This window comes from Pseudomonas oryzihabitans (assembly GCF_024652905.1).
In the GTDB taxonomy this organism is placed as follows: domain Bacteria; phylum Pseudomonadota; class Gammaproteobacteria; order Pseudomonadales; family Pseudomonadaceae; genus Chryseomonas; species Chryseomonas benzopyrenica.
Map to the genome: position 1 here is coordinate 4,394,371 of NZ_CP102428.1, position 53,721 is coordinate 4,448,091.

Annotated in this window: 58 protein-coding genes (2 of these 58 cut by a window edge); 18 read left to right on the forward strand and 40 right to left on the reverse strand. The window is 65.8% G+C overall.

Going from position 1 to position 53,721, the window contains the following annotated elements; all coding sequences use genetic code 11:
• A protein-coding gene (locus NRG74_RS20350) for a fumarylacetoacetate hydrolase family protein (RefSeq protein WP_257705163.1) crosses the window boundary here: on the reverse strand, positions 1 to 6 show its 5' end (the start). It extends 660 nt beyond the left edge of the window; the window shows 6 of its 666 coding nt (coding positions 1–6); it begins with the start codon at positions 4 to 6; its stop codon lies off the left edge, out of view.
• Between the two features lie 224 nt (positions 7 to 230).
• On the opposite strand from NRG74_RS20350, the gene serA reads away from it, so the two are divergent.
• Positions 231 to 1,460, forward strand: a complete 1,230-nt coding sequence (gene serA / locus NRG74_RS20355) for a phosphoglycerate dehydrogenase (protein ID WP_017639986.1) — start codon at positions 231 to 233, stop codon at positions 1,458 to 1,460.
• A gap of 196 nt (positions 1,461 to 1,656) precedes the next feature.
• Here the strand turns inward: serA and rpiA are convergent, their stop codons facing one another.
• A complete protein-coding gene (rpiA, locus tag NRG74_RS20360) occupies positions 1,657 to 2,331 on the reverse strand; it encodes a ribose-5-phosphate isomerase RpiA (protein ID WP_064307602.1) in 675 nt (224 codons plus the stop codon).
• Positions 2,332 to 2,458: 127 nt separating this feature from the next.
• On the opposite strand from rpiA, the gene ilvA reads away from it, so the two are divergent.
• On the forward strand, positions 2,459 to 3,973 hold the full coding sequence (gene ilvA / locus NRG74_RS20365) for a threonine ammonia-lyase, biosynthetic (RefSeq protein ID WP_257705164.1): 1,515 nt from the start codon (positions 2,459 to 2,461) through the stop codon (positions 3,971 to 3,973).
• Between the two features lie 381 nt (positions 3,974 to 4,354).
• On the opposite strand, the gene NRG74_RS20370 is transcribed toward ilvA, so the two are convergent.
• The 22 genes from NRG74_RS20370 to NRG74_RS20475 all read right to left on the reverse strand — a co-directional run bounded on the left by NRG74_RS20370 (position 4,355) and on the right by NRG74_RS20475 (position 23,314).
• A complete protein-coding gene (locus tag NRG74_RS20370) occupies positions 4,355 to 4,591 on the reverse strand; it encodes a hypothetical protein (RefSeq protein WP_017642740.1) in 237 nt (78 codons plus the stop codon).
• A gap of 59 nt (positions 4,592 to 4,650) precedes the next feature.
• Positions 4,651 to 5,100, reverse strand: coding sequence for a hypothetical protein (locus NRG74_RS20375; RefSeq protein ID WP_017642739.1), 450 nt, complete (start codon positions 5,098 to 5,100; stop codon positions 4,651 to 4,653).
• Positions 5,101 to 5,199: 99 nt separating this feature from the next.
• Positions 5,200 to 5,598 (reverse strand): hypothetical protein, encoded by a 399-nt coding sequence (locus tag NRG74_RS20380; protein WP_184290133.1) that lies wholly within the window; start codon positions 5,596 to 5,598, stop codon positions 5,200 to 5,202.
• 23 nt (positions 5,599 to 5,621) lie between these two features.
• Positions 5,622 to 6,854: a beta-ketoacyl-ACP synthase gene (locus NRG74_RS20385; protein WP_257705165.1), complete on the reverse strand. Its 1,233-nt coding sequence runs from the start codon at positions 6,852 to 6,854 to the stop codon at positions 5,622 to 5,624.
• Positions 6,854 to 7,591 carry a 3-oxoacyl-ACP reductase FabG gene (gene fabG, locus NRG74_RS20390; protein WP_064308899.1) on the reverse strand — a complete coding sequence of 246 codons (738 nt, stop codon included), beginning with the start codon at positions 7,589 to 7,591 and terminating at the stop codon, positions 6,854 to 6,856. Before fabG ends, NRG74_RS20385 begins: the two co-directional genes overlap by 1 nt.
• Positions 7,588 to 8,037, reverse strand: coding sequence for a hotdog family protein (locus NRG74_RS20395; RefSeq protein ID WP_257705166.1), 450 nt, complete (start codon positions 8,035 to 8,037; stop codon positions 7,588 to 7,590). The genes fabG and NRG74_RS20395 overlap by 4 nt, the downstream gene beginning before the upstream one ends.
• On the reverse strand, positions 8,034 to 9,218 hold the full coding sequence (locus NRG74_RS20400) for a beta-ketoacyl-[acyl-carrier-protein] synthase family protein (protein WP_257705167.1): 1,185 nt from the start codon (positions 9,216 to 9,218) through the stop codon (positions 8,034 to 8,036). Before NRG74_RS20400 ends, NRG74_RS20395 begins: the two co-directional genes overlap by 4 nt.
• Positions 9,215 to 9,715, reverse strand: a complete 501-nt coding sequence (locus NRG74_RS20405) for a hypothetical protein (protein ID WP_257705168.1) — start codon at positions 9,713 to 9,715, stop codon at positions 9,215 to 9,217. The genes NRG74_RS20400 and NRG74_RS20405 overlap by 4 nt, the downstream gene beginning before the upstream one ends.
• A complete protein-coding gene (locus tag NRG74_RS20410) occupies positions 9,712 to 10,959 on the reverse strand; it encodes an NAD(P)/FAD-dependent oxidoreductase (protein ID WP_160921885.1) in 1,248 nt (415 codons plus the stop codon). The genes NRG74_RS20405 and NRG74_RS20410 overlap by 4 nt, the downstream gene beginning before the upstream one ends.
• Positions 10,952 to 13,276, reverse strand: a complete 2,325-nt coding sequence (locus tag NRG74_RS20415; protein WP_184290145.1) for an MMPL family transporter — start codon at positions 13,274 to 13,276, stop codon at positions 10,952 to 10,954. The genes NRG74_RS20410 and NRG74_RS20415 overlap by 8 nt, the downstream gene beginning before the upstream one ends.
• Positions 13,273 to 13,857 carry an outer membrane lipoprotein carrier protein LolA gene (locus tag NRG74_RS20420; RefSeq protein ID WP_184290147.1) on the reverse strand — a complete coding sequence of 195 codons (585 nt, stop codon included), beginning with the start codon at positions 13,855 to 13,857 and terminating at the stop codon, positions 13,273 to 13,275. Before NRG74_RS20420 ends, NRG74_RS20415 begins: the two co-directional genes overlap by 4 nt.
• The gene (locus NRG74_RS20425) at positions 13,845 to 14,279 is read right to left on the reverse strand and encodes an acyl-CoA thioesterase (RefSeq protein ID WP_160921882.1); all 435 of its coding nucleotides are present in this window, start codon (positions 14,277 to 14,279) and stop codon (positions 13,845 to 13,847) included. The genes NRG74_RS20420 and NRG74_RS20425 overlap by 13 nt, the downstream gene beginning before the upstream one ends.
• Positions 14,272 to 15,798, reverse strand: coding sequence for an HAL/PAL/TAL family ammonia-lyase (locus tag NRG74_RS20430; RefSeq protein WP_257705169.1), 1,527 nt, complete (start codon positions 15,796 to 15,798; stop codon positions 14,272 to 14,274). Before NRG74_RS20430 ends, NRG74_RS20425 begins: the two co-directional genes overlap by 8 nt.
• On the reverse strand, positions 15,788 to 16,708 hold the full coding sequence (locus NRG74_RS20435) for an LpxL/LpxP family acyltransferase (RefSeq protein ID WP_160921880.1): 921 nt from the start codon (positions 16,706 to 16,708) through the stop codon (positions 15,788 to 15,790). Before NRG74_RS20435 ends, NRG74_RS20430 begins: the two co-directional genes overlap by 11 nt.
• Entirely contained in the window at positions 16,705 to 17,442 is a 738-nt protein-coding gene (locus tag NRG74_RS20440) for a glycosyltransferase family 2 protein (protein ID WP_184290151.1), read from the reverse strand. The genes NRG74_RS20435 and NRG74_RS20440 overlap by 4 nt, the downstream gene beginning before the upstream one ends.
• A complete protein-coding gene (locus tag NRG74_RS20445) occupies positions 17,439 to 19,085 on the reverse strand; it encodes an AMP-binding protein (RefSeq protein WP_184290153.1) in 1,647 nt (548 codons plus the stop codon). Before NRG74_RS20445 ends, NRG74_RS20440 begins: the two co-directional genes overlap by 4 nt.
• A complete protein-coding gene (locus NRG74_RS20450; RefSeq protein ID WP_160921877.1) occupies positions 19,082 to 19,654 on the reverse strand; it encodes a hypothetical protein in 573 nt (190 codons plus the stop codon). Before NRG74_RS20450 ends, NRG74_RS20445 begins: the two co-directional genes overlap by 4 nt.
• Positions 19,655 to 19,664: 10 nt before the next feature.
• Complete coding sequence (locus NRG74_RS20455; protein ID WP_027599969.1) at positions 19,665 to 19,919, reverse strand: acyl carrier protein; 255 nt, start codon at positions 19,917 to 19,919, stop codon at positions 19,665 to 19,667.
• 10 nt (positions 19,920 to 19,929) lie between these two features.
• Positions 19,930 to 20,190, reverse strand: a complete 261-nt coding sequence (locus NRG74_RS20460; protein ID WP_017642722.1) for a phosphopantetheine-binding protein — start codon at positions 20,188 to 20,190, stop codon at positions 19,930 to 19,932.
• Positions 20,183 to 20,950, reverse strand: a complete 768-nt coding sequence (locus NRG74_RS20465) for a lysophospholipid acyltransferase family protein (RefSeq protein WP_184290155.1) — start codon at positions 20,948 to 20,950, stop codon at positions 20,183 to 20,185. The genes NRG74_RS20460 and NRG74_RS20465 overlap by 8 nt, the downstream gene beginning before the upstream one ends.
• Positions 20,947 to 21,669 (reverse strand): beta-ketoacyl synthase chain length factor, encoded by a 723-nt coding sequence (locus NRG74_RS20470; RefSeq protein ID WP_257705170.1) that lies wholly within the window; start codon positions 21,667 to 21,669, stop codon positions 20,947 to 20,949. The genes NRG74_RS20465 and NRG74_RS20470 overlap by 4 nt, the downstream gene beginning before the upstream one ends.
• A gap of 367 nt (positions 21,670 to 22,036) precedes the next feature.
• On the reverse strand, positions 22,037 to 23,314 hold the full coding sequence (locus NRG74_RS20475) for an MFS transporter (protein WP_437181162.1): 1,278 nt from the start codon (positions 23,312 to 23,314) through the stop codon (positions 22,037 to 22,039).
• A 107-nt stretch (positions 23,315 to 23,421) separates the two neighbouring features.
• Here NRG74_RS20475 and NRG74_RS20480 point away from each other — a divergent pair, with 107 nt between their 5' ends.
• Entirely contained in the window at positions 23,422 to 24,303 is an 882-nt protein-coding gene (locus NRG74_RS20480) for a LysR substrate-binding domain-containing protein (protein WP_257705171.1), read from the forward strand.
• Between the two features lie 32 nt (positions 24,304 to 24,335).
• On the opposite strand, the gene gapS4b is transcribed toward NRG74_RS20480, so the two are convergent.
• The 4 genes from gapS4b to NRG74_RS20500 form a co-directional block, all read right to left on the reverse strand.
• Positions 24,336 to 25,457, reverse strand: coding sequence for a GapS4b family protein (gapS4b, locus tag NRG74_RS20485; RefSeq protein WP_257705172.1), 1,122 nt, complete (start codon positions 25,455 to 25,457; stop codon positions 24,336 to 24,338).
• A complete protein-coding gene (locus NRG74_RS20490) occupies positions 25,454 to 26,077 on the reverse strand; it encodes a hypothetical protein (protein ID WP_257705173.1) in 624 nt (207 codons plus the stop codon). The genes gapS4b and NRG74_RS20490 overlap by 4 nt, the downstream gene beginning before the upstream one ends.
• 357 nt (positions 26,078 to 26,434) lie before the next feature.
• The gene (locus NRG74_RS20495; RefSeq protein ID WP_257705174.1) at positions 26,435 to 28,273 is read right to left on the reverse strand and encodes a 3'-5' exonuclease; all 1,839 of its coding nucleotides are present in this window, start codon (positions 28,271 to 28,273) and stop codon (positions 26,435 to 26,437) included.
• A gap of 597 nt (positions 28,274 to 28,870) precedes the next feature.
• Positions 28,871 to 29,263, reverse strand: coding sequence for a globin domain-containing protein (locus NRG74_RS20500; protein ID WP_257705175.1), 393 nt, complete (start codon positions 29,261 to 29,263; stop codon positions 28,871 to 28,873).
• Positions 29,264 to 29,479: 216 nt separating this feature from the next.
• Between NRG74_RS20500 and NRG74_RS20505 the strand changes: the two genes are divergently transcribed.
• Both NRG74_RS20505 and NRG74_RS20510 read left to right on the forward strand, forming a co-directional pair.
• Positions 29,480 to 30,172, forward strand: coding sequence for a bacteriorhodopsin (locus tag NRG74_RS20505; RefSeq protein ID WP_257705176.1), 693 nt, complete (start codon positions 29,480 to 29,482; stop codon positions 30,170 to 30,172).
• Between the two features lie 2 nt (positions 30,173 to 30,174).
• Positions 30,175 to 31,026, forward strand: coding sequence for a Brp/Blh family beta-carotene 15,15'-dioxygenase (locus NRG74_RS20510; protein WP_257705177.1), 852 nt, complete (start codon positions 30,175 to 30,177; stop codon positions 31,024 to 31,026).
• Here the strand turns inward: NRG74_RS20510 and NRG74_RS20515 are convergent.
• Positions 31,000 to 31,479 (reverse strand): Lrp/AsnC family transcriptional regulator, encoded by a 480-nt coding sequence (locus NRG74_RS20515; RefSeq protein ID WP_017642712.1) that lies wholly within the window; start codon positions 31,477 to 31,479, stop codon positions 31,000 to 31,002. The two genes, NRG74_RS20510 and NRG74_RS20515, sit on opposite strands and share 27 nt — an antisense overlap.
• 469 nt (positions 31,480 to 31,948) lie before the next feature.
• Entirely contained in the window at positions 31,949 to 33,400 is a 1,452-nt protein-coding gene (proP, locus tag NRG74_RS20520) for a glycine betaine/L-proline transporter ProP (RefSeq protein WP_017642711.1), read from the reverse strand.
• A 126-nt stretch (positions 33,401 to 33,526) separates the two neighbouring features.
• Between proP and NRG74_RS20525 the strand changes: the two genes are divergently transcribed.
• Positions 33,527 to 34,603 carry an aldo/keto reductase gene (locus NRG74_RS20525; protein WP_064307590.1) on the forward strand — a complete coding sequence of 359 codons (1,077 nt, stop codon included), beginning with the start codon at positions 33,527 to 33,529 and terminating at the stop codon, positions 34,601 to 34,603.
• 78 nt (positions 34,604 to 34,681) lie between these two features.
• Positions 34,682 to 35,644: a DUF6515 family protein gene (locus NRG74_RS20530; protein WP_160921869.1), complete on the forward strand. Its 963-nt coding sequence runs from the start codon at positions 34,682 to 34,684 to the stop codon at positions 35,642 to 35,644.
• 3 nt (positions 35,645 to 35,647) lie between these two features.
• Here the strand turns inward: NRG74_RS20530 and NRG74_RS20535 are convergent, their stop codons facing one another.
• Positions 35,648 to 36,331 carry a class I SAM-dependent methyltransferase gene (locus NRG74_RS20535; RefSeq protein ID WP_017642708.1) on the reverse strand — a complete coding sequence of 228 codons (684 nt, stop codon included), beginning with the start codon at positions 36,329 to 36,331 and terminating at the stop codon, positions 35,648 to 35,650.
• A 765-nt stretch (positions 36,332 to 37,096) separates the two neighbouring features.
• Here NRG74_RS20535 and NRG74_RS20540 point away from each other — a divergent pair.
• The 6 genes from NRG74_RS20540 to NRG74_RS20565 are packed head-to-tail and all read left to right on the forward strand — an operon-like array spanning position 37,097 to position 43,564.
• A complete protein-coding gene (locus NRG74_RS20540) occupies positions 37,097 to 37,603 on the forward strand; it encodes a GspH/FimT family pseudopilin (RefSeq protein ID WP_064307588.1) in 507 nt (168 codons plus the stop codon).
• The gene (gene pilV, locus NRG74_RS20545) at positions 37,594 to 38,199 is read left to right on the forward strand and encodes a type IV pilus modification protein PilV (RefSeq protein WP_064307587.1); all 606 of its coding nucleotides are present in this window, start codon (positions 37,594 to 37,596) and stop codon (positions 38,197 to 38,199) included. The genes NRG74_RS20540 and pilV overlap by 10 nt, the downstream gene beginning before the upstream one ends.
• Positions 38,196 to 38,936, forward strand: coding sequence for a PilW family protein (locus NRG74_RS20550; RefSeq protein WP_160921868.1), 741 nt, complete (start codon positions 38,196 to 38,198; stop codon positions 38,934 to 38,936). Before pilV ends, NRG74_RS20550 begins: the two co-directional genes overlap by 4 nt.
• Complete coding sequence (locus NRG74_RS20555; RefSeq protein WP_064307585.1) at positions 38,933 to 39,541, forward strand: pilus assembly PilX family protein; 609 nt, start codon at positions 38,933 to 38,935, stop codon at positions 39,539 to 39,541. The genes NRG74_RS20550 and NRG74_RS20555 overlap by 4 nt, the downstream gene beginning before the upstream one ends.
• Entirely contained in the window at positions 39,538 to 43,104 is a 3,567-nt protein-coding gene (locus NRG74_RS20560; RefSeq protein WP_257705178.1) for a pilus assembly protein, read from the forward strand. Before NRG74_RS20555 ends, NRG74_RS20560 begins: the two co-directional genes overlap by 4 nt.
• A 7-nt stretch (positions 43,105 to 43,111) precedes the next feature.
• Complete coding sequence (locus NRG74_RS20565; protein WP_257705179.1) at positions 43,112 to 43,564, forward strand: type IV pilin protein; 453 nt, start codon at positions 43,112 to 43,114, stop codon at positions 43,562 to 43,564.
• Here the strand turns inward: NRG74_RS20565 and NRG74_RS20570 are convergent.
• The gene (locus NRG74_RS20570; protein WP_184290177.1) at positions 43,561 to 44,400 is read right to left on the reverse strand and encodes a DUF6502 family protein; all 840 of its coding nucleotides are present in this window, start codon (positions 44,398 to 44,400) and stop codon (positions 43,561 to 43,563) included. The two genes, NRG74_RS20565 and NRG74_RS20570, sit on opposite strands and share 4 nt — an antisense overlap.
• A 121-nt stretch (positions 44,401 to 44,521) precedes the next feature.
• A complete protein-coding gene (locus NRG74_RS20575; protein ID WP_257705180.1) occupies positions 44,522 to 44,665 on the reverse strand; it encodes a hypothetical protein in 144 nt (47 codons plus the stop codon).
• Between the two features lie 177 nt (positions 44,666 to 44,842).
• Between NRG74_RS20575 and NRG74_RS20580 the strand changes: the two genes are divergently transcribed.
• On the forward strand, positions 44,843 to 45,943 hold the full coding sequence (locus NRG74_RS20580) for a catalase family protein (protein ID WP_257705181.1): 1,101 nt from the start codon (positions 44,843 to 44,845) through the stop codon (positions 45,941 to 45,943).
• A gap of 7 nt (positions 45,944 to 45,950) precedes the next feature.
• Here NRG74_RS20580 and NRG74_RS20585 read toward each other — a convergent pair whose 3' ends face one another.
• Entirely contained in the window at positions 45,951 to 46,583 is a 633-nt protein-coding gene (locus NRG74_RS20585) for a glutathione S-transferase family protein (protein WP_257705182.1), read from the reverse strand.
• 166 nt (positions 46,584 to 46,749) lie between these two features.
• Here NRG74_RS20585 and dbpA point away from each other — a divergent pair, with 166 nt between their 5' ends.
• Positions 46,750 to 48,084, forward strand: a complete 1,335-nt coding sequence (dbpA, locus tag NRG74_RS20590) for an ATP-dependent RNA helicase DbpA (RefSeq protein ID WP_051226205.1) — start codon at positions 46,750 to 46,752, stop codon at positions 48,082 to 48,084.
• 136 nt (positions 48,085 to 48,220) lie between these two features.
• Here the strand turns inward: dbpA and NRG74_RS20595 are convergent, their stop codons facing one another.
• The 5 genes from NRG74_RS20595 to NRG74_RS20615 form a co-directional block, all read right to left on the reverse strand.
• Positions 48,221 to 49,093 (reverse strand): oxygenase MpaB family protein, encoded by an 873-nt coding sequence (locus NRG74_RS20595; RefSeq protein ID WP_160921863.1) that lies wholly within the window; start codon positions 49,091 to 49,093, stop codon positions 48,221 to 48,223.
• 3 nt (positions 49,094 to 49,096) lie between these two features.
• Entirely contained in the window at positions 49,097 to 49,684 is a 588-nt protein-coding gene (locus NRG74_RS20600; protein ID WP_160921862.1) for an NUDIX domain-containing protein, read from the reverse strand.
• 115 nt (positions 49,685 to 49,799) lie between these two features.
• Positions 49,800 to 50,441 carry a TIGR04211 family SH3 domain-containing protein gene (locus NRG74_RS20605; protein WP_017642693.1) on the reverse strand — a complete coding sequence of 214 codons (642 nt, stop codon included), beginning with the start codon at positions 50,439 to 50,441 and terminating at the stop codon, positions 49,800 to 49,802.
• A 238-nt stretch (positions 50,442 to 50,679) separates the two neighbouring features.
• Positions 50,680 to 50,892, reverse strand: a complete 213-nt coding sequence (locus NRG74_RS20610) for a hypothetical protein (protein WP_017642692.1) — start codon at positions 50,890 to 50,892, stop codon at positions 50,680 to 50,682.
• 23 nt (positions 50,893 to 50,915) lie between these two features.
• Positions 50,916 to 51,752 (reverse strand): CDP-diacylglycerol diphosphatase, encoded by an 837-nt coding sequence (locus tag NRG74_RS20615; RefSeq protein ID WP_237509527.1) that lies wholly within the window; start codon positions 51,750 to 51,752, stop codon positions 50,916 to 50,918.
• Here NRG74_RS20615 and NRG74_RS20620 point away from each other — a divergent pair.
• On the forward strand, positions 51,751 to 52,017 hold the full coding sequence (locus NRG74_RS20620; RefSeq protein ID WP_160921860.1) for a DksA/TraR family C4-type zinc finger protein: 267 nt from the start codon (positions 51,751 to 51,753) through the stop codon (positions 52,015 to 52,017). The two genes, NRG74_RS20615 and NRG74_RS20620, sit on opposite strands and share 2 nt — an antisense overlap.
• An 83-nt stretch (positions 52,018 to 52,100) precedes the next feature.
• On the opposite strand, the gene NRG74_RS20625 is transcribed toward NRG74_RS20620, so the two are convergent.
• Entirely contained in the window at positions 52,101 to 52,805 is a 705-nt protein-coding gene (locus NRG74_RS20625) for a glutathione S-transferase N-terminal domain-containing protein (RefSeq protein WP_257705183.1), read from the reverse strand.
• Positions 52,806 to 52,948: 143 nt separating this feature from the next.
• Between NRG74_RS20625 and NRG74_RS20630 the strand changes: the two genes are divergently transcribed.
• A complete protein-coding gene (locus NRG74_RS20630) occupies positions 52,949 to 53,698 on the forward strand; it encodes an alpha/beta fold hydrolase (protein WP_160921858.1) in 750 nt (249 codons plus the stop codon).
• 3 nt (positions 53,699 to 53,701) lie between these two features.
• A protein-coding gene (locus NRG74_RS20635; protein WP_160921857.1) for a metal-dependent hydrolase crosses the window boundary here: on the forward strand, positions 53,702 to 53,721 show its 5' portion. 1,027 nt of this gene lie beyond the right edge of the window; 20 of the gene's 1,047 nt are visible here — the first part of the coding sequence; its start codon is at positions 53,702 to 53,704; its stop codon lies beyond the right edge, outside the window.

A 53,721-nucleotide genomic window follows, 5' to 3' on the forward strand; every position in this document is an offset into this window, starting at 1 on the left:
GGCCATCTTGTGCTCCTGGTGAGTGGCGTCTGCTGGCGATCTTAACCAAAAGCGGGCGCCGCGGCGCGTTGCCGGTCGCGAAGTGCTCATGGTCGCCCTGAGAAAGCTTCAGGTCGCAACCGGACCTGCATGCGGCGGCTCATGCTAAGATAGCGCCCCCTTTGCCGCTGGCTGAACTGGCCTGCGCCGCGCCGGCATCCTTCTCCCTGGAAACTCTGGATTCAACGCAGATGAGCAAGACTTCCCTCGACAAGAGCAAGATCCGCTTCCTTCTCCTGGAAGGCGTCCACCAGTCCGCCGTGGATATCCTGAAGTCCGCGGGTTACAGCAACATCGAGTACGTCACCAGCTCCCTGCCGGATGCCCAGCTCAAGGAAAAGATCGCCGACGCCCACTTCATCGGCATCCGTTCGCGCACCCAGCTCACCGAAGAGGTGTTCGACTGCGCCAAGAAGCTGGTCGCCGTCGGCTGCTTCTGCATCGGCACCAACCAGGTCGACCTGCAGGCCGCCCGCGAGCGCGGCATCGCCGTGTTCAATGCCCCCTATTCCAACACCCGTTCGGTCGCCGAGCTGGTGCTGGCCGAGGCCATCCTGCTGCTGCGCGGCATCCCGGCCAAGAACGCCTCCTGCCACCGTGGCGGCTGGATCAAGAGCGCGGCCAACTCCTTCGAGATCCGCGGCAAGAAGCTCGGCATCATCGGCTACGGCTCCATCGGCACCCAGTTGTCGGTGCTGGCCGAGGGCCTGGGCATGCAGGTGTTCTTCTATGACGTCATCACCAAGCTGCCCCTGGGCAACGCCCAGCAGGTCGGCTCCCTGACCGAGCTGCTCGGCATGAGCGACATCGTCACCCTGCACGTGCCGGAAACCCCCGCCACCCAGCTGATGATGGGCGAGCGCGAGATCCGCGCCATCAAGAAAGGCGGCATCCTGATCAACGCCGCGCGCGGCACCGTGGTCGACCTCGACGCCCTGGCCGCGGCCATCAAGGACGAGCACCTGATCGGCGCCGCCATCGACGTTTTCCCGGTGGAGCCGCGCTCCAACAACGACGAATTCGTCTCGCCGCTGCGTGGCCTGGACAACGTCATCCTCACCCCGCATATCGGCGGCTCTACCGCCGAGGCCCAGGCCAACATCGGTCTGGAAGTGGCCGAGAAGCTGGTCAAGTACAGCGACAACGGCACCTCGGTGTCCTCGGTCAACTTCCCCGAAGTGGCCCTGCCGTCGCACCCGGGCAAGCACCGCCTGCTGCACATCCACCAGAACGTGCCGGGCGTGCTGTCGGAGATCAACCGGGTCTTCTCCGAGAGCGGCATCAACATCTCCGGTCAGTACTTGCAGACCGACGAGAAGGTCGGCTACGTGGTGATCGACGTCGACGCCGACTACTCCGACCTGGCCCAGGAAAAGCTGCAGAACATCAAGGGCACCATCCGTTGCCGCGTGCTGTTCTAAACCTTTAGCTGTTATAGAAAAGCCCCGGTCGGGTTCGCCTGACCGGGGCTTTTGCTTGCGTGCTGGCAGGGCATCCATCGCGGCCATGGGCCGCTCCTACAGGACGCTCGGTGTATCGGTAGGAGCGGCCCACGGCCGCGATAGGGTCACGCAGCAGCGGCCACATCGGCGGAACGCCTTGGCCGCTGGTAGAGACTCAGCTGCGCTCCAACCGCTCCACGCCCTGGGCGGTGCCCAAGAGCAGCACGTCCGCCGGGCGGGCGGCGAAGAGGCCGTTGGCGACCACGCCGACGATGTTGTTGATCCGGGCCTCCAGGCCCACCGGATCGACGATGTGCATGTTGTGCACGTCGAGGATGATGTTGCCGTTGTCGGTCACCACGCCGTCGCGGTATTCCGGGTCGCCGCCCAGTTTCACCAGCTCGCGGGCCACGTGGCTGCGGGCCATGGGGATGACTTCCACCGGCAGCGGGAATTCGCCGAGGACGTCGACGCGCTTGCTGGCGTCGGCGATGCAGATGAATTTGCGCGCCACCGCGGCGACGATCTTCTCGCGGGTCAGGGCCGCGCCGCCGCCCTTGATCAGGTTGAGGTGGCCGTCGGCTTCGTCGGCGCCGTCCACGTAGAACTCCAGGTCGCTGACGCCGTTGAGGTCATAGACGGTGATGCCGTGGCGCTTCAGCCGGTCGGCGGTGGCCTGGGAGCTGGCCACGGCGCCGTCGAATTCCAGCTTGTGCTTGGCCAGCAGGTCGATGAAGAAGTTGGCGGTCGAGCCGGTGCCCACGCCGACCACGCTGTCGCGGGAGAGCTGGGGAAGGATGAGGTCGACCGCGGCCTGGGCGACGGCCTGCTTGAGCTGGTCCTGATTCATGGGGGTATCCGCAGAGAAACGGGTGAAGGGTCGCCGATTATAGCCGCTCGGACGGCCTGGCTAACCTACCCGGGAGTGCCCGTAGTAGACTTTTCGCCCCCGCCGCACCCACCGGATCGTCCCGCCGATGCTCGAACAGTATGTGAAGAAGACCCTGCTCGCCCCCGTCTACGACGTGGCCATCGAGACGCCCCTGCAACCGGCGCGGGCGCTGTCCGAGCGGCTGGGCTGCCAGGTGCTGCTCAAGCGCGAAGACCTGCAACCGGTGTTTTCCTTCAAGATCCGCGGCGCCTACACCAAGCTGGCCAGCCTCTCGACCGAAGAGAAGGCCCGTGGGGTGATCGCCGCCAGCGCCGGCAACCACGCCCAGGGCCTGGCCCTGGCGGCGCGCGAACTGGGCGTGCGGGCGATCATCGTCATGCCGCGCACCACGCCCGAGCTCAAGGTCATCGGCGTGCAGTCCCGTGGTGGCGAGGTGGTGCTGCACGGCGACGCCTTTCCCGAGGCCCTGGCCGAGGCGCTGCGCCTGGTCGAGGAGCAGGGCTACACCTTCGTCCCGCCCTATGACGATCCGGACGTCATCGCCGGCCAGGGCACCGTGGCCATGGAGATCCTGCGCCAGCATCCGGGCCGGCTGGACGCCATCTTCGTCCCCGTGGGCGGCGGTGGCCTGATCGCCGGTATCGCCGCCTATGTGAAATACCTGCGCCCCGAGATCCGGGTCATAGGCGTCGAGCCCGATGACTCCAACTGCCTGCAGCAGGCCATGGCCGCTGGCGAGCGGGTGGTCTTGCCGCGGGTGGGGCTGTTCGCCGATGGCGTGGCCGTGGCCCAGATCGGCCACCATACCTTCGAGATCTGCCGGCGCTATGTGGACGAGGTGATCACCGTCAGCAGCGACGAGATCTGCGCGGCGATCAAGGACATCTACGACGACACCCGCTCCATCACCGAACCGGCTGGCGCCCTGGGCGTGGCCGGGATCAAGAAATACGCCGAGCGCGCCGGCAGTGGCGGCCAGGTGCTGGTGGCCATCGATTCCGGCGCCAATATCAACTTCGACCGCCTGAGACACGTGGCCGAACGCGCCGAACTGGGCGAACAGCGCGAAGCCATCATCGCCGTGACCATCCCCGAGCGGCCGGGCAGCTTTCGGGCCTTCTGCGAAGCCCTGGGCCGGCGGCAGATCACCGAATTCAACTATCGCTACCACACCGGCCAGGAAGCCCATATCTTCGTCGGCGTTCAGACCCATCCCCAGCGCGATCCGCGTGAGGCCTTGCTGCAGGGACTACGCGACCAGGGTTTTCCGGTGCTGGACCTGACCGACAACGAACTGGCCAAGCTGCACATCCGCCACACCGTGGGTGGCCATGCCATGCGGGTCGACCAGGAACAGGTGTTTCGCTTCGAATTCCCCGAGCGACCCGGGGCGCTGTTCGATTTCCTTGAAAAGCTAGGCGGCCGCTGGAACATCAGCATGTTCCATTATCGTAACCATGGCGCGGCGGACGGGCGGGTATTCGCGGCGCTGGAGGCCAGTCACGCCGAGCGGGGCGAGCTGTTGGCAACCCTGGATGCCATCGGCTATCGCTATTGGGACGAGACCGAGAATCCGGCGTACCGGTTGTTCCTGGGCTAAGGTCTGGTGGTGTTGGGCTTCGCTGCGCTCAGCGCCAACCTACGGGTAGGTGGATCACGGTGCGGCCTTATCCACCGTTGGTACCGGAGCCCGTAGCGTGGAAAACGCTGCGCGGTTTTCCACGCTACGGTTGAGTACGCCCGATCGCGGCCATGGGCCGCTCCTACAGGTCCAGATGTCATTGTAGGAGCGGCCCATGGCCGCGATGAGCGAAATATCGGACTTCCGGAGCACCCGCATCGGCGGATCGCCAGGGGCGCGATGAGCCCATAAACCAACGCTGAACCAGACCGCCTCCTCTCCCTCTGGGAGAGGGCTGGGGTGAGGGAGGCCAGACACCGCCAGTCCTGCCCGTTGGGCTTCGCTGCGCTCAGCTCCAACCTACGACGCCGGCTCCTCCACGCTGATATCTGTCAACCCATGCACTTCGGCTTGCCGCATGATGGCCGCGGCGGGGGCATCGGCAGGCGGCAGGGCCAGGCTGTTCTCGGCGTCGGCGCGCAGGTGTTCCAGCACGGCGAGGGCCGCTTCATGGGGCGCGAGCGTCGCCTGCGGATGGTCGAGATCGAGCTGGCGGGGTTCGCCGTCCTTGCGGTAGTGGACGCGAAAGTGGGGCATAACGGCGGCCTCCAGGTAGGTCTCTAGACAGACCCGCCCGGACGCGCCGCCGTTCCGACCTACTTGAGGATCACCAGCTTGCCCTTGAGGGCGACACCGGCCATGAGCGCGCCGGCGTGGCATTCGTAGCGGCTGGGATCGCTCCACTCGTTCTTCTTGTAGTAGCTGGTGATGTCGGTGACGGCATTGGCACCGGCGGCCTTGGCCGCTTCCTGCAGGCGGATCAGCGCCGATTGCAGCACCCAGCGGCAGGCGACCTCGTCGGTCTTGTTGAAGGCGTTGGTCTTCTGGTTGGTGGTGATGCTGGAATTGACCACCGTGGCCTTGCCCGGCACCGGGTTGCCGGCCAGGTAGAACTTCACGCTGCCGTCCAGGCGCTTGGCGGCCAGTGCTTCCTGGACCACCTCGGCGAAGGGCAGGTGCAGGGTGGTGTCGCGGGCCTGGGCGATGCTGGGCAGCAGGGTGGTCAGGCTCAGGGTCAGTGCGAGGGTGGCGGCTAGGGTACGCATGGTGACTTCCTTGTGGTGGGGGATGACTGTTTAACCCAGAACGCTCGCCCCGTCAGCCTGGGGACCGGCATTCTGCGATATCGCGCAGGCTGCGGAGCGCTACTCCGCGTCGGCAGCGGGGGCCGGCAGCTGCAGCTGACGACGGATGTCGGCGTCGAGCAACTGGACCCACTTGTTGTAGTTGCGATGAATGCGCTCGCCGTCGTAGTCGAGGCCGGCGCTGTCGCGGTAGCGGATCTGGTAGCCCTTGGTGCTGTAGGGGATGTCGACCCAGGCCTGGTGGCGATCGCGCACCACGATGCTGGCGACCACCAGGCCGGGGCTCTCCTGGCCGACGCTCCAGCCACGGCGTTCGAGGGTGTCGACGATGGCGCGCCGGACATCGGCGGCGTTCTCCACCCGGTCGGCGGGGAAGACCTCCTGGGGCGTCACCAGGGGCGCGCGGGTGCAGGCCGCCAGGAACAGCAGCGCGGAGACGAGCAGCAGGCGACGCAACATGGGAATACCTCGGGAAATGGCCATCAGGACCAGCGGCGGAAGATCAGCGAGGTGTTGACCCCGCCAAAGGCGAAATTGTTGTTCATCACATGATCGGTACGCAGGGTCCGCGGTCCGTCACGCAGATAGTCCAGCTCGCCACACTGGGGGTCCAGGTCGTCGAGGTTGAGCGTCGGCACGAAACGCTCTTCGTTCATCATGGCGATGCTGAACCAAGACTCCAGGGCGCCACAGGCACCGAGGGTATGGCCCAGGTAGCTCTTCTGCGAGCTGATGGGCATGCGGGAACCGAACAGCGCCTGGGTGGCCCGGGTCTCGGCGATGTCGCCCTGTTCGGTGGCCGTGCCGTGGCCGTTGACGTAGCCGATGGCCTCCGGCGCCAGCCCGGCGTCTTCCAGGGCCAGCTCCATGGCACGCTGCATGGTGGCCTGTTCGGGGCGGGTGGAATGCTGGCCGTCGGCGTTGCTGCCGAAGCCGACGATCTCGGCGTGGATGTGCGCGCCGCGCGCCAGGGCGTGTTCCAGCTCTTCCAGCACCAGGATGCCGGCGCCTTCGCCGATCACCAGGCCGTCGCGTCCCTGGTCGTAGGGACGCGGCGAGGTGTGGGGCGCATCGTTGCGCAGGCTGGTGGCATAGAGGGTGTCGAAGACCATGGCCTCGCTGGGACAGAGTTCTTCGGCGCCGCCCGCCAGCATCAGCGGCAGGCGCCCGAACTTGATGGCTTCGTAGGCGTAGCCGATTCCCTGGCTGCCGCTGGTGCAGGCGCTGGAGGTGGGAATCAGCCGGCCCTTGAGACCAAAGAACAGACTCAGGTTGGCGGCCGCGGTGTGCGGCATCATGCGCACATAGGTGTTGGCGTTGAGCCCCACGGCGGCGTCGCTGAGCAGCATGTTGGCCAGCGCCTTGATGTCGTCGGTGCTGCCGGTGGAGGAACCGCAGGCCACGCCCATGCGGCCATCGGCGATGCTGGGATCGTTCAGCAGTCCGGCATCGGCCAGGGCACGCTCGGCGGCGGCCACCGCCAGCTGGGAGACGCGGCCCATGCTGCGTAACTGCTTGCGCGTCCAGTGGCCGGGCACCTGGAAGTCGACGATGGGCCCGCCCAGGCGGGTATTCATCTCGGTATAGCGATCCCAGGCGTCCATGCGGCGGATGCCGCTGTGGCCGGCCAGGAAGTGGTCGCGGATGGTCGGCCAGTCACTGCCCAGGGCGGTGACGCCGGCCATCCCGGTGATCACGACGCGGCGCGTACTCATCAGCACAGCCCTCCGTTGACCGCCAGCACCTGACGGGTGATGTAGCCGGCCTCGGGCGCGAGCAGGAAGGCCACCGCATGGGCCACCTCCTCGGGGGTGCCCATGCGCCCGGCGGGGATCATTTCGAGGATCTTGTCCACTGGCACGTGCTCGTCGAGGATTTCGGTGTCGATCAGCCCTGGGGCCACGCAGTTGACGGTGATCTTGCGCTTGGCCAGCTCCACCGCCAGTGCCTTGGCAGCACCGATCAGCCCCGCCTTGGAGGCACTGTAGTTGACCTGGCCGCGATTGCCGATCAGCCCGGAGACCGAGGTGATGCAGACGATACGCCCCGGCGCGCGGCGGCGGATCATCGGCATGACCACCGGGTGCAGGACATTGTAGAAGCCGTCGAGATTGGTGCGTAGGACCACGTCCCAGTCTTCCCCGGTCAGCGCCGGAAAGGCGCCGTCGCGGGTCAGGCCGGCGTTGCAGACCACACCATAGTAGCCGCCGTGGGCTTCGGTATCGGCCTCGAGGATGGCCGCGCAGGCGGCGCGGTCGCCGACGTCGAATTGCAGCACCCGGGCCGTGCGGCCCAGGGCCTCGACCTCGGTGCGGACGGCCTCGGCTTCTTCGCGCCGGCTGCGGCAGTGCAGCACCAGGTCGTGCCCGGCGGCGGCCAGGCGCAGGGCGATGGCGCGGCCCAGGCCGCGGCTGGAACCGGTCACCAGGACCGGGGCGGGGGCAACGCTCATGGCGCGGGCTCCTCTAGATACAGATCCGCCCGGGGCGGACGATAGACGTTCAGGCGGGCGCTGGCCTGGCAGCCAGGACCCTGCAGATGGCAGTCGAAGATGGCCATGCCATCGTCGTTCTGCAGTGCCGGCTGGGCGTGGATGCGCAACTCACCGCCGGCGGGAAAGGCCGCCACGTCGCAGGCGAACTGGCGGGTGCCGAGCAGGAAACCCAGGGCCGGAGCCTCGCCGCGGCGGCGCGCCTGGCAGCCGGCGAAGGCCGCCACGCTCTGCGCCATCAACTCCACGCCGATCCAGGCCGGCAGGGCGCCGTCGGCGTCGGTGAAGAGACCGGGACGTACCACCAGGCGGGTCTCGATGCCCTGGTCGTCGCAGACGAGGATCTCCTCGATCAGCAGCATGTCGCCGGCGTGGGGCACCAGCTCGGCGAGGGGCCAGGGGATCATGGCGTGGCTCCGAGGATGAGGCTGACGTTGCTGCCGCCAAAGGCGAAGCTGTTGCTCATGGCATGGCGGCGGCCATCCAGGCGGCTGTCGGCGTGGGCCAGCGCCAGGCGTGGCAGGGCCGGATCGGCCTGGCCGTCCCAGCGCTGCGGTGGCAGCTGGCCGGCCGGGTTGAGCTGCGGGTCCAGGGTCAACCAGGCGAAGGCGGCTTCCAGGGCGCCGGCGGCGCCGAGGGTATGGCCGGTCAGCGGCTTGGTCGAGGAGCAGGGCACCCCGGCCGGAAACACCTGGTGGGTGGCCTGGCTTTCCATGGCGTCGTTGTGTGGCGTGGCGGTGCCGTGCAGGTTGAGATAGCCGATGTCGCCCGGCTGCAGACCGCTGGCGCGCAGCGCCGCCTGCATGGCCTGGACGGCGCCACGACCGCTGGGATCGGGGGCGGAGATATGGTGGGCATCGGAGCTGGCGCCGCCGCCGAGCAGGGCGATGGGGCCGGGTTCGCGGGTCAGCAGGAACAGCGCCGCCCCCTCGCCGATGTTGATGCCGCAACGATTGACCGAGAAGGGATTGCACAGCGACTCGCTGACCGCTTCGAGGGCGGCGAAGCCGTTCAGGGTCAGGCCGCAGAGGCTGTCGACGCCGCCGCAGAGCACGGCATCGCAATGGCCCTGGACCAGCAGCCGACGGGCGCTGAGCAGGGCGCGGGCGCTGCTGGTGCAGGCGGTGGACAGGCCATAGCAGGGGCCGCTCAGGCCCAGGTAGCGGGCGAGGAAATCCGCCGGCGCCACCAGCTCCTGCTGGGCGTACTGATAACCCTCGGGCAGCTGACCGCTGCGCTGGTGCACGGCGATGCCTTGGCTGGCCTCGTGAATACCGGAGGTGCTGGTGCCCAGCACCACGCCGATGCGCGCCGGGCCATGGCGCTCGATGGCCTGGCGCACCTGAGGCTCGATCTCGGTCAGGGCCGCCAGCAGGAGCTGGTTGTTGCGACTGAAATAGGGCGTCCAGGCCGCTGGCCAGGCCGGCAGCGCGGCGGTGACGGTACCTACCGGCGGCTCACGCTCGGGAATCCAGCCCAGGGTGGGCTGCATGCCCGTCGTGTCGCCGGCGAACAGGCCGCGCGCCACCTCGGCCTTGCCCTGGCCCAAGGCGCAGAGCAGCCCCAGGGCATTCAGGTAGGCGCTCAAGGCGCGGACTCCGGCAGCAGGGTCAGGCGATAGCGCGACCCGTCCGGCGCCTCCAGCTCCAGGCGCTCGGCGGCGGGATAGCGCACCTGCCAGTCCTTGAGGGTGCGACTGTCGTCGGCAGCCCTGTGCCAGTCGCCCGCGGCATAGGCCCGCGGCAACTGGTCGGCCGGGGTCAGGGCGAACAGCAGCACGCTGAAGAAGGTGCGCGCCCGGGGATTGGGCGGCAGCAGGCCATCGGCGTGCCAGGCGCCGTCGAGCAGCCGCTGGCGCGCCTGGGGCACGCCCAGGGGATCGAACAGGGAAAAGCGCAGGGCCTGGCCTTCCGGTTGGATGGCCAGCAGCAAGGCGTCATTGCCCTCGGCGGTCTGGCGTTCCACCTGGTAGACGAGGGCGCGCGCCAGCGGCGGCGGACTGCTGGGCAGCGGTGGCTGGCTGGCGCAGGCGGCGAGCAGCAGCAGGCAGGCCAGCGCGAAGACGAACGGACGGGGCAGGGTCATGCAGGATGGGCCGAATTCAGCTGGCAGAGCTCGACGAGCAGGCGCAGGCGCCGCTTGGGCTCCTTGACGAAGGGGTTGCGAAGGTCCCAGGCGTAGCCGGCGAGAATGGCGCAGATCATGCGGCGGATCTCGGGATCGGCGTTCTCGAAATAGATGACGTCCTGGAAGCTGCCATCGTACCAGCCCTCCACATAGGCACGGAACGTATCGACGCCCGCCTTGAGCGGTCGGGCGAAATCGCCCTCCCAGTCCACCGGCTCGCCACGCAGCTGGCGATCCACCAGCGGCGCGGCCAGGCTGGCCGAGCGCAGGGCGATGGTGACGCCCGAGGAAAACACCGGGTCGAGAAACTCGGCGGCGTTGCCCAGCAGGGCGAAGCCGGGGCCGTGCAGGCGCTTGACGTTGGCCGCATAGCCGCCCAGCTCGCGCACTGGGGTATCCCAGACCGCATTGTGCAGCACCCGGGCCAGGCTCGGGGTCTCGGCCACCCAGTCGCGCAGACAGGTGGCGAGATCGGGGGCGCGTCCGGCATAGCGCTCGGCGGCGGCCACCACCCCGAGCGAGGTACGGCCGTCGCTGAAGGGGATGGTCCAGAACCAGACGTCGCGCAGGGTCGGATGGGTGGTGATGAGGATGCGTTCGCGGTCGAAGCCGGGATCGTCGATGCGATCCTCGACATGGGTGAAGAGGGCGCGACGCACCGGGAAGTCCGAAGGGGCCTCCAGGTCCAGCAGGCGTGGCAGCACCCGCCCGTAGCCACTGGCATCGAGCAGGAAGTCGGTGGTCAGCGCATAGGCCTGGCCGTCGTCGCCCAGCACCTCGATCCGGGTTCTTTCACCGCCTTCGCCCAGGGTCACGGCGGTCACCCGCTGGCCATAGCGGATCGCCACGCCCTGGCGCGCGGCGTCGTCGGCGAGGATCTTGTCGAAGGGGCCGCGCTGGACCTGGAAGGTGCTGCGCCCGCCGCTGTAGGTGTCGCGGAAGTCGAAGTCGGTGTAGCGCTCGCCCCAGGCGAAGGCCGCGCCGACCTTGGTCTGAAAACCGGCGGCCTCGACCGCGGGCAGCATCCCGGCTTCCTCGACAAAATCCAGGCTGTGGGAGAGCAGGCTCTCGCCGATGGAAAAGCGCGGGAAGTGCTGGGCTTCCAGCACCAGTACCGGATGGCCGCGACGCTTGAGCAGGGCGGCGACCACGGCGCCGGCCGGGCCGGCGCCGATGACGACTAGAGGATGATGTTCAACCATGACGAAGGTCCTTTTCGTGGGAGACGGGGGGCGAGGCCCAGGGCGCCAGCAGAAAGCTGAACACTAGGCCCAGGCTGATGGCCAGGCCGAAGTTGGCGATGGCCGGGGTGCTGCTGAGCATCAGCAGACCGAACGACAGCCAGCTGCCGACGCCGGACAGCAGGCCGCCAAGCAGACTGACCGCCGCGCCGCCGATGGCCTCGTGCATGAGGATGGCGTAGTCCACGCCGATGGCGGTGATGAGCAGCAAGGCGAAGAGGCTGAACAGGGTCAGCGGCTGACCCAACCAGCCCAGGCAGGCCAGGGCCGCAAGGGCCGCCAGGAGCGGCAGGCAGACGATACGCAACGCCGCACGGCGACCGAAAGCCCAGAGCAGCAGCAGGAAGATGGCCGCCGAGGCCAGCAACTTGAGCTCCACCGCGAGGCGCTGGGTATGGAGGAACAGCCCGCGTAGTTCGCCGAGGCGATCCACCAGCTGCACGCCGGGCATACCCTCGGCCACCGTCTGCAGGACCTGGGCGTTGCCCAGCCCTTGCAGGCTGACCAGGCCGGCCGCGCCGCCATCGGCCGTGCGGCCCAGCCAGAGCGCTCGCCAGGGCTCGCCGAGCGGGTCGGCCAGGGCCTGGTCGAGACTCAGGTCGGGTAGTTGATGCAGTTGCTTGAGTTCGGCGTCCAGCGCCTCGGCCGGAATGCCTAACGCCAGCAGGGGTTGCAGGCGCTCGCCCCAACCGGCCAGGGCCTGGCGCAGTTCGGCCTGGGCCGCGGCGGGGGCGACCAGGCCGCTGAGGGCGCGATAGCCCTGCAGCTGGCCCTGACTGACCAGGCTGTCGAGCCGCTGGCCTAGGGCGGCCTGGCGGCGCAGCACCTCGTCGGCATCCGCCCCGCGCACCAGGAAGAACTGGCTGGTGGGTTGCAGCCCGGTAAGGCGGGCGATGGTCTGGGCTTCGCGGGTCAGGGCCGGGTCCTGGCCAAGCCAGAGGCGCAGGTCGTTCTGTAGGTGCAGCTGCCAGACGCCGGCGCCGCAAAAGGCCAGCAGCGCCAGCAGTAGCGGCAGGCTGCCGGTGCGCGCCAGCAGGCGCAGTCGCAGGTCGAGCAGGCGTTGCATCAGCCTCAGGGGCGCGGCGGGCGGCGCCAGGTCCAGGCGTTGCCACCAGGCCGGCAAGAGGCAGACGGTGGTGAGGTAGGCGCCGATCAGGCCGGCGGCGGAAAACACCGCCACCTGGGTCAGCGCCGGAAAGGGCGTGCAGGCCAGCGCCAGGTAGCCCAGCAGATTGGTCGCCAGACTCAGGGACAATCCCGGCAGGGTCTGGCGCAGGATGGCCGTGGCATCCCAGGAGCCACCCTTCCAGCTCTTGCTCAGGTAGTGCAGCGGGTAGTCGGCGGCCACCCCGGTCAGGCTGGCGCCGAGGATCAGGGTGAGGGCGTTGATCTGGCCGAACAGCAGCACGCAGGTGGCGCTGCCGGCCAGGAGGGCCACGCCCACCGCCAGCAGGCTGAGCAGCACCCGCCAGCGGCGGAACAGCCCCAGCAGCAGGGCCAGGGTGCCAAGGGTGGCCAGGCCGCCGATCAGCGACATCTCGCGACTGGCGGTGGCCTGGCCGGCGGCGGCGTATCTCAGGCCGCTGGCGGCGAGTAGCTGACCGCCATCCGCGACCACCTCACGGCGGGCGGCCTCGATCAGGGCTTCTACCCGTGGCGGGGCATCGAAGTCGAAGGCATCGGCGCGGGTACGGGCGCGGATCAGGGCCCAGGTCAGGCCGTCGCCCTGGGTCAGCAGCAGGCCGCTGCCGGCGTCGAATTGCACCTTGCTGGCCGGCGTGAGCTGGCGCTGCACCAGCAGGCCGAGGCCGAACCAGTCCTGCTCCAGGGGCAGGGCGCCGGCGCCGGCGAAGGGATCGAAGAGGGCCGCGGCCCGGGCCTGCAGATAGCTGTCGGGCGTCTTGAGCAGTTCGTCGCGCGCCGGCCCCGGTGTCAGCGCCAGGCGACTGGCCAGGAGTTGCTGGCGCAGGCCAGGCAGATCTGGCGTCAGCTGCCATTGCACCTTTTCGAACAGTGGCTCCCGCGACCAGGTCTGGCCCAGGCGCTCGACCAGGGCAGCTACCCGCTCACGCTGGGGATGACCCACCAGCAGGAGTACCTCACGATTGAGCGGCTCGGCCATGCGCGCCTCGGCCTGCTGGGTAAGGGCGTCGCCGGCGCCCTGGGGCAAGAGCGCCAGCAGATCGGCAGCCACTGGCGGCCCGTGGCGCCACTGCCAGGCGCTGAGCGCCAGCAGGGCGAGCAGGAACAGCAGGAAGGGGCGCTGCAGCCGGGTCACTGGAAGACCGCGCGCTGCTCGGCGCCCAGGGTGTCGCCAGGCTGGCCATCCAGCCTGAGCAGGCTGCGGTCGCCCTGGGTCTCGCGGATCTCCACCTGTTCGACCAGGGCACCGCCCTGGATGAGGATGCCGTCGAACACCTGCTTGAGCAGCGCGCCGCGTGGGGTCAGGCGCAGCTGCCAGTGATTGGCGTCGCCGGTCAGGGCCAGCTCGAAGTCGCGTTCCAGGCCGCTGCGATCGCCGCCGAGCACGGCCAGGAACAGGGCGCTCTGGCGCGCGGCCAGGTCGCTGCCGGGCAAGGGCGTCCAACCCGTCGGCGTCTGCTTGGCGATGGTGCCGGGGGTGATGCGATAGGTCTGCGCCAGGGGCTTTTCCAGCCGCCAGAGCAGGCCCAGGCCGCGGGCCAGGGTGAAGTGACCGCTGCTGGTCAGCGGCTGCGGCAGGGCGCGCAGATAGCGCTGCTGGACGAAGCTGCCCTCGACCGCCGCGGGGCGCGCCAACTGGGCGGCCAGGTCGTCGAGATCGAAGGCCTGGGCCAGGGGCGCGGCCAGGATGAATAGCAGAGCGATCAGCGTGCGCATGCCAGGGCCCTCTCCACGGCGTCGATGAAGACCTTGGGCGAGGCCAGCTGCATCTCGCGGCTGACCATGTCCACGGCGACCTGCACGGTACTGGCGCGGGTCAGGCGCTCACCGGTGGCAGCGTCGCTGATCAGGTAGTTGAGCTTGAGGCGATGCTCCCACTCCACCAGATCGGCGCGGACGCGGACGCGTTGCTGGAACAGCAGCGGACGGATGTAGCGAATCTGCAGGTCGATCACCGGCCAGCCATAGCCGGAGTCGCGCATCTGCAGGTAATTGTGGTCGAGGCGGTCGAGCAGGGCGCAGCGCGCCACCTCCAGGTACTTCACATAATGGCCGTGCCAGGCGATTTCCATCATGTCGACGTCGAAGAAGGGGATCTGCATCTCCACCTCGACCTGTAGGGCACCGGTCTTACGCATAGAGCCTCCAGTGGCGCGCGCGAATCAGGGTCAGGGTCTGGCGCAGTTCGGCTTCCAGGGCACGGTCTTCGATCAGCGGCGGGAAGGTCTCGCCCAGCGCGCGGTGCATGGCGGCCAGGGGCGCGGGCGGTTGCCCGCCCTGCTCGCACCTGAGCCAGACGCCCTGTTGGGCGGCCAGCAGGGTGGCGGCGGCCACCTGCTCGGTGAGCTCCAGCACGCGCAGGGCGTCGCGGGCGGCGATGGTGCCCATGCTGACCTTGTCCTGGTTATGGCATTCGGTGGAACGGGAGAAGACGCTGGCCGGCAGGGTGCCCTTGAGCGCCTCGGCGGTCCAGGCGCTGGCGCCGATCTGCACCGCCTTGAAGCCGTGGTTGAGCATGGCCCGCTCGGCCGGGGCGCCGGAGAGATTGCCCGGCAGGCCATGGTTGTAGCGCGCATCCACCAAAAGGGCGAGCTGGCGGTCGAGCAGGTCGGCGACGTTGGCCACCAGGGTCTTGAGACTGTCCATGGCGCAGGCGATATGGCCGCCATAGAAGTGGCCGCCATGCAGCACCCGCTCGTCTTCGGCGTCGATCAGCGGATTGTCGTTGGCGCTGTTGAGTTCGGTCTCGATGAACTGGCGCAGCCAGGGCAGGCTGTCGGCCAGCACGCCCAGCACATGGGGCGCGCAGCGCAGCGAATATCTGTCCTGCAACCGGTGTAGGGGCGCCGCCGGACCCTCGGCGGCGAGATCCGCGCGCAGCCAGGCGGCCACCTGGCCCTGGCCCGGATGGGGCTTGGCGGCGAACAGGCGCTGATCGAAGTGCTCGGGGTTGCCGGCCAGGGCCACCACGTTGAGCGCGGTGATGCGCGTCGCCAGGCGCAGCAGGTACTCGGCGCGGGAAAAGGCCAGGCAGGCCAGGCCGGTCATCACCGCAGTGCCGTTCATCAGCGCCAGGGCTTCCTTGGGTCTGAGCACCAGCGGCGTCCAGCCCAGCTCGACATGGACGTCCGCTGCTTCCCGTATCTCATTGCGCCAGAGCACCTGGCGCTCGCCGCAGAGGGCGGCAGCGACGTAGGACAGCGGGGTGAGATCGCCACTGGCGCCCACCGAGCCCTCCTCGGGGATCAGCGGCAGGAGGTCTTCGCGCAGGAAGGCGGTGAGGCGTTCGAGCAACTCGACGCGCACCCCGGAGACGCCCTGGCACAGTGACTGCAACCGCGCGGCCAGTACCGCGCGGGTCGCCGCCGCATCCAGATGGCGGCCCAGGCCGCAGCCGTGGAAGGTGTAGAGCTGACGCGGCAGCGCCTCGACCTGGGCCAGGGGCACGGCGACCACGCAGGAATCGCCGTAGCCGGTGGTGATGCCGTAGACCGAACCCTCGCGGGCCAGCAGCGACTCGACGAAGCGCGCGCCGCGGGCGATGCCGTCGCGGAAGGCGACGTCGTCCTGCAATTCGGCCTGGGCCCGGCCCTCGGCCAGGGCGACCAGGTCTTCGATGGCGAGGGCCTGGCTACCAAAGCGAACACTAGCGTTCATCGCGACTCCAGAAGGGGTAGAAGTTGAACCACTGCCGCGGCGCCTTGAGGCAATGGGCGGCGAGGCGCTCGGCATAGGCCTGGGCCAGGCCCTGGATGCCGGCAGCGCGCTCCTGGCGACGCCAGGCCGGGGCCGGGGCGAAATCTTCCAGGTAGAGGTGGTAGCCGTCGGCTTCGCGCAGGCAGAACAGCAGGTTGGTCGGGCAGCGCAGCAGGTGCGCCAGCAGCCAGGGACCCTGGGGGAAGGGCGCCGGGGCGCCGAGGAAATCCACCTCGACGGTGCGGCCGCCGTGCAGCGGCACCCGGTCACCGGCGATGGCCAGCCATTCGCCGCGCTCCAGGCGTTCGTTGAGCTGCAGCATCACCGCCGGGTCCAGTTCGCTGACCTGGATCAGTCGCAGGTCACTGGCGCCGGCCTCTTCCAGCAGGCGATTGAAGGCCTCGGCATGGCGGGTGTGCACCAGCACATTGAGCCGTACCCGCCGTCCCAGCTGGGCCAGGGCGCGACAGACTTCGAGGTTGCCCAGGTGGGCGGTGACCAGGATCTCGCCGCGCGGGGCGTGCATGCGGCTGTGCACCTGATCCGGGTCGTGCAGTTGCACCTGATCCAGGCCGAGACGGCCGTTCCAGGCGTCGAGCTTGTCCAGCAGGGCTTCGGCGAAGGCCATGAACTGGGCATAGCCGCTGCGCCAGCTGGGCTGCAGATCGGGACGATTGCTCCAGCGGGCCAGGCGTTGCTGGTAGTCGCGGATGCCACGGCGGGCGCGGGCGCCGAACAGGAAGAAGTACAGCACGATCAGCCGCAGCAGCGGAGCGATGGCGCGGCGGCCCAGGTGCCGCGCCAGCCAGGCGGTGAGGCGCATCAGCACCGGGCTGCCACGCTCGCGCTGCTGCGCCCAGTGGCCGCTCACGCGCGCACCCGGCGCCAGAGCAGGCGAGGCGCGCGCAGCAGCATGCCGAAGAACAGCCGGGTGTGCATGCGCGAGATCAGCACGTTGTCCTGCCAGAGGCGAAAGTGCGAACGGCCATCCAGCGGATAGTGCACCCGGGTCGGCCGCCAGCGCATGGGCTGCTCGCGCCAGGCCAGGCGCACCAGGATCTCAGGGTCGAAATCCATACGCCTGCCCAGGCCGCCGGCGCGGATCACCGCCAGGGTCGGCGCCAGCGGGTAGACGCGAAAACCGCACATGCTGTCGCGGATCGCCAGGGACAGGCTGTTGATCCACACCCAGACATGGGTGAGGTAGCGGGCATAGAGCCGGCCCTTGGGCACCGAGTCGTCGAACTGCGGGTAGCCGCAGATCAGCGCCTCGGGATAGGCCTGGGCCTCGGCGAGAAAGGCGGCCACGTCGGCCAGGTCGTGCTGGCCGTCGGCATCCACCTGCAGGGCATGAGTGAAACCCAGGCGCTGCGCCTCGGCGAGTCCGGCCATCACCGCGCCGCCCTTGCCCTGGTTGACCGGCAGCCGCAGCAGATGGACGTCGGCTTGGGTCGCCAGTTCGTCCATCACCTGGGCGCAGGCGGGGCTGGAGGCGTCGTCCACCAGCACGCAGGGCAGGGCGCGCTGGCGCAGCGCCTGGACCACCAGCGGCAGGGCGTGCTCATGGTCGAACACCGGGATCACCGCGCAGGCACGAAAGCTCATGGCTGCGCCTCCTTGAGCAGGATGCGCCCGGAGGAGCAGGCCGCCGTGCCCTGGCGAAAGGCGAAGTGCAGCTTGCTGCGGGTGGCGTCGAAGTGGAAGGTCAGGGTCACCCGATCGCCGGGGCGCAGCAGCTGCTGGAACTTGAGCACCTCCATGCCGGCGAAGTCTGCGGGTAGATCCAGGTGCTGACGGGCCAGGCGCTGGGCCCAGCCGACCTGCACCACCCCGGGCACCACCGGCGCCGTGGGGAAGTGGCCGGAAAAGAACGCCAGGTCCGGGGCGATTTCCAGTTCCAGGCGCCAGCCGTCCTCGGTCTGCTCGACGCCGAGCGGCTCGATCTCTACCGGCCGTGGCTGGGCCAGCAGCCGCTCCACCTCGGCCTGGGCTAGCTTGCCCTGGGCGCTGTAGGGCAGCGCCAGCAGCAGGCGCCAGCGGCGCGGCAGGGCGATGGCCTCGCAGTGGCCGGCCAGGTATTCGCGCAACTCGGCCACCAGGGCACGGCGACCGCCGTTGCGCAACTGGTGCAGGCCGCTTTCGCTCAGGGCGACCAGGGCGCCGAGCAGGGCGCGACCCTGTTGCACCACGCCCAGGCGGACGTCGGCGACGGCGGGATGGTCGAGCAGGCGCGCTTCCAGCGCTGGCAGGGCGATGCGCTTCTCTTCCAGTTTGACGATGCGATCCAGACGCCCGAGCAGCTCGAAGCGACCGTCTCCCAGCAGGCTCACACCGTCCATGGTCTGCTCGCGCACGCCCTGGGGCAGATAGGGTGAGGTCAGCCAGAGGGCGCCGTCAGCGTCCTGGCCCAGGATAAGGTCGGCGAAGGCCTGCCAGGGCTGCGGGCCCTGGCGCCAGGCGATGCCGCCGGTCTCGGAGCTGCCATAGACCTCGGTGGGGTACTGGCCGAAGCGCGCCTGGCAGGCCGTGGCCGCCGCCTCCGGCAGCACGCCGCCAGAGGAAAACACCCGCACCACCTGACCGAGGATGGCGTCATCGAGGTTCTCGCCCAGGCGCTTGAGCAAGGCCGGGCTGCTGATCCACACCGCTCGGCGACCCGCGCGCAGCAGGGCGGCGGTCTCCCGCTGCAGCTCCTCGGTGAAGGGCAGCGCCTGGCGGGCGAAGGGGCGACCGGCGCAGAGCGGCCAGAGCACGCGAAACAGCAGGCCATAGATGTGCTGGGTGGAGACACTGCCAAGGATGGTTGCCTCGCCCAGAGACTCGCCCCAGAGGCGCTCCAGGGCAGCGACCTCGTTGGCCAGCTGGAACAGCTGCTTGGCGATCAGCTTGGGTTCGCCACTGGAGCCCGAGGTGCTCAGGGTCAGCAGCGGTGCGTGGAGGTCGAGCGCGGCGGGCGCCAGGGGCTCGGCGGCGGTCCAGCCGGCAAGATCGTCGAGCCAGGCATCGAGCGTAGGCATCAGCCGAGCACGGGTGGCGGGCTGGGCGTCGGCCGGCAGGATCACCTCGATGCCGGCGCGCCAGGCACCGAGCAAGGCGCAGGCCAGGTCCTCGGCATCGTCCAGGTGCAGCGCCAGGCGCCTGAGGCCACCAGCCTGGAAGGCCGCCGCCAGGCTCAGGGCGCGCTGCTTGAGTGCCGCATCCAGCGGGCTCGCGGCGCCCAGCAGCTCGGCGAGAGGGGTGAAGGTCATGGCAGCCTCCGCACGCGCTGGCGGACCAGCCATTCACCGGCGAACAGCAGGCCCATCAGGCCATAGGCGATGACGCCGGTATAGAGCGTCCACCAGGCCAGCGGCGCCCAGAGCGCCAGGGCAGCGGCGGTGAGCGCATTGAACAGAAAGAACAGGCACCAGACCTGGGTCACTCTGCGGGTGTAGCGCACCGCCCGTGCTGGCAGCTCGGGTTCGCGCAGCCGCGCCAGGCGCTCGATCAGCGGTTGGCCGCGCAGCAGGCTCAGGCCGAATACTGCCAGCAGGAAGAGGCTGAGCAGCACCGGATACCAGCGCAGCAGCACGGCGGCGTCGCTCAGGGCCAGCAGCAGGCAGAAGCCCAGGGCGACCAGGGCGGTGCCGCGCTGCAGGCCGTTGAGGCCGGGTTGCAGCAGGCGCAGGCCCCAGAGGGCGCCCAGACCGGCAGCGAACAGCCGTGGCGAGAGGTGCTGCAGGCCGAAGTAGACGGCGAAGGGATAGGCCAGGCCGAGCAGGAGCAGCAGGGCACTGGCGACCAGGCCCAGGGGGGAGCGGGAAGGCAGGGCACTCATAGGCGGCGGATCAGGCGTCCGCCTGGCTGATGCGATGGACGGCCTCGACCACGTCACCCACGGTGCGCACCTGGCGGAATTGCTCGGCGGCGATCTTGTGCCCGGTCTGGCGGCGCAGGTGGTCGATCAGGTCAACGGCGTCGATGCTGTCGATCTCCAGGTCCTCGTAGAGGTTGGCCTCCAGGGTCACCCGCTCGGGCTCCAGTTCGAAGAGTTCGACCAGGGCGCTGCGCAGGGTCTCGAAGATGGCTTCACGGCTTTGCATAGCGATCTCCTCAGGCGGCGCGCTGGGCGGCGACGAAGGCCGCAAGGGCGTTGACGTTGGCGAAATGGGTGCGGGTGTCCTTGGCCTCGGCGTCGATGCGGATGCCGTAGCGCTTCTGGATCGCCAGGCCCAGCTCCAGGGCGTCCACCGAATCCAGGCCCAGGCCGTCGCCGAACAGGATCTGGTCGTCGCCGATGTCGTCGACGGTGACGTCCTCGAGGCCGAGCGCCTCGATGATCAGGCTTTTGAGCTCAAGGTTGAGATCAGTCATGGTTGCCGGTTTCCTTCAGGTAGAGCTGGTGCAGCTGGTCGTTGAGTTCACGCGACGCCAGCGGCAACGGCCGCCCGGCGAAGGTGGTGGGGTCGATGTCGGCGCCCACTTCCAGCTGGAAGTCGAAGCGCCGCGCGGGAATGCGATACCAGGGCGTGGCCTTGGTCAGGGTGCTGGGTACCACGCGGATAATGACCGGGGTGATGCAGCGGGCGCCGCGCAGGGCGATGGCCGCGGCGCCACGATGGAAGCGCGGCGGCTCGCCGGGGGTGGTGCGGGTACCCTCGGGAAAGATGATCAGCGTCTGGCCTTCGCGCAGGGCGTCGGCGGCTTCGTCGAGCATCTCGGCGCTGCCGTTGTTGCTGATGTAGCCGGCGGCCTGGATCTGCCGCTTGAGATAGGGGTTCTGCCAGAGACCCTGCTTGACCACGCAATTGGCGTCGGGCACCAGGCCGATGAGCACCACCACGTCGATCAGTGAGGGGTGGTTGGCGATGATCAGCTGGCCCGGACGACCCAGCCGCTCGCGGCCCTGGATACGCAGATTCATCACCCGGGTCAGCACCATGAAGGCGACGAAGAAGCGGAACAGCCGGGCATTGGCCCGCCGCGCACGCTGGCGGCGGCGCAGGGGATCGCCCGGCATCACCAGCAGGAGCGGCAGGATCAGCAGGCGAAAGACCAGGGCGCCGCAGCCGAACACCACGAAGTTGAGCCCCGTGGCCAGCAGGCGATAGCCATAGTCCAGCCGGCCGCTCATCCGCAAGCCTCCGCCTGCCAGTGCCAGGCGCGCCCGGCATAGGCGAGGTGGCGCTCGCCGCGTGCTTGCAGCAGGCGCAGCAGTTCCAGAGCATGCGGCCAGACGCTGGTCGCGGCGTCCGCCGGGGCCGGCTCGCCGCTCAGGCCATGGCTGCTGCCAGGAGTGAGCAGCAGGCCCACGGCATAGGGAAAGGGAACGTCATCGATCTGGGGCGCATAGAGGGTAGGCGGCGCCTCTTCGGCGATCACCACCAGCACCCCGCTGGCGCCTTCGGCGAGCAGGGTGGAGGCTTCCAGCACGGCGTGTTCGAGACCATCGCGGCCAGTGGCCAGGGCATTCATCTCGCTGTGATCGCCGCGCAGGATCGACCACTGGCCGATGATGGCGTTGTGCACCGAAAGGCTGAACTGGGTCGGGGAGAGCGGCTCGCCGCGGGCCAGCTCTTGGAGGATGGCCAGGGTGCGCGGGGTCTCGCCGTGGCGCGAGGCGAAGATCAGCGGCAGCGGCTCGCCATGGGCGTCGGCCAACGGCCAGGCCACCTGGAAGGTCATGCGCGCCAGCCGGCTCAGGCGGCGGCGCTGCATGGCCGGCAGGAAGCTGGCATCGGGTTGGCTGCCGTCGTCCGCCGGACACCAGGGCGCGGCGCACCACTGCCGCCAGGCGTCCTGGTCGCCAAGACCAGGCGCCCAGGCGCGCCAATCGCTAATCTGGAAGTGCATGTTCACAGCCGAATCTACCCCGGAGCCTTACGTGCTTGCCGTTTCATCTATCCCTGATGAGCAGGGTATTGCAGCGTTCGGCGCGCATTATCCAAGCGGCTCCCACCCTAGGCAAACATTTGTCTGAACTTTGCTAAGAGGTGACAGTCATGCCGCGAAGCCAGGGACAGGCTAGCGTGGCGGGAGGTAGAGGGCCCCTTTTCAGGGCACGAAACGCCGCTCCGTGCGACGAGCGGCAGTGGAAGCGGTGATTTGGGCAAGAGAGGTGAAGGTAAAGGTGAAGCTGTCGCTGATGGTTATCGCGATCATGGCTGCAGGGACCGCTCCAGAGGCGTTTCAACCTCAAGGGAGCGGTCAAGGCCTGCAGTCACGCCGCTGGTAGCGGCTGCAACCTGGACAGCCGGACCGCCACGGCGAGGGCCGCGAGCAGCAGGGCGCCGATGAACAGACCGACACCGGTCCAGCCGCCCAGGTGCCAGCAGAAGCCACCCAGGGTGCCGGCCACGCTGGAACCGGCGTAGTAACTGAACAGATAGAGCGAGGAGGCCTGACCCCGCGCCTGGCGCGCGCGCCGCCCGACCCAACTGCTGGCCACCGAATGGGCGCCGAAGAAGCCGAAGGTGAACAGCAGCATCCCCGGCAGCACCAGCCACAGCGGGGTGAACAGGGTCAGCAGCAGACCGCACAGCTTGAGCACGATGGCGCCAGCGAATACCTGACGCCGGCCGAAACGATCGGCCAGGCTGCCGAACTTGGCCGAGCTGTAGATCCCCGCCAGATAGACCAGTGACAGCACGCCGATCCAGGCCTGGCTCAGGTGGTAGGGTTCGGCCAGCAGGCGATAGGCGATGTAGTTGAACAGGGTGACGAAGGCGCCCATCAGCAGGAAGGCCTCCAGGAACAGCCAGGGCAGCCCGGCATCGCGAAAGTGCAGGGCATAGCCGGCGAGCAGGCTGCGCGGCCGCAGCGGCCGCGGCTGAAAGCGCTTCGAGGCTGGCAGGCTGCGCTTGAACAGCACCGCCGCCACCAGGGCCAGCACCCCCAGGGCGCCGAGGGCAATGCGCCAGGAGACGAAATCCACCAGCACCCCGCTGATCACCCGGCCGGACATCCCGCCCAGGGCGTTGCCACTGATGTAGAGGCCCATGGCATAGCCCAGGTGTTCGGGATGCACCTCTTCGGCCAGGTAGGTCATGGCCACCGCCGCCACCCCGGCCAGCGACAGCCCGACCAGGGCACGGGTCACCAGGATGCCGTCCCAGGTGGGCATCAGGGCGCTGAGCAGGGTGAAGCCACCTGCGGCGAACAGCGCATAGACCATCACCGACTTGCGCCCGATGGCATCGGAAATCGGTCCGGTCACCAGCAGACCGCAGGCCATCAGGCCGGTGGCCAGGGACAGCGACAGACTGCTGGCCGCGGCGGTCAGGCCAAAGGCCTGGGAAAAGATCGGCATCAGCGGCTGCACGCAATAGAGCAGGGCGAAGGTGGCGAAGCCGCCGCAGAACAGCGCCAGGGCGGTGCGCAGGAATTGCGGCGTACCTTTCTCGATGAAGGCGTCCGGTGCGTGCTGCGGCTCATTGGCGGCAGGGCGGGTTTCCAGCGGGGGGGTAGGGGGCGTGGCGGACGACCGGGACGTGTTCACGGGTACCTCAGGGCAGGTCTGACCTCACCACCCTAGGCTGGCAGCTGCCATATATCCAATATATTGTCCGTCTCGATTGATAGGTTTTGCGACTCAATGGAAGACGTATGGAATTGCGCCACCTGAGGTATTTCGTGGCGGTGGCCGAGGAGCTGCACTTCGGCCGCGCCGCCCAGCGCCTAAATCTCTCCCAGCCACCGCTCAGTCAGCAGATCCAGGCCCTGGAAAGCGAGCTGGGCACACGTCTGCTGGAACGCACCAATCGACGCGTCGCCCTGACCGAGGCCGGCCGGCTGTTTCTCGACGAGGCCCGGCAGATCCTCCTGGCCAGCGAACGCGCCGCCGAACGGGTCCGTCGTGCCGGCCGCGGTGAGACCGGGCAATTGCAGGTGGGCTTCAGCGCCTCCTCGCCCTTCGTCGCCACTATCCCCAAGACGCTGTTCGCCTACCGCCGCGCCTATCCCGAGGTGCGCCTGCAACTGCAGGAGATGAGCAGTCGCGAACAGATCGACGCCATGCTCGCCGGCAACCTGCAGATCGGCCTGATCCGCCCCATCGAATTGCCCGACGCCCTGGTGGCGGTCGAACTCTTCCGCGAACCCCTGGTGGTCGCCCTGCGCCACGACCATCCCCTGGCCCAGCAGGGCTGCGGCCCGCTGCCCCTGGCCGCCCTCGCCGCCGAGCCCTTCGTCTACTTCCCGCGCAGCTTCGGCACCGGCCTCTACCAGCAGCTCCACGGCCTCGCCGCCCGCGCCGGCTTCACCCCGCGCATCGTCCAAGAGGCCAGCGAAGTCCTCATCATCCTCGGCCTGGTCGCCGCCGGCCTCGGCGTCACCGTGCTGCCCGCCACCTACCAGCGCACCCAGATGGAAGGGCTGGTGTATCGCGATCTGGACGATCCGGAGGCGACCTCGGCGGTGTGGTTGCTCAGGCGCCGGGATGAGGTGTCGCCGCAGGCGGAGGCGTTTGTGAGGCTTTTAATCGAGTAAGTGAGTGGGATTAATAATCCGCCCGTGCTGGCTTATGGTCGGTTTTGAAGCTTTTTAAAAGAGTTTACTTTTTCAAATTCTAGTTCTTTTAATATTTCTTCTTTTGCATCATTTCTATCCATGGATTTATTTATTTTTTCAAATGTTATGTTTTTTATTTTCATTTCGATTTCGCTCGCTTTGTTTTGGCTTGCTGTAAATTCAGGGAAGCTTATCGATATGACGCAGTCGCCATCAAGCCCAGAGACGCTAAATCTAAATTTTGAATCCACTCTGTGCAAATGCAGTGAATGCCGATAGGATAGCTTTGTCAAAAATTCCGATTCTTCTAGGGTTATTCCCTTTAAATCTAGACTTCTGATTCTTTCTTTTAACCATTCTAAATCTTTTGGTAAAGCTATTTCGGGATCGGGTGTGAGTCCGATATCTACTATCTCTAAAAAAGTTAGCGTTGTTAGTCGGCTCTCTTTTGTGAGGCCGAGCAAATAAGAAAATCTGGTTTCGTTTGTAAAATCGCTAAAGGTGATAGATTTTGCTTTTTCTTCGGCAGGGATCGCATTTTTTGACTTTAGATGAGTTATTAGGTAGCTGGACAGTGCGGTGTTTGTTTTTTTTGTTTCTGGGGCGGTATGTGTGCTGATTATTATTAATTCATTGTTTTCTTTGTCTTTTTTGATTTCTATAGAAGCTCTAAAGTTTCTTTTTGTCTCGACCCAGTTTTTGGATCTGTTTAGACGTTCAATTGTGAAGTCCATGCGGACTGTGTTTGGATCTCCATTTACAGGATAAAAGCTTGGCGTTCCAATTGCTTTATATGTTTCAAACTCTAAATTTATGATTTTGTTTATATTTATCTCGTCGGGCATTGCATTTATAAGGTCGCTGTCTCCCTGCCATTTTATAGTTTGTGTGGTTATTTTGGGGTTGTCCTCTTTTGAAGTGTATGCTTGCTGAAGGTTCGCAAACTCGCTCGGTCTGATAAGTGTGAGTGTGAGCGCTGGAATGCTACTTTCTTTTTCTGAGCTGGATAGAAAAACTCCACGGCTTCTCAGGATGCTCTTGAGATCACCTTTGCTTATATAAGGTTGCGCCAGATAGGATCTCAAGCTTTCACCTTGAGGGAGAATGGAGTCCTCATTCATGGTGTTAGTCATTCTTCACTTCCTCTGAAATCGCTTTTATATGAATTCACTTTAATTGTGCTTGCGAATTTCTTATTGGCTAAGCCGGCTTTTGTGATGTCTACATCCTGCTTGTGCTTAGTGAATTCGTAATCAGGAAATGCAATTAGTACTTCGTTTGCAAATTCTAAAGTCGCTGCCATAGAAAAGCCGATTAGGCGTTTTAGAGTGTTTTCAGAAAAATTTTCTTGGCAACAAATGAGCAGGATTTTCTTTTTATCAGTTTCGATGTGGAAGGGTATTATTCCACTATTCAAGTATTCGGCAGGTAATATTTCGCCGCTGGTTAGTCTTGTAGATGTTCCTATGTTTTTTCCGGTTGACGGGTATAGGAATCTATAGTTTTCTTTTCCGAAACTGCTTCTTGCGTAAGTTATGGTGTCGTATAAAAAGCTTGCCCTATAATTGTCTATTACATATATCGTACCATAGGGGAAGTCATCAATTCCTTTAACGCTACAAACTTGCTGAACTATATCTGTTGATGGATCGTCTGCGCTGTTATCCAGAAGAGAACTCCTGAGACTGAATCGGAGTTCACGTTTTGATAGCTTTTGTTTATTCTCTTCTTTGTTTCTGACTTTTTGAAGCATTCTATAGCTGTTGCTAAGTCGTTTATATGTGATTTAAAAGTACTTGAAGGTGAGTTGGGGTATGGCTTTGACGAGAATTTAGATGATACTAGTAGGTGTCTTAGAAGGTCGTCTTCCAGTGGAGAGGGTGAGGAAAAGATGAAATCTATGCCGTGCTGTTTTCTCAGGCTTCCATCTTTGGCATGCTCTTTTTGTTTGAAGCAATCAATGTCTGTTCCTTTTATACTTGAATGCCAGCCAATTAGCTTTAGCAAAGATTCGACAATGTCTTCACCGTGCTCACCTAGTTTTTTTGACCACTCGCCCATTGTAAGGCTCCATCTGCGATTGGTTTGAGATATCTAATAGCACATTTTTTTAAAAGGCAGATTTCACTTTTTTTGTAAGCGAAGACTCTTGTTGATACGTCATCACCAACCGATCAATCGCCCTAGTCATCGCCACATACAACAACCGCGCCTCATCCGCTTCCGGCTCGCCCTGCTTGGGCATTTCGCCCAGTCCGGGAATCAACACCAGCCCGAATTCCAGTCCCTTGCTGGAGTGCATGCTGACGATCTTGACGCTATCTTCGGCGTCGTAGAGTTGGGCGCGGCCCTTGTTGCTGGCGCCGGAGCGATAGGGGATGGCGACCTTCTTGAGTTCGTATTCGGCCTGGTAGGCCTGGCGGGTGCTGCGGTAGAGGATGGCCATGTCGCTGAGCGGGCGGCCGGCGGCATGTTCGTCGCGGATGCGGGCGATGAGCAGGTCCCATTCCTCGCGGTCGCTGCCGCACTGGATGAGTTCGGGGAAGGGGCCGCGGCGGCCGGCGCTTTCCGGGGCGATCAGGGGCACGCCGTCTTCGCTGGCGTCGCGACTGGTCAGCAGTTCGGTGGCGAAGGCGCGGGCGACGGCGAGGATCTCCACCGTGTTGCGGTAGTTGAGCTTGAGGATGGTGGTGCGGCCCTGGGCCTGGATGCCGACGCTGGCGAAGCTGAAATCCAGCGCCTTCTTGCCGCCCTTGCCGCGGTAGATGGCCTGGGCGTCGTCATAGAGCACCAGCAGGGACTGAGTGCTGGGGTCGACCATCTGCACCACCAGCGTGAACCACTCGGGGGCGAAGTCGTGACCTTCGTCGATCAGCACGGCGCTGTACTGGCCGCGGGGGATCTGGCCGCGGTCGACGGCGTCGATGGTGTGCAGCACGTACTGCTCCATCTTGGCCGCTACCGGCAAGCGGTGGTCCGGCTTGTCCACCTGATAGGCGGTGAGCATCTCGGCGCACCAGGCGTGAAAGTTCTGAACCACCACCCGTTCGCCAAGGCCCTTCTGCTCGATCACCTGGCGCAGCCGGCCGGCCAGGGACTTGTTGTAGCAGAGCACCAGGATGGGTTTGACCGAGACCTTGGCCAGGTGGGCGCAGCGATAGCCGAGGATCATGGTCTTGCCACTGCCGGCGGCGCCATGGATGACGCGGTGGCCGTCGCCTAGGGAGCGCGCCAGCTGTTCCTGCTGCAGGTCCATGACCTTGATCAGGCTGGGCAGCGGCGCCTCGGCGGCGTCGAACAAGCCGAATTGGCCGGGCTGGCTGTTGACCCGTACCTCGGGGTAGAGGTGATAACGCACCCGGTCGATCTGCGGCAGGGTGAGGGCGCAGGGAAAGACGTGGGGGAACATGTCCCAGAGGCGTTGCTGGAAGGCTTCCGGGTCGGCGGACTCGGTCATCTCGTCCTGGAACAGCACGCGCTGGGGATCGAGGACGTCGGCCAGGTCGGTCTGCTCGAACTGGCGGCGGGTGATGCCGGTGAGCACCACGCCCCAGCCCCAGGGCATGATCAGCTGGCCCGGATGGGGCGAGCCGGCGCTCTGGCGCAGCAGCGGGTCCTTTTTCAGCAGCAGGTCGACTTCGAGGATGTAGGAGCGGGCTTGCAGCAGGGGATTGGCGACGGTCTTGAGGCCGTCCTGGGTATGCAGCCGCACCTTGCCCGGGGTGACGGATTCCAGGGTGGCGAGCTTCCAGTCCTTGACCTCCAGCACCAGGATGCCGCGACGCGGATGCAGTACGACGAAATCCGGGTAGCGCGCCTTGGGGCCGACCGGGACGTTGCTCCAGCAGAGGTAGTCGTCTTCGAGCAGTTTTTCCAGGCGTTCGGCGAAGCGACGTTCACCGGGGGTATCGAACTGGCATTGGCTGCGAGCGGGGAAAAAGCGGGCCATCGGTCATCCATTCCGAGAGGCGGCAGGGCGCGGTAAAGCGAGACCTGGCGCACAAAAATCCTTTCGTCATACGTTAGCCAGACCGGCAAGGCGGGTAAAGCGAGGAAGGGCGTTTGGTGGGCGACTGGAGCGCTCGGCCGACCGATGGTGGCTGGCAGGTGGCCGGTATTGGGCTGTTTTGGGGGGGATAGCGGTACTTCGGGGTTTGGTTTGCCCTCACCCCGGCCCTCTCCCGGGGGAGAGGGGGCGTTTGGATGAGGTGCGGTGCCTTGGGGTGTTGGGCTTCGACGATGGAGCTGTCTCAGCCCAACCTACGGGGTGTGGTTTGCCCTCACCCTGGCCCTCTTCCTGAGGGAGAGGGGCGTTAGGTAGGGTGCGGTGCCTTGGGGTGTTGGGCTTCGACGATGGAGCTGTCTCAGCCCAACCTACGAGGTCTGGTTTGCCTCACCCCGGCCCTCTCCCTGGGGGAGAGGGGGCGTTTGGGTGAAGTTGGGGTACCTTGGGGTGTTGGGCTTCGACAGTGGAGCTGTCTCTGCCCAACCTACGGGTTTCGTAGGTTGGGCAGAGCGGAGCGAAGCCCAACAATCAGGGCCCTGCTCAGTAGTAACGGCGCATCACCGCGATCCCTGCCTCTAGCACGCCTTGCCATTCCTGGCGCAGGACGGGGGTGAAGTCGGCATCGTGCTGGGCCAGGGTGGCGAGCAGGCAGTCGACCCAGCCTTCGTAGAGTTCGGGACCGATGTCCAACCGCGCCCGGCAATGGCTTTCGCCAAGCTGGCGCAGTTTGGTGGTAGGCATGCCGCGGGCCACCAGGACCAGATTCATGATGCCGTGGCGCAGCAGCAGCTTCTGGGCAGCCATGTCGGTGTGGGCGAACTTCTCCCGGACCCGGGGCGAGCTGGCCAGGAAGCGCTGGTAGAAATCATCGAAGAAGGCGGGGCTGGCGCAGCAGCGTCCGTAGCTCAGCATCACGTTCTGGGCCGGCAGCATGCGGATTCCTGAGTGGGCACGAAACGGCGCAGCCTGCCCGAGCGCTGCTGAGGACGTCTTGATCCCGATCAAGGGGGACGCCGCGCGACTCTCTGAAACATTTTGAACCAACTCACACTGCGGCTTCTCTACCTTAAGCGCAGCGGTCGCCGAGAAACCCCTACTCCAGAGGGCCTGGCCCGTCAGTGCGCACCTATCGTCCCCCTGGAGAACCCCATGAGTCAGACCCCTCTGCTAATCGGCTTCGTCATCATGTCGCTCGCCTCCCTGGCGATCTATGCCAAGGGCGCGCACCGTGGTCCGCTACGCGGCCACACCCTGATCCACGCCGCCGTGCCCTTCATCGCCGCTACGGCCTATCTGGCCATGTACCTGGGGGTTGGCAATCTGATCAAGCCGGATGGCAGCGTGACCTATGTCGCTCGCTACCTGGACTGGACCTTCACCACGCCACTGCTGCTGGCCGGGGTGGTGAGTTCGGCCTTTCTCGGCGCGCGTGAGCAAGAGGGACAAGGCGGCTTCGTAGCCTCCATCGTCACCCTGGACGTGGTGATGATCGTGACGGGCCTGGTGGCCTCCCTGGCGCCCTACGGCACCATCAAGTGGGTGTTCTTCGCCTGGTCCTGCGCGGCCTTTGTCGGGGTGCTCTATCTACTGTGGAAACCGCTGGCGACCCTAGCCGGGCAACATGCCGCGATCGGCGCGGCCTATCGCAAGAACACCGGCTTTCTGACCGTGCTCTGGCTGATCTATCCGGTGGTCTTCGCCATTGGCCCGGAGGGCGGGTGGATGGTGAGCGATGCGGCGACCATCTGGATCATCCTGGTGCTCGACGTGCTGGCCAAGGTGGTCTATGCCTTCACCTCCGAGCGCAATCTGCGTGCGGCCCTGGCGCGGACTGGCGTCTAAGGATGCAGGAGACCGGGCGAGGCTGGCTGGCGCTGGTGCTGACCGCCGGGCTCGCCAGCCTGGCGGGCGGGGCCGGGCAACTGGCCTACGCCCTGGTGGTAGGTTTGGGTCTGGGCTTGCTGCATGGCGCCAGTGATCTGCGCCTAGTCGCACCCGGGCGGCGCCTCGCCTTTATCGGCTGCTATCTGGCAGCGGCCCTTGTCTGTCTGCTCTGCTGGCAACTGGCAGGCACGGCGGCGCTGCTGCTGTTCCTGTTGCTCTCCGCCTGGCATTTCGCCCATGAAGACGAGCTGTTTCCCAAGCGGCTGACCTCGCTGGCCCTGGGGCTGTTCATCATTGGCGGTCCGGCGGTGGTGCACGAAGCCGCCGTCGCCCGGTTGCTGGCCCTGGCCATGGGGCCGGCTGCTTCTCTTGCCCTCGCAGACTGGCTAGCCCGCGTGCTCCTACTGGGTGGGCTGCTGGCACTGCCGGTACTGTTGCTGGCCGCCTGGCAGCAGCGTTGCCCCAGGTTGGCAGTGACGTTGCTGGCCGTGGTGCTGGCGCCGCCCCTGGTGGGGTTCGCCCTGGGCTTCTATCTGCTGCACGCCGCGCCCCAGACCGGGGTGCGCCAACGTTTGTTGGGGGCGCCCACCTTCAAGACCTATCTGCGTCTGACGTGGCCGATCCTGCTGGGCGCTGCGCTGTTTACCCTGGCCGGTGGCCTGGTGTTCCTGCTGCAGGAGCGTACCGGCATCCGCGCCCTGTTCGCCGTGCTGGCGGCCTTCGCAGTACCGCACATGCTGGTGCTGCCGCGTTTTCTCGACGCCAGCGTCGAAGCCGCGCCGCGCTCAGGACCGCAGGTGGTTGAGCGGTAGCTCGGTACTGGCCAGGATCTGGTTGAGCACGAAGCTCGACCGCACGCTGGAAACGCCCTCGATGCGCGTCAGGGTGCCCAGCAGCAGCTGCTGGTAGTGCTCCATGTCGGGCACCACTACCTTGAGCTGGTAATCCGCATCCATGCCGGTGACCAGGCAGCACTCCAGCACCTCAGGACACTGGGCGATGATGGCCTGGAAGTTCTCGAAGCGCTCGGGGGTGTGTCTGTCCATGCCGATGAGGACGAAGGCGGTCAGCGACAGGCCGAGTTTCTTGCGATCCAGCAGGGCGACCTGACGGGTGATGTAGCCGCTGTCTTCCAGTTGCTTGACCCGTCGCGAGCAGGGGGAGGGCGATAGCCCGATGCGTTCGGCCAGTTCCTGATTGGACAGGCGCGCATCGCGCTGCAGTTCTGCCAAGATTTTCAGATCGAAGCGATCGAGTTTGTCCATTTTGCATGCCTTGCGCTAGCCGATTGCGCTTAATGCTAGGTTTGTGGACGAGGATTGCGCAAGAGGCAGGAAAGAGTGTGCACAACGCAAACCTCTGCCGGCCACAGGGGCGTAAGCTGAACTCAACTTCGATAGCCCGGTAGAGCTGTCCAACGAAGGCGCCCCAGGAGGGCCTTTCGCATCGCCAACGACGGTATCCCGTCCGCCGCGCCCGGGCCCGCCCAGGTCACCATTCCTGGTCGATCGCAGCCACCGTCACGAGCGGTGCGAGAGGACAACGAATTCAAGGGGAGGCCGCAAGGTCTCCCCTTTTCTTTTGCGTGGGATTTAGGGGGGAGCGGGGAGGGCGTCTGGGGAAGGTAGGGTAAGGGGGAAGAGCATCGCGGCCATGGGCCGCTCCTACGGTAGTTCATGCCTGTAGGAGCGACCGCAGCGGCGGACCGCCAGGGCCGCGATCAGACCTTCAGGCTTACGCCTGTCCCGGCGGCTGCTTGTCCACGGTCAGGGGTGCGTCGCTGGCGAGGAATTCCCTGGCCTCTTCTTCGCTGGCTACCGAGGGTGGCGAACCGCGCAGGGGTTGGCCGGCGGTTTCGCGCACGGTCAGCATGGTCAGGATGCCGATCACGGCCGCGGCCATCAGGTAGTAGGCCGGCACCAGGGGGTCGCCGGTCTTTTCCACCAGCCAGGCGGTGACCAGCGGGGTGGTCCCGCCAAACAGCGACACCGAGATGTTGAAGGCGATGGATAGGGCGCTGTAGCGGATGGGGGTGTAGAACAGCGCCGGCAGGGTGGACGGCATGGTGCTGGTAAAGCAGGCCAGGGCCATGCCCAGCAGCATCAGGCCGAGGAAGATCAGCCAGTCGTGGCCGCTGCCGATCAGCTTGAGGCAGGGAATCGCCAGGACCAGGATCGCCACGCACGCACCAATGATCATCGGCTTGCGCCCCAAGCGGTCGCTGAAGAAACCGCCCAGGATGTTGAGCGGCATCATCACCACCATGACGATGAGGATCAGCAGCAGACCCTTGGTCTCGGCGTAGCCCATGGTCACCGCCAGATAGCTGGGCATGTAGGTCAGCAGCATGTAGTCGGTGACGTTGAACACCAGCACCAGGCCGACGCACTTGAGCAGGGCGACCCGATGCAGGGTGAACAGCTCGCGCAGACTGTGCGCCGGACCGTCCGCGGCCTTGCCTTCGTTGGCCTCGGTGTGGGCCTTGAACGCCGGGGTCTCTTCCAGCTTCAGGCGCATATAGAGGCCGAGCAGGCCGAGGGGACCGGCGATGAAGAAGGGCACGCGCCAGCCCCAGTCGAGCAACTGTTCCTGGGTCAGGGCCGCGGTGAGCGCCGTGACCGTTCCCGCGCCGGCGATATAGCCGGCCAGGGTGCCGAATTCCAGCCAGCTGCCCATGCGTCCGCGGGTCTTGTCGGTGGCGTACTCGGCGATGAAGGTCGCCGCTCCTCCGTATTCACCGCCGGTGGAGAAGCCTTGGACGACACGTGCCAGCAGCAGCAGGGCAGGCGCCCAGATGCCGATGCTCTCGTAGCTGGGGATGAGGCCGATGCTGAAGGTGCCCAGGGCCATCATGATCATGGTCAGGGCCAGCACCTTCTGGCGACCGTACTTGTCACCCAGGGGGCCGAACACCATGCCGCCGAGGGGGCGGACCAGAAAGGCCACGGTAAAGGTGGCGAAGGTGGCGATCAGCTGGGCGGCGGCATCGCCGTCGGGAAAGAAGACCTTGCCCAGGGTCACGGCCAGGTAGCCATAGACGCCGAAATCGAACCACTCCATGGCATTGCCAAGGGCGGCGGCGCCGACGGCGCGCTTGACCAGGGAATTGTCGACGATGGTGAGGTCGTCCGGCTTTACCTCATGGCGACGCTTGAACCAGCCAACGTGATGATGGTGTTTCGACATGTGTTTTCCTCCTTGCGTGGGGCCATAGACCCAAGCGGACCGCTGTAAGTGCGATTCCTGTGCGGTTGAAACTTGCCGAACACGCCTGGAGTCGACCCTTTATCGGTAAAAACTCTTGGAGGCACCATGCAATATCGTCCGCTCGGCCACTCCGGCCTGCTGGTTTCCCAACTCGCCCTCGGCACCCTGCAGGTGGGTGGTCGCGATGGATTCGAGAAGTGCGGGGGCATCGACCTGCGCACCCTGCGGCGGCTGTTCGACATCGCCTTCGACGCCGGGGTGAATCTGGTGGATACCGCCGATCTGTATTCCTACGGCCTGGCCGAGGAACTCGTCGGCCAGGCCCTGGGCGACAAGCGCGACGACATACTGCTGGCATCCAAGGGGCGGAGCGCCATGAGCGACGACCCCAACGACAGCGGCGCTTCGCGCTATCACCTGATCCGCGCCTGCGAGAACAGCCTGCGCCGGCTGGGCACCGATCACCTGGATCTCTACCAGCTGCACAACTGGGACGGGGTCACCCCCATCGAAGAGACGCTGGAGGCCATGACCCACCTGGTGCAAAGCGGCAAGGTGCGCTACTTCGGCACCAGCAACTACACCGGCTGGCAAATGATGAAGACCCTCGGCAAGGCTGAGCTGCACGGTTTCATCAAGCCGGTCAGCCAGCAGATCTATTACACCCCGGAATCCCGCGAGGCGGAGTACGAACTGTTGCCGCTGGCCCTCGACCAAGAGGTCGGCACCCTGGTCTGGGGCCCCATGGGCGAGGGTCTGCTGACCGGCTCGACCCGCCGCGGCAAGCCTGCGCCGCAGGGGACGCGCCAGGGCAGCGATTGGCCCGAGCCCTATGTACACGATCCCGAACGCGCCCTGGACATCATCGAGACCCTGGCCGCGGTGGGCGATGCCCATGGCGTCTCGGTAGCCCAGGTCTGCCTGGCCTGGCTCAGGGATCGCCCGGGCATCACCAGCCTGATCGTCGGCGCCCGCAGCGAAGCCCAGCTGCACGACAACCTGGCGGCCATGGAGCTGGCGCTGACGGCAGAGGAGTCCGCCCGGATCGAGGCGGCGACCCGTCGCGAGCCGCTGTATCCCTATTGGCACCGCATCGTCGCCGGGATGGATCGACTGGATCCGGCCGAGCAGCCGTTCCTGGCCGAGCAGCGCAAGACCCTGGAGCAGCGCCGCGACAAATAGGGCGAGCGGCTAACGGCCGGGCTGGGGGAGGGTCCAAGCCTTGGGGTACTCTGGGCCATCCCCTCGTGGAGCCGTGCGATGAAATCGCCTGCCGTGCTGTTCGCGCTTGTCTTCTCCGGCGTTTCGCTCTGGAGCATCGCGCCCGCCTGGGCCGATAACAACTATCGCCTGGGCGGCGTCTATGTGAATCCGCCGCCGGGCGCCCAGCCGCCACCCGTCATTCCCCCAGGCAATGCTGGGCGCTGGCAGGGCCGCGGTCAGGGTGACTGGAATGGCGGCTCGCCCGGACGCGGCAATGGTCCGGCGCTGGAGCGCTGGGAGCGCAACGATCCACCACCGCCGCGACCAGGCTATCAGCCGGCCTGGCAAGACCGCCCCGTCCCGCTGCCGCGTCCGGGCTACATGATGCCGGCGCCTGACCAGCCCGGTCGGAGTTATCCGCCGCCGCCACCCCCACGACCGGAGCGGGACCCGCATTGGTCCGGCCCGCGTCCCGGTTGGGGCGCTAATCCCCAGTGGCGACCCGGTTTCGAGGTACCGGGCGTGCCGGCCGGTTTCACCCGCGTCTGGTATCGGGACAGTCAGTATTACTACGCCGACGGCTACTGGTATCGGCCCCAGGGGCCGCGCTATGTGGTGACCCTGCCGCCGACCGGGGTACGCGTCAGCGTCTTGCCGGCCTTTGCCGAAACGCTGTGGATGGGCGGCACCACCTACTATTTCGCCGCGGGCAGCTATTACCGCACCGATCCGGGCGGCGGCTTCGTCACCGTCGCCGATCCCAACGTCGCTGCAGTACCGACCACGACGGCGGCGCCTCCAGGGACCGGCTACGACGCCTATGACGTCACCGCCTATCCCTTGCAGGGCCAGCCGCCCGAACGCTACGCCACGGATCGCTACGATTGCCGCCGCTACGCCGCTGGCGAGTCGGGCTTCGATCCCGAGCGACCCGGTGCGGTCGGCGATCCCTACCTGACCCAGCGCTTCCGCCAGGCCCTGGCCGCCTGCCTGGCGGGGCGTGGTTATCAGGTGGAGTAGCGCTCAGTCGTTGGTCAGCTGCACCAGGGTGAACAGCCCAAAGGGCGGCACGCTGCTGCGACTGGCGCGGCGCAGGTCTTCGCGGGAAAGGATGGAGTCCATGGCGAAGTCAGGGTGCCAGCCCAGCTTGCGCGAGGCCGGTGCCAGGGTCTTTTCCGCCAGCAGGCGCAGGCCGCTCTCGGCCTGGAAGTGATTGACCAGCAAGAGGTGGCCGCCCGGCTTCACCACGCGCCGCATCTCCTGCATAAGCTTGCGCGGATTGGGCACCACGGAGGCCACGAACATGGCCACGGCGATATCGAAAGAGCCGGTGGGCAGGCCGGTTTCCTCGGCATTGGCTTCGAGCAGCGCCTCCACCGTGGTGATCTCGTCGCGCGCGACCCGCTCCCGCGCCTTGGCCAGCATGTCCGGCGAGAGATCGATCCCGGTGACGCGCTTGTCGGCGCCATAGTGCGGCAGGGCGAGACCAGTTCCTACCCCGACCTCCAGCACCCGGGTACCCGCCAGGGCATTGACCGCCGCCACCGCCCGCTTGCGACCGGGCGCGGAAACGCCACCAAACACTCGATCATAGACATTGGCCCAGCGCCGGTAGGCGGAAATGATGGCGGCATTGTCCAGCGCGGAGTGCGGTGCGGACGTGTCGGCGGTATCTAGCGAATAATCGATTTTCTTCGAGTCGTGCATAGCGGCCTTGTCATTGTCGGTAGATGAAAGCAGGGGCGTTACGGAGCTAACTCGGAGCGGCGTCCGATGGTGGAAAGTGCGGCCTGTTAACAGGGGCAGGCGCTTTGCTACTTCGTCGTGCGGATTGAAAGAAGGCTGATTGCCTTGGTGTGCATGACCTGCAAGCCAGGCGTGACGGCTGTTCCATGGCGCCAGAGTGCAGGGCGGTTACTGTTTTAAAGCAATTGCAAGGTATTTGGCTAGTTATGTCGCCCCGAGTTTCTTCTGGATGAGAAGTTGATGGTTTAATTATTTTTGATTGTTCGTTCTTTCAATTAAACATTATTTTATTATTTGTTCATTCAATTAATGAGTTTTAAAGCACATCACGTGGCAGGCAATGGCCGTGCTGGAGCAGAGTTCTGCGCAGAGCCATGGCGGCGGCGGGGAAACCCTGAGGCGCAGGGGAGCAGCGCGCGAAAGGCTGGCGATCAGTAGCATCCTCGCGTGTTCGTCATAAGAGTCTGACCATTTTCAAGGGGGCGATCAGACCGAAACCTGGGCGTCAGAGCGTCTGGGCCGCATGCAGATGGTTAAAGAGCATATTGATAGCTGGCTTTATTTGCGTTTTACAAGCTAATCCGCAGCGCTTCCCTTGTTCGTTTCGCTTCCCTTCGACGCGTCCAGTCATCCCGTCAAGACGGCCGAATGTCCCGCTATTGCTGATTTATCGCCCACTTGGGCGCAGCATTCGCATAACTCCGCTAGACAATAGGCAGACCTGGCATGAAGAAGGCTGCAGGCTTCACTCTTACCGAATTGCTGATAGTCATGGCGCTGGTTGCCATCCTGGTATCCATCGCAACGCCTGGATTTGGCGCCCTGACACGGGCCAATCGCGTCCTCGTCGCCGCGAATGAGCTGACTAATCTACTCACCTACGCCCGTAGTGAGGCCTTGACCCGAGGTCTCAACGTCAGCGTCGAGGCCCCTGGGGTCAACAACTGGTCCGGGGCGCTCAAGGTCATCACTGCAAGCAGCACCGTGACCGGTGCCGTGGAAACCCTGAGGACCTTCGAAGGCACCGGTCTGGCGCCCAATGGCCTTAACAGCACGGGGACTGCCGCGCGCCTGACCTTCCGGCCCAATGGCACCCTGGCGAACGCCTTCACCATCCGGCTCTGCGCCAGCAACGACAAGAACACCCCGGGCAAGGTCCTCAGCGTCAGCCAGGGCGGCCACATCGAAGTGACCGATTTCCCGCCGACGTCAGTGAGCACCGGATGCAGTTGAGACAAGGGTCTTCCCAGACAGGCTTCAGCCTGATCGAGGTGCTGGTGAGCCTGGTGATCATCTGTACCGGCGTGCTGGGCCTGGTGGCGTTGCAGTCGCGCAGTCTGGTGCTGTCCCAGGACGCCATTCAGCGTAACAACGCCATCATGCTGGCTGGCGATCTGCTGGAGCTGATGCGCAGTAATCCCGATGCCGCGCTGGACAGCGGGGGCCGCTTCTTCACCGACAGTCCCTATGCCAAACCGGTCGGTGAAGACTTCACCACGCGGGCGCTGGAGGCGGCGGATGGCTCCTGTGCCACCCTCGATCGTGGCCAGGGCGGGGAGACGGTCGCCGGCAAGGATCTCGCCTGCTGGCTGCAACAGGTGCGGACGCTCCTGCCGGTCAGCGATGCCATCCTCAAGGCCAATTTCACGGTATGCCCGACGCGCCAGCCGCCCCAGGTAGGCAGCGCCGCGCCCTATGCGGACCCCAATGCCTGCGTGTCGCCCACTGCCTCCATGGTGATGATCGTCATCGCCTGGCAGGACAATACCGGCAACAGCGCCGGCTGCAGTGGCGGCCTGTGCTTCTACACCCTGAGGGGCGAGCTATGAGGGCGCAGCGCGGCCTGTCCATCGTCGAGCTGATGGTGGCCCTGACCCTGAGTACCTTTCTCATCCTGGCGGTGACCCAGCTGTACCTGAACAACAAGCGACACGCGCTGTTCCAGGAAGGCCAGGTCAGCAACGATGAAAACGGACGCACCGCGTTGTTGTTGCTCGATCAGCAACTGGCACGCGCGGGCTTCCGGGCCAATCCGACCCTGCAGACGACCCTGGAGACCGCCTTTGCCGCGCGTCCCGCCGCCAATGGCTGCCCGGCGATGAGCAGAGGGCAGGCCATCACCTTGACCGACGACAAGACCGGGGTGTGCCTGCGCTATCAGGGCGAGACCAGGGGCAGGGACAGTGACTGCCTGGGTAATCCCATCGCCGAAGCTACCAACGGTAACGGCACTGAGGTGCTGACCCGTATCAGCTATGTCGCCGATCCCGTGGGCGCTGTCGGCCGCGGCAACCTGCAGTGCAGCGCCCAGGGCCAGCCGGCCCAGGTCATCGTCGCCGGCCTGGCGGATTTCGTCTGGTTCAAGCTGCCCACGCCCAGTCAGGCGAGTCAGGCCGTGCGCTATGCCGCGCTGTTTTCTAGTCGCGCCGTACCCACTGAGGGCATGGCCAACGCCATGGCCGCCAATTGGAAGCCCCTGACCGGGCGCGAGCCGCCCGCGGGCGCCAGCACCCAGGTGCTGCAAATCGTCCAGGGCAGCGTCACCTTGCGGAATCTGATGCCATGAAGTCCTGCTCACACCGGCGCCAGGGGGGCGCGGTCCTGCTGATCGCCCTGGTCATGCTCCTGCTGCTCACCCTGCTGGCCGTTACCAGCATGCGCGAAACCACCCTGCAGAACCGGGTGGGCGGCAACGTCTCCGAACAGAAGCGGGCCTACAACGCCGCCGAATCGGCGCTGCGGGAAGCCGAACGACGGCTGAGTGCCCTGCGAGGCACGGTGATGTTCAACAGTGCCAGTGCCGGCTTCGACTCCTGCACCACCAGTGCGAATACCCTGGCGCCCACCGTCGAGAATCTGTGCATCCTCAGCGACGGCAAGGATCTGGACACCCAGGCCAAGGTCCAGGCCTGGGCCAAGATCGCCTTGCAGACCCTGAGCGATGCGCCGGCGGAGAACTCTGTGGGTTACCGAGGCTTCGATGGCGAGTCCCGCTATCGTCTTGCGCCGCGCTGGGTAGTGACCTTCATTGCCGGAAGTGCCAGCCCAAACCCCAGCGAAGCCCTCAGTGGCAAGGGGTCCTACTACTACCGGGTGACCGCCGTCGCGCGCAGCGGTGGCGCGCGCTTCCCGGTCATCCTGCAGAGCATCGTCAAGCTGGAGGTGCAATGAAGTTTTCGTCCTGTCTGGCGCCCTTGGCTGCGCTGCTTGCCGCCAGCTGCGCCAGCGCGAGCAACCTGAATATCAGTCAGCAACCGCTGTTCCTCAGCACCGGTGTCGATCCCAACATCATCGTCACGCTGGACAACTCCAACAGCATGAAGTGGGGCTTCATCCCCGATTGGCTGGGGTACAGCGCCAATGGCCTGCGCACCACGCGGCGGGTCAAATCAGCGGCCTTCAATGCGCTCTACTACAACCCGGCGGTGAGCTATGCCGTGCCGAAAAAGGTCACCTTCAGCAATGGTGTCCTGACGGTGGCGGACTATCCGGTCAGCAGCGGCACCAGCTTCGATTTCACTCGGGTTTACGTGAATGGCTTCCGGCCGGCCGCCGGTACGGTGGACCTGAGTCGGGACTATCGCGTGGCTTGGGAATACGACACCGCTCGTGGCCAGGATACCAACTACAACGCCGGGACCAACTACGGCGGTGCGACCGGCACCATCTACTACCTGGCGGAAAATCCCAGAGCGGATTTCTATGCCTGGCGCAACGATAGGACCGAAACAGGGGTTCCAGCCTATTACTACGTGTTCAACAAGGAAAACCCCAACTGCCAGCCTTCGAATGACGACTGCTACACCCTGGTGAACCCTACCTCCGCGGCTGATCGGCAGAACTTCGCCATCTGGTATGCCTTCTATCGCAATCGCGCCTTGAGCATGCAGTCGTCGGCCAATCTGGCCTTTTCGCAATTTTCCACTTCGGTCAGGTTGACCTGGCAGGATCTGAGCAACTGCACCACGCTGAACTCGGGCACCGACTGTGAGGGAATCAGCTACCGCGGCAGCAATCAGCTGCGTACCTTCGACGGCCAGGCGCGCGCGAACTTCTTCAGGTGGTTAGGCGATCTCAACTTCAATACCGGCACGCCGCTACGCAGTGCCCTGGATCGCGCTGGGCGTTTCCTGCAGAGCGGTGGCAAGGACGGTCCCTACGCCAAGGATCCCGGGGTGACCCAGAGTCCGGAATACGCCTGCCGCCCGAGTTATCAGATCATGATGACCGATGGTAAGTGGAACTCGGACAACATCGGTGCCGGCAACGTGGATGGCAGTGGCCAGACCTTGCCAGACGGCATGAAATACTCACCACGGGCGCCCTTTACCGACAGCGCGAGCAATACCCTGGCCGACCTGGCGTTCAAATACTGGGCGACCGATGCCCAGCCGGGGATCTCGGACAAGCTCTCGCCTTACGTTCGCGACCCTAGCAGCAATACCGACACCCAGTACTGGAATCCCAAGAACGATCCGGCCACCTGGCAGCACCTGGTCACCTATACCGTCGGTTTCGGCCTGAGTTCGTCGCTGACCAGCCCGGCTTGGGGCGGCAGTACCTTCGCGGGCGGCTACAGCCCGGCGATGACCTGGCCCGCCGCCAGCAGCGACAGCGACAACAACGTCTATGACCTCTGGCACGCGGCGATCAACTCCCGCGGCGACTTCTTCAGCGCCGACGATGCCAATGGCCTGGTCGACTCGCTGAATCAGGTGGTCAATCGCATTGCCCAGACCCAGTCGACCAGCGCCGGCCAGGCCTCGTCGCCGCTGCTGGACAGCACCCAGAGCTCCAACTACAGCTATGTGCCCAGCTTCTCCAGCAGCGACTGGAGTGGCGACCTCAGCAAGTACCTGCGCACCGCGACCCGCACCTCTCGGGTCTGGAGTGCCCAGGGTCGCCTGGATGCGAGCTATGGCGCGGGCGGCTTTGCCACGCGCAAGGTGTACATGAGCGTGGGAGGCGTGCGCCAGCCGTTTATCTGGAGCAACCTGAGCGACGACCAGAAGGCGAAGCTGAATCGTAATGCCAATGGCACCCGCGATACCTTTGGCGAGGCCCGCCTCAACTATCTGCGTGGCGATCGCAGCAAGGAAAGCCAGACGGCCACGCCGGCCCTGCGCATCCGTAACCATCTGCTGGGCGATATCATCGATTCCAAGCCGGCGCTGGTGAGCACGCCCAGCAGCCCCGCGGCCAGGATGAACGCGCTCGGTGCCGCCGGCAGCTACAGTGCCTTCCAGCAAAAGTGGGCCAAGCGGGCGACCCGGATCTACGTCGGGGCCAACGACGGCATGCTGCACGCCTTCGACGACAACGGCGACGAGGCCTTCGCCTTCGTTCCCAGTGCGGTCATTCCCACTCTCTACAAGCTCACCGATCCAAGCTATACCAGCAGTACTCATCAGTTTTCGGTGGATGGCACGCCGGTGACGCAGGACGTCTACTACGACAATGCCTGGCATACCGTATTGATCGGCACCCTGAGAGGCGGTGGCCGGGCGGTGTTCGCCCTGGACATCACCGATCCCAGTGATCCCAAGGTACTCTGGGAGCGCAGTGCCAGCGATGCGGATTTCAGCGAGTTGGGCCTGACCTACAGCAAGCCCGTGTTCGCCCGGTTGCATACCGGCGACTGGGCAGTGCTGCTGGCCAATGGTTACAACAGCGCCAATGACAAGGCCGTGCTCTATGTCCTGGACGTCAAGACCGGCAAGCGTGTCACTGTACTCATGCCGGAGCCCAACGACGGCTTGACCACTCCCAACGGCCTGGCCACGCCGACTCCGCTGGATGCCAATGGCGATCTCATCACCGACTACGTCTATGCCGGCGACCTGCGCGGCAATCTCTGGCGTTTCGATCTGATCGGCAACAACCTCAAGGCCACTGCTGGCGTCAGTGACTTCCGGGTCGGCTTTGGCGGGGCGCCGCTCTATCGGGCGCGTGCCTCTCGCTATAGCAGCGGCGGTGCCGATCAGCCCCAGGCCGTCATGGCGGAACCCCGACTGCTCCGGCATCCTTCGGGGATCGGTTTTCTGCTGGTGTTCGGCACCGGTAAGTACCTGGAAAGCGGTGACGCCACGGCCGTTTCCGGTAAGGCCATGAGTCTCTACGGCATCTGGGATCGGCAGACGGCAGGCACCCTGGTGACCAGTACACCGAGGCTGACCGTCGCGGATCTTCAGCAACAGACGCTGGGTGGCGATACGGCGATCACCTATGCCAGCGCGACCGACGCCTCGGTCAACACCACCGCCAATACGGTAAGCACCAATGCCGTGGATTGGTACGACGAGAACACGGGCACTGGCAAATACGGCTGGTATCTGAATCTGCCAGCAACGGGTGAAATGATCATCACCAACCCTGACTACCAGGCAGACACCCTCTTGGCGGCATCCCTGGTGCCCAACGACGATCCTTGCGATTCGGGCGCTGTCACCTATCTTTATGCCTTGGATCCCTATACCGGTGGCGGAACCGATCATCTGCAACTGGGCACGACGATCAATTATTCCCGTCTGAAATTGGCCGGTCTGTTCCCCGAACTTTCCGCCTTTTCTTACCGCGATGGTCTGATCACCGTTGGCGGAACCACCATCTCGACGGAAAACGGTGGGAGCGACTCATCGGTTATCAACCAGGGGCAGAACGAGGGGGTTAAACTCCGGCCTGCCTCGGTTCGTCAGACCTGGCGCACCTTCTCCAACCAGAATCCCGATCCCTGAGGTAGCGATGCGAGCACGAGGCTTTACCCTGATCGAGCTAATGGTCGTCGTGGCGATCGTCGGCATCCTGGCGGCCATCGCCTATCCGAGCTATCAGAACTATGTGCTGCGCTCTAATCGCAGCGAGGGGCAGGCGCTGCTCAACGAGGCGGCGGCGCGGATGGAGCGCTTCTATGCGCAGAACAATGCCTATCCGACCAGCGTGGCCAATCTGAACATCGTCAACAACAGGACGCCGGCGGGCAGCCAGACGGTGACCTCGACCAGCGGCTACTACCAGTTGAGCATCGCCACCTATGCCGCCAACAGCGCGGACTACGCCAGCAATGGTCCCTATCTGCTAACCGCGACCCGCAGTGGTACCCAGACCCGCGACACAGTGTGTGGCGATCTCACCCTCAACGCCCAGGGCGTGAAAGGGGTCAAGGGTTCCGGCAACGCCACCGACTGCTGGCGCTAATCCTCCCGCCCCTGCACCAGGCCTGCATCCCGCTCCTGCTCCACCCGATAGCCGCCAAAGCCCAGGGTCACCCGCTGGGTGGCGTCGGCCTTGCCGGCGTCTTGGGCTTCGTGCTCGACCACCAGGCGATTGAGGCGGTTGAGCAGCTGCATGGATTCGTCGTAGGCGGTGCGATAGAGACTCAGGGTCGAGTCCTGGGTCAGGTTGTGGCCGTAGACCACATGGAAGGTGAAGTCCGGCGCGGCGCGATCCTGCAGGTAGAGGCGCTCGAAGCCGGCCAGCAGATCGCCGGTGAAGTGGGCCAGCAGCCGGCCCGCGCCTTCCTGGCTCTCGGTGCCGCGCAGCAACGAGCGTGGCGTGAGCACCACCCGGTCTTCCTCGTCGAGGCGGGCATAGCCCTTGCGCAGCCATTCATCCAACACGGTACGGGCGCGGACGTCGCTGCCGACGCTGGCGACCAGGGCGTCGAAACTCTGTTCGCCGCCGCGCCGCTGGGTGCGGGGCAGGGGGCGCAGATTGCCCTCGGCATCGAGCAGGTCCAGCCGTGAGGTCCAGGCGCTGAGCACCTGCCATTCCAGGCTGGGCGTGCAGGGCGTACGTTCCGGGCCAGCCTCGCGCAGGGCGCGGACCTCGCGGCGCGGCAGGCCAGTCAGGACCGAGATGCGGCTGTCGGAATTGGGCTTGTCGCCCAGCGGCTCGAAATCCTGGGCGACCTCAAAATAGGTCTGGCGCAGCAACCGATCGAAGGTCTGGTAGGTCACGCCGGAGGCGATGGCGATTCGTACCAGCCGGCCGATCAGGCTGCGCAGAAGCAAGGGAACCTTGGTGGAAAGCATGGGGGACTCGACGCGGCAAACGCCCGCCCATCTTCGCGGGGCCTTGGGCCCCCGTCAAACCAGCCAGTCATAAAGTGTCGCGGACGCCGCTCAGGTTGTCGTCCGCGGGGCAGGGCACTGCCTAGCCGGGTGTGCCCGATTCGGTCTCGCCGGCCACGTCCGGGTCGTCCGGAAACTCTTCCGGCTCCATGTCCGCATAGGGCAGCTCTTCGGGTGGCGGGGTATTGCTGGGGTTGTCATAGGTCTTCTGTTCGACGTCGCTCATGGTGGGCTCCTGGGTGGGTGATGGAGATATCGAACCCCTCTGAGCGGGGCCGTTCCCGAGCGCCAGTCGAGCGCGACCTTGTGTCGGCTGAGTGGCCAATGGCCGAACGCCGTTAGCGCGATAGCGGTCCATTTGCTGACCGTCTCATCCGAATGACGGCATCCGAGGAGTCCCGTGATGACCACGCCTACCGCTGTCCATCCGCTGCCGTTCCAGCCCGCCTTCGAACAGGTGCCGGATGACGAAGCCGACACCGTTCGCGAGATGGTCGCAGCCATGAGAGACATCACCGAGACCACCTATGCCAATGGTGGTCATGCCATCCGCAGCGTGCACGCCAAGAGTCATGGTCTGCTCACGGGCCAGGTGACGGTGCTGGATGGTCTGCCGCCGGCCTATGCCCAGGGCGCCTTCGCCACCCCGGGCAGCTATGCCGCGGTGCTGAGATTCTCTACCAACCCCGGCGACATCCTGGCCGACAGCGTTTCCACCCCGCGTGGCCTGGCGCTCAAGTTGATCGACGTGCCGGGCGAGCGCCTGCCTGGCAGCGAAGGACAGGTGACCCAGGATTTCGTCATGCAGAACGCGCCGGCCTTTACCGCGCCGGATCCCAAGACCTTTCTCAAGACGCTCAAGCTGCTGGCCAAGACCACCGACCGCGGCGAGGGCCTGAAGAAGGTGGCGTCGGCGGTGCTGCGCGGCACCGAGAAGGTAGTGGAGGCCTTTGGCGGCGAGAGTCCGACGCTGAAGAGTCTGGGTGGCCACCCGGAGACCCATCCGCTCGGCGAGACCTTCTACACCATGGTGCCCTTTCTCTACGGCCCCTATTTCGCCAAGCTCAGCGTGGTGCCGGTGGCGCCGGAGCTGACCGCCCTGACCGATGCCCCGGTGGAGGTCAACGGCAAGCCCGACGGCCTGCGCGAAGCGGTCAACGCGCATTTCGCCCAGCACGGCGGGGTCTGGGAGATCCGCGTGCAACTGGGGGTAGACATCGAGCAGACGCCGATCGAGGACGCTTCGGTGGTCTGGCCGGAAGACCTGACCCCCTATGTGACCGTGGCGCGCCTGGAGGTCCAGCCGCAACCGGCCTGGAACGAGGCCCGCTCGCGCGAGGTTGACGACGCCATGGTGTTCAGCCCCTGGCACGGTCTGGCCGCGCATCGACCCCTTGGCGGCATCATGAGATCGCGGCAACCGGCCTACGAGATGTCTTCGCAGTTTCGCAGCGAGCGCAACGGCTGCCCGTTGCACCATCCGCGCGGACCGGTGGAGTTGTAGGCGAGGCTCAGTTGAGCGTGGCAAGTTCGGCGTCGTCGAGTTCGCGGGCGCGTACCGCGGCCGGGCGGCTTACCAGCCCGGCAACATAGCGCTCGAAGTGCGGACGCTTTTCGATAGTGCCAAAGGCCATGCCCCAGGCGAGATGGGCGCCGACATAGACGTCGGCGGCGGTGAAGCGGTCGTCTACAAGGTACTCGCCCGGGGCCAAGGCGGCGTCGAGGGTATCGAGCACCTCGGCAAGGCTGCCATAGCCCACCGCGCCGCGCTTCTGCGGATCCTCGGGCAGGACGACGCCCAGCGCCTGGTTGGTGGTGGCGGCCTCCAGCGGACCGGCGGCAAAGAACAGCCAGCGGTAGTAGGCACCGCGCGCCGGATCGTTGAGGGGTGGTGCGAGACCGGCGGCGGGAAAGGCGTCGGCGAGATAGGCGCAGATGGCCGCCGTCTCGGTTACCACGGCGGCGCCATGGCGCAGCGCCGGTACCTTGCCCATGGGATTGATGGCGCGATAGGCCGGGGATTTCATCGCCGGCCCGTAGTCGACCCGCTGTACTTCATAGGGCTGTCCGAGCTCCTCCAGCAGCCAGCGCACGATGCGTCCGCGCGACATGGGATGGGTATAGAGCACAGGCCGGTCGAACATGGTGAAGCTTCCTTGAGTTGTCGTACCCCTTAGCATAGGTAGGCCCTGCTCCAGCGTCCATTCACGGGAGAGCCGGTACCCTTCTGCTAGACTGGTAAACCTTTACCAGCCGTTTCACAGGACTCCCGTGCCCTCATCCTTCGCTTCCCTGCCGCTGGCCGAGGCCATGCAGGCCAATCTGGCCGAACTCGGCTACCTGAGCATGACGCCCATCCAGGCGGCCAGCCTGCCCATCATCCTCAAGGGCCAGGATCTCATCGCCCAGGCCAAGACCGGCTCGGGCAAGACGGCGGCCTTCGGTATCGGCCTGTTGACGGGGCTCAACCCGCGCTATTTCGGCTGTCAGGCCTTGGTCCTCTGTCCGACCCGCGAGCTGGCGGATCAGGTGGCCCGCGAACTGCGGCGCCTGGCGCGCACCACGCCCAACCTGAAGATCCTGACCCTCTGTGGCGGCATGCCGCTGGGGCCGCAGATCGCCTCACTGGAGCACGGCGCCCAGGTGATCGTCGGCACCCCGGGGCGGGTGCAGGAACACCTGCGCAAGGGCACCCTGGTGCTGGACGGTCTCAACGTCGCGGTGCTCGACGAAGCCGATCGCATGCTCGACATGGGCTTCATCGACGCCATCGCCGACATCCTTCGGCAGACCCCGGCGCGGCGGCAGACGCTGCTGTTTTCCGCGACCTACCCGGAAGGCATCGAGCGCCTGGCCGAGGATTATCTGCGCGCGCCGCTGCGCATCAGTGTCGAAAGTCAGCACAGCGAGACCCAGATCCGCCAGCGCTTCTACGAGATCGCCGCCCAGGATCGCCTGGCCGCCGTGGTGCGCCTGCTCAGGCACCATCGCCCGGCCAGCGCCGTGGCCTTCTGCCAGACCCGCCAGCAGTGCCAGGAGGTGGTCGAGGCGCTGCACGCCCAGCGCATCTCCGCCGCTGCCCTGCATGGCGACCTGGAGCAGCGCGAGCGGGACCAGGTGCTGGCGATGTTCGCCAACCGCAGTCTCTGCGTGCTGGTGGCCACCGACGTGGCGGCCCGCGGCATCGACGTGGCCGGCCTGGAAGCCGTGATCAACGTGGAGCTGTCCCGCGATCCGGCGGTGCACGTGCATCGCATCGGCCGCAGCGGTCGCGCCGGTGAACAGGGCCTGGCGCTGTCGCTGGTGGCGCCGGCCGAGGCCAGCCGCGCCCAGGCCATCGAGGTACAGCAGGGTTCGCCGCTGGATTGGCAGCCGCTGGGTGCCCTGCGCGACACCCCGGAGCCGCTGGTGCCGACCATGCACACCCTGGCCCTGGCGGCGGGCAAGAAGGACAAGCTGCGCCCCGGCGACATCCTCGGCGCCCTGACCGGCGACGCCGGCTTGCCCGGTGCCAAGATCGGCAAGATCACCCTGTTCGACAACCAGGCTTTCGTCGCCGTGGAACGCGATATCGCCCGCCAGGCGCTGCAGCGGCTGAGCGAAGGCAAGATCAAGGGGCGATCGATCAAGGTGCGGATGTTGTAGGTTGATCTATCGCGGCCATGGGCCGCTCCTACAGGTATCCAACCTATCCGTAGGAGCGGCCCATGGCCGCGATAGTGGCGTAGGTTGGGTTGAGCGTAGCGAAGCCCAACGGTGCCCCATCGCACCGAAGTGCAGGCTAACCTTCGATCCCCATCCGCCGCCTGGCGCGATGCGAGGAGCCATTGCGCACCGCCCAGCGCAGCACCGGCGCGGTGGCGCCGATACCGGCACGAATCAACCGTTTCTGCAACGGGCCCTGGTGGAAGCCGAGCTCCTCGCTGGCCCAGTCGGGCAAGAGGTCGATGCCAGCCTGCATCATCAGGGCCCCGAAGGGTTTGGCCAGGGCGCTGGGTGCAGGCGCCTGCAGCAACACCCGGCAGACCTCGCGGCTGCGCTCATCGCAGACCAGCTGGGGACGGATCCCCTGGTAGTAGGCGGCGATCTCCGCCCGCGAACGGGGGACGTCGGTCGCCCCCAGGCGTTCGGCAACCAGGGCGATCTCGGCGTAGTAGCGATCCTGTTCGGCGCCCGGCAACTGGGGATCGAAATAGCGCAGGTAGGCCGCGAGGAAATGACTGACCTCGGCCACATGGACCCAGGTCAGCAGCGCCGGGTCTTCGGCGCTGTAGGGGCGGCCATCGGCGGCCTGGCCGCGGATATGACGGTGGATGGCCTGGACCCGGGCGATCAGCCGCTCGGCGTCGCCGCGACTGCCAAAGGTGGTGGCGGCGATGAACTGGCCGGTGCGCCGCAGGCGGCCGAGCATGTCTTCGCGAAACTTCGAATGGTCCCAGACCCCGGCCAGGGCCAGCGGGTGCAGCGTCTGCATCAGCAGGGCGGCGATGCCGCCGATCAGCATGCAGGTGAAGTCGCTGTGCACCCGCCAGGGAACGCTGCCCGGTCCGAACAGCCCGGGATCGCCCGGTGGCTGCTCGTAATCGACCTCGCCCAGGGACAGTCCGGTGAGGCTCATTACCTGCCGCTCGATACGCTCGCGGATCAGCTCCATGGGCTAGCGCGGCAGCAGGTAGAGGGCGGCGTACTGCAGCAGCATGATGGTCTTGCCGTCCAGCAGTCGACCGTCGCGGGCCATGGCGAGGGCCTCGTCGAAAGGCAATTCCAGCAGCTCGATGTCCTCGCCTTCCTCGTGCAGTCCGCCACCGTCGGCGATGCGCTGATCGGCGCGGTATTCACCGGCGAAGAAGTGCAGCAACTCGGTCACCGAGCCGGGACTCATGAAGGCGTCGAACAGGTGCTGAACGTTGTCCAGGCGGTAACCGGTCTCTTCCTCGACCTCGGCCTTGATACGCGCTTCGGGCGCGGCCGCGTCGAGCAGGCCGGCGGGGGTCTCCACCAGCAGGCCGTCGTCCAGACCGTTACCCAGGGTGGGTAGGCGGAACTGACGGATCAACAGCACGGTGCGTCGGTCGCGGTCGTAGAGCAGGATGGTGGCGCCGTTGCCGCGGTCGTAGGTCTCCCGGGTCTGGCGTTGCCAGCTGCCGTCATGGCGCAGGTAGTCGAAGGTGGTCTTCTTCAGCAGGCCCCAGTCAGCGGAAAGGGTCTCGACCTGCTGGATGCGAAAGCGGGGGGTGTCGGGCATGGGGGCTCGTCTGGACAGGAGGCTTCGGGCCACGGTAGCAGAAGCGGTGCCTTTTTGAGGCACGCACCGTGACCCCGGGTTCCGCCCAGCCGCGAGAACGGCTGGCCCCCGACGTTTAGAACCAGCGGTCGTTCTTCTTCCTGCCCCGCGTCATGGACGGCAGGATCAGCCCGGCCAGCAGGCCCGCGCCGGCGATGCTGCCGCCATAGACCATGTACTGCATCAGTGCCTGCTTGTTCTCGTTGCCGAGCTTGGCCTGGGTGCTGCGCAGTTCCGACTGGGCCTGGGTGAGCTGGGCGTCGAGGTCCTTGCGGCGGCTCTCCAGTTCGTCGATCTGCTGCTTGCGCGAATCCAGGGTCTCCTGCATCCCCTGGACGCGATTCTTCCAGCTGTCGTCGATGGTCTTGAGCTGGCCACTCAGCTCGGCCACCTGCTGTTCCAGCTGCGGCAAGCGCTCGGCCTGGCCAGGCTTGTCCTGCAGGTCGCTGTTGGGAATCCAGACGGTGCTTCCGCCTTCGCCGCGCACCTGGCTGTAGTCGCCCTGGGTGCTGATCAGCTCGACCTTCTGCCCGGACTTGAGGGTGCCGACGATGCGATAGCCATCGGTGGGACCACTGCGGACATAGGTGGTCAGGCTGTCGCTGACCCAGCGGGCATTGCCTTCCTGGGCCACGGCGGTGCCGGCCAGGGAGGCGAGGGAGGCGGCCAGGCAGAGGCCGAGATGCGGTAGGCGGGACAACAGGCGAGAAGGGGACATGGGCATGATCGGGTCTGTATGCATGAGCTGAAAAGATGAAGGCCGTGGTGAACAGGCCGGATTATTGTGGGGCAGTACCCTAGCAAGCTGCCGCGATCTATCCGCCAACCCGTAGCGCCCTCTGTTCGAGACGGTGAAGCAGTTCAAGCTTTGGCGGCGGAAAGCGACGGCCAGTGTCATCTTGCCGCCATGTACTGGGCAGCGGAAGGCGCAAAGCCGTTCAGAATCTTGCGGCGCTTCAGAGGCGGTGGAGCAGATCCAGGCTCAAGGCCGCGAGTGCACCCAGACCGGCGCAACCAAAGGCCAGCGCCTTGCCCCACCAGCGTTTCCAGGCGATGGCACCGGCGATCATGCCCACTCCGCAGAGCAGGAGGCCGGACTTGAGATAGAAGTCGGACCAGGCGAGCAGCTGATCGATGAAGTCGAAGAGGTCTTGGAATTCCTGCGGCATAGGGGCCTCCTGGCGCGTTGGCGCTATTGAGTCGCCGGGGCCGTGGTCGTTCCCTGGCAATCCGCGGCCAGCAGCCGTTCCGCTGACCCGAAATCGCCCGGCTGGCTGCCCGCGCGTCCGGCCAGCAGCAGGAACTGGCGACCGGCGTCCTGGCTCGGCAGCGCCACCACCGCCAGCGACAAGCGCGGATCCGGCAGCGGATAGGGCGGCTGGCTGGCCAGGGCCTGGAAGAAGTCCGTGGCCCGCAACTGGGTTTCGCTCAGGCGCCGCGCCTGATAGCGACTGCCCGCCAGCGCCACCGGCAGGGCGCGCCAGTGTTCATCGATGCCTGGTGCCAGCTGCCACAGCTGTTGGCGCAACTCGGGCCGCAGGCAGGCGAGGTGCACATGCAATTGATCCTGGCTGCGCCCGCTGGGGGCATTGAGGGCGAGGGCGATCCGCTCATCCGCGACGGGTGCCTGGCCCCAGGCGCTCAGATACCAGCGCTGGCGCCAGGCCAGGCCGAACCAATTGGGTTGGCCGGGCCGCCAGAGCGCCGGACTCTCCAGCCCGCGCAAGGGGCGTAGGGGTACCAGGATGAAATGCTGCCGCTCGCCGGGCGCACGCAGCATGGCGAAGCCGGGATCCTCCACCACCTGGCGACAGGGCGCCGCCAGGCCAGTGAGCCGGGCATTGGGCACACAGAGTGCCGTCGTGACCTGGCGCAGCAGCTCGCGGTTGGAGCAGCCCGTCAGCGCCAATCCCAGCATCAGCAGCGACAGCAGATGCCAGCACGACGGACGGACGCTGGACGGCAGCGAACATCTGCGCGAGCTTCGCTTCCAATGGGTATCAAGGCAACGCAGCTGGGAGTCAGCCATGGCCAATGGGTGGGCCGGAGACGGCGCGGTTCAGGAACAGATCGACAGCACGGTGGACGATGCGGTGCAGCGCGCCCGCAGTCGTCTGCATCGAGGCGCGAGCCTCACCCACTGCGAGGAGTGCGGCGACGCCATTCCCGAGGCGCGCCGCCAGGCGGTCCCAGGTGTACACCTGTGCATCCGCTGCCAGTCCGAGCAGGACGCCGAAGACCAGCGCGCTGGCGGCTACAACCGGCGGGCGAGCAAGGACAGTCTGTTGCGCTAGGGGCGGATCGGCATTCAGCCGCGCCGACACCCGGCCATCCTCCGCTCGCCACTGGCGCAGCTGCATACCCGCGTCGGCGAGCATCAGGGCGCGGCCGGTATCCGCAGGCCGCGTTGCACCGCCGGGCGGGCGAGGAAGGCGTCGAGGGCGCGACGGACCTCGGGAAAGTCTTGGAAGCCGACCAGGTCGGCCGCCTGGTAGACCTCCAGCAGAGCGCGGATCCAGGGGAAGGTGGCGATGTCGACGAGGCTGTAGTCCTCGCCCAGGATCCAGGTGCGGCCCTTGAGCTGGCCATCCAGTACGCCGAGTAGGCGCCGCGCTTCGGCCACATAACGCTCGCGGGGCCGCGGGTCTTCGATGGCCTTGCCAGCGAATTTGGTGAAGAAGCCGAGCTGGCCGAACATGGGACCAATGCCCCCCATCTGGAACATCAGCCACTGGATGGCTTGGTAGCGCCGGGCCGGATCCTCGGGCAGCAGGCGCCCGGTCTTTTCCGCGAGATAGAGCAGGATGGCGCCGGACTCGAACAGTCCGAGGGGTTCGCCACCGGGACCCTCGGGATCAAGGATGGCGGGGATCTTGTTGTTGGGGCTCAGCGAAAGAAATTCCGCGGTGTGCTGATCGTCCTGGCCGAAGTCGATGCGATGCACCTCATAGGGCAGGCCAAGCTCCTCCAGCAGGATGGCGACCTTGACGCCGTTGGGCGTAGGCAGCGAGTAGAGCTGCAGGCGCTCGGGATGCCGGGCGGGCCAGCGCTGGGTAATGGGAAAGCGGGACAGATCGGCCATGGTGGACTCCGGAAAGGGGCGGCTCTGAGTGAGACCGGCCGGCGCGGCCCGGGTTGCCAGGCCTCCAGCGAAGCGGAACTTAGCGCGCTGCCTACCTCTCCATCTGAGACGTATCCGCCTTCAGCCCGCACCGAGGATTTTCCATGCTTCCCCACAGCCAGCAGGGCAGCGGTTCGCCCACCTTCGTGCTCATGCACTTTCTCGGCGGCTCCCACCGCACCTGGTTTCCCACCGTGCCCTATCTAGATGGCAAACATCGCTGCGTGGCGCTCAATACGCCAGGCTTTGGCGATGCCGCCGAGGTCGAGGGCTACAGCGTGGCGGAGATGGCCGATCAGGTGGATGCCAGCATCCGCGCCCTGGGTCTGGACCGTTGCATCCTGGTCGGCCATTCGATGACCGGCAAGGTGGCTGTGGTGCTGGCGGCGCGGCGGCCGGAGTATTTGGTCGGCCTTATCCTGGTAGCGCCTTCGCCGCCCGGGCCGCAACCCATGAGCGAGGCGGACCGCGATGCCCAGCGCGCCTATGGCAAGAGCCGGGCGGAGGCCGAGGCCTTCGTCGACGACTCCAGCGCCCATCGCCTGCCGGATCCCATTCGCGAGGTGGTGATCGCCGACGCCCAGCGGCTGAATCTTCAGGCCTGGCGTGCCTGGGTCGATCACGGCAGTCGTGAAGACTGGAGCGATCGGATCGAGACCCTGGACTATGCGGTGCTGCTGGTCTGCGGCGCCGATGACCAGCAGGTGCCCGGTCCGGACGAACAGCGCCGGACCACCCTGGCGGCCTTTCCCAATAGCCGACTGGAGGTGATTCCCGGTGCCGGTCACCTGATGCCGCTGCAAACGCCCCAGGCCCTGGCACGGTTGATGCTCGATTTCGCCCGGAAGCTCTGATCCATGGATTCGTTGACCCAGGC

Excerpts from the sequence above, each read along its gene's own strand:
- NRG74_RS20425 (WP_160921882.1), bottom strand. The coding sequence starts at position 14,279 with ATGCGTAAGACCGGTGCCCTACAGGTCGAGGTGGAGATGCAGATCCCC.
- NRG74_RS20565 (WP_257705179.1), top strand. The coding sequence starts at position 43,112 with ATGCGAGCACGAGGCTTTACCCTGATCGAGCTAATGGTCGTCGTGGCG.
- NRG74_RS20530 (WP_160921869.1), top strand. The coding sequence starts at position 34,682 with ATGAAATCGCCTGCCGTGCTGTTCGCGCTTGTCTTCTCCGGCGTTTCG.
- NRG74_RS20550 (WP_160921868.1), top strand. The coding sequence starts at position 38,196 with ATGAGGGCGCAGCGCGGCCTGTCCATCGTCGAGCTGATGGTGGCCCTG.
- NRG74_RS20460 (WP_017642722.1), bottom strand. The coding sequence starts at position 20,190 with ATGACTGATCTCAACCTTGAGCTCAAAAGCCTGATCATCGAGGCGCTC.
- NRG74_RS20465 (WP_184290155.1), bottom strand. The coding sequence starts at position 20,950 with ATGAGCGGCCGGCTGGACTATGGCTATCGCCTGCTGGCCACGGGGCTC.
- NRG74_RS20630 (WP_160921858.1), top strand. The coding sequence starts at position 52,949 with ATGCTTCCCCACAGCCAGCAGGGCAGCGGTTCGCCCACCTTCGTGCTC.
- gapS4b (WP_257705172.1), bottom strand. The coding sequence starts at position 25,457 with ATGACTAACACCATGAATGAGGACTCCATTCTCCCTCAAGGTGAAAGC.
- NRG74_RS20505 (WP_257705176.1), top strand. The coding sequence starts at position 29,480 with ATGAGTCAGACCCCTCTGCTAATCGGCTTCGTCATCATGTCGCTCGCC.
- NRG74_RS20470 (WP_257705170.1), bottom strand. The coding sequence starts at position 21,669 with ATGCACTTCCAGATTAGCGATTGGCGCGCCTGGGCGCCTGGTCTTGGC.
- NRG74_RS20575 (WP_257705180.1), bottom strand. The coding sequence starts at position 44,665 with ATGAGCGACGTCGAACAGAAGACCTATGACAACCCCAGCAATACCCCG.
- NRG74_RS20525 (WP_064307590.1), top strand. The coding sequence starts at position 33,527 with ATGCAATATCGTCCGCTCGGCCACTCCGGCCTGCTGGTTTCCCAACTC.
- NRG74_RS20455 (WP_027599969.1), bottom strand. The coding sequence starts at position 19,919 with ATGCAAAGCCGTGAAGCCATCTTCGAGACCCTGCGCAGCGCCCTGGTC.
- NRG74_RS20595 (WP_160921863.1), bottom strand. The coding sequence starts at position 49,093 with ATGGAGCTGATCCGCGAGCGTATCGAGCGGCAGGTAATGAGCCTCACC.
- dbpA (WP_051226205.1), top strand. The coding sequence starts at position 46,750 with ATGCAGGCCAATCTGGCCGAACTCGGCTACCTGAGCATGACGCCCATC.
- NRG74_RS20440 (WP_184290151.1), bottom strand. The coding sequence starts at position 17,442 with ATGAGCTTTCGTGCCTGCGCGGTGATCCCGGTGTTCGACCATGAGCAC.
- NRG74_RS20515 (WP_017642712.1), bottom strand. The coding sequence starts at position 31,479 with ATGGACAAACTCGATCGCTTCGATCTGAAAATCTTGGCAGAACTGCAG.
- NRG74_RS20385 (WP_257705165.1), bottom strand. The coding sequence starts at position 6,854 with ATGAGTACGCGCCGCGTCGTGATCACCGGGATGGCCGGCGTCACCGCC.
- NRG74_RS20495 (WP_257705174.1), bottom strand. The coding sequence starts at position 28,273 with ATGGCCCGCTTTTTCCCCGCTCGCAGCCAATGCCAGTTCGATACCCCC.
- NRG74_RS20370 (WP_017642740.1), bottom strand. The coding sequence starts at position 4,591 with ATGCCCCACTTTCGCGTCCACTACCGCAAGGACGGCGAACCCCGCCAG.
- NRG74_RS20535 (WP_017642708.1), bottom strand. The coding sequence starts at position 36,331 with ATGCACGACTCGAAGAAAATCGATTATTCGCTAGATACCGCCGACACG.
- NRG74_RS20605 (WP_017642693.1), bottom strand. The coding sequence starts at position 50,441 with ATGTCCCCTTCTCGCCTGTTGTCCCGCCTACCGCATCTCGGCCTCTGC.
- NRG74_RS20430 (WP_257705169.1), bottom strand. The coding sequence starts at position 15,798 with ATGAACGCTAGTGTTCGCTTTGGTAGCCAGGCCCTCGCCATCGAAGAC.
- NRG74_RS20560 (WP_257705178.1), top strand. The coding sequence starts at position 39,538 with ATGAAGTTTTCGTCCTGTCTGGCGCCCTTGGCTGCGCTGCTTGCCGCC.
- NRG74_RS20615 (WP_237509527.1), bottom strand. The coding sequence starts at position 51,752 with ATGGCTGACTCCCAGCTGCGTTGCCTTGATACCCATTGGAAGCGAAGC.
- pilV (WP_064307587.1), top strand. The coding sequence starts at position 37,594 with ATGCAGTTGAGACAAGGGTCTTCCCAGACAGGCTTCAGCCTGATCGAG.
- NRG74_RS20625 (WP_257705183.1), bottom strand. The coding sequence starts at position 52,805 with ATGGCCGATCTGTCCCGCTTTCCCATTACCCAGCGCTGGCCCGCCCGG.
- NRG74_RS20445 (WP_184290153.1), bottom strand. The coding sequence starts at position 19,085 with ATGACCTTCACCCCTCTCGCCGAGCTGCTGGGCGCCGCGAGCCCGCTG.
- serA (WP_017639986.1), top strand. The coding sequence starts at position 231 with ATGAGCAAGACTTCCCTCGACAAGAGCAAGATCCGCTTCCTTCTCCTG.
- NRG74_RS20620 (WP_160921860.1), top strand. The coding sequence starts at position 51,751 with ATGGCCAATGGGTGGGCCGGAGACGGCGCGGTTCAGGAACAGATCGAC.
- NRG74_RS20450 (WP_160921877.1), bottom strand. The coding sequence starts at position 19,654 with ATGAGTGCCCTGCCTTCCCGCTCCCCCCTGGGCCTGGTCGCCAGTGCC.
- NRG74_RS20510 (WP_257705177.1), top strand. The coding sequence starts at position 30,175 with ATGCAGGAGACCGGGCGAGGCTGGCTGGCGCTGGTGCTGACCGCCGGG.
- proP (WP_017642711.1), bottom strand. The coding sequence starts at position 33,400 with ATGTCGAAACACCATCATCACGTTGGCTGGTTCAAGCGTCGCCATGAG.
- NRG74_RS20395 (WP_257705166.1), bottom strand. The coding sequence starts at position 8,037 with ATGATCCCCTGGCCCCTCGCCGAGCTGGTGCCCCACGCCGGCGACATG.
- NRG74_RS20375 (WP_017642739.1), bottom strand. The coding sequence starts at position 5,100 with ATGCGTACCCTAGCCGCCACCCTCGCACTGACCCTGAGCCTGACCACC.
- NRG74_RS20420 (WP_184290147.1), bottom strand. The coding sequence starts at position 13,857 with ATGCGCACGCTGATCGCTCTGCTATTCATCCTGGCCGCGCCCCTGGCC.
- NRG74_RS20555 (WP_064307585.1), top strand. The coding sequence starts at position 38,933 with ATGAAGTCCTGCTCACACCGGCGCCAGGGGGGCGCGGTCCTGCTGATC.
- NRG74_RS20380 (WP_184290133.1), bottom strand. The coding sequence starts at position 5,598 with ATGTTGCGTCGCCTGCTGCTCGTCTCCGCGCTGCTGTTCCTGGCGGCC.
- ilvA (WP_257705164.1), top strand. The coding sequence starts at position 2,459 with ATGCTCGAACAGTATGTGAAGAAGACCCTGCTCGCCCCCGTCTACGAC.
- NRG74_RS20480 (WP_257705171.1), top strand. The coding sequence starts at position 23,422 with ATGGAATTGCGCCACCTGAGGTATTTCGTGGCGGTGGCCGAGGAGCTG.
- rpiA (WP_064307602.1), bottom strand. The coding sequence starts at position 2,331 with ATGAATCAGGACCAGCTCAAGCAGGCCGTCGCCCAGGCCGCGGTCGAC.
- NRG74_RS20540 (WP_064307588.1), top strand. The coding sequence starts at position 37,097 with ATGAAGAAGGCTGCAGGCTTCACTCTTACCGAATTGCTGATAGTCATG.
- NRG74_RS20610 (WP_017642692.1), bottom strand. The coding sequence starts at position 50,892 with ATGCCGCAGGAATTCCAAGACCTCTTCGACTTCATCGATCAGCTGCTC.
- NRG74_RS20405 (WP_257705168.1), bottom strand. The coding sequence starts at position 9,715 with ATGACCCTGCCCCGTCCGTTCGTCTTCGCGCTGGCCTGCCTGCTGCTG.
- NRG74_RS20585 (WP_257705182.1), bottom strand. The coding sequence starts at position 46,583 with ATGTTCGACCGGCCTGTGCTCTATACCCATCCCATGTCGCGCGGACGC.
- NRG74_RS20570 (WP_184290177.1), bottom strand. The coding sequence starts at position 44,400 with ATGCTTTCCACCAAGGTTCCCTTGCTTCTGCGCAGCCTGATCGGCCGG.
- NRG74_RS20500 (WP_257705175.1), bottom strand. The coding sequence starts at position 29,263 with ATGCTGCCGGCCCAGAACGTGATGCTGAGCTACGGACGCTGCTGCGCC.
- fabG (WP_064308899.1), bottom strand. The coding sequence starts at position 7,591 with ATGAGCGTTGCCCCCGCCCCGGTCCTGGTGACCGGTTCCAGCCGCGGC.
- NRG74_RS20490 (WP_257705173.1), bottom strand. The coding sequence starts at position 26,077 with ATGCTTCAAAAAGTCAGAAACAAAGAAGAGAATAAACAAAAGCTATCA.
- NRG74_RS20600 (WP_160921862.1), bottom strand. The coding sequence starts at position 49,684 with ATGCCCGACACCCCCCGCTTTCGCATCCAGCAGGTCGAGACCCTTTCC.
- NRG74_RS20580 (WP_257705181.1), top strand. The coding sequence starts at position 44,843 with ATGACCACGCCTACCGCTGTCCATCCGCTGCCGTTCCAGCCCGCCTTC.
- NRG74_RS20410 (WP_160921885.1), bottom strand. The coding sequence starts at position 10,959 with ATGGTTGAACATCATCCTCTAGTCGTCATCGGCGCCGGCCCGGCCGGC.